The organism is Xylanibacillus composti (genome assembly GCF_018403685.1).
GTDB lineage: Bacteria > Bacillota > Bacilli > Paenibacillales > K13 > Xylanibacillus > Xylanibacillus composti.
This window is the reverse complement of the sequence record NZ_BOVK01000014.1, coordinates 1-56,771: the sequence shown is the minus strand read 5'-3', so window position 1 is coordinate 56,771 and position 56,771 is coordinate 1. Positions and strand designations below refer to the sequence as shown.

Sequence of the window (56,771 nt, the reverse complement as noted above, 5' to 3'; positions counted from 1 at the left end):
AAGCTCATCGTACGACTTCACCGCACCGGTTGCCAGCATCGCCAGCTTGACGGCGCCGATCGCCGAGCCCTCGACGGAATCCGGAATGCGTACAGGGATGCCGAGGACATCCGCCATCATCTGGCACCAAAATGGCGAATTGGCAAAGCCGCCGGACGCACGTACCGTATGGATGTCGCCAGTCATCGACTTCAGCGGATCCACGATCGATTCGATTGCGAACAGCACGCCTTCCATCGCTGCGCGCACCATATGGCGAATATCATGCTGGAGGGAAAGCCCGAAGTATACGCCGCGCTGGTCAGCGTTCCAATATGGCGCTCTCTCGCCAGTCAAGTACGGCAAGAAGAGCAGCCCCTCGCTGCCTGCCGGCACTTCCTGAGCCAGCGCTGTGAAGTGCTCATAAGGGTCTATCCCGTTCTGCTTGGCATAGGCAGTTTCCCGCGGAGCTACAGCGTCGCGAATCCAGCGCAGCACGATGCCGCCGTTGTTCACGGGGCCCCCTACGATCCAGCACTGCTCAGACAAATAGTAGCAAAATAGCCGTCCTTCCTTGTCTGTCAATGGACGCTCGACTGCTGCCCGCACCGCGCCGCTCGTCCCGATGGAAATAGCCGCTTCTCCCGGACGAAGCGCATCGGCCGCCAAGTTGGCAAGCACGCCGTCGGATGCGCCGATAACAAACGGCGTGTCAGGCAGAAGTCCAAGCCTATCTGCTGTCTCTGCAGACATTCCCCGTATGATCGTTTCCGGGGAAACCGGCTTGCTGAGCTGATCTTCCTGAATGCCCGCCAGCTCCAGCGCCTGCGAATCCCAGCTCAAGCTCTCCATGTGGAACAAGCCCGTTGCATTCGCAAGGGAATAATCGACGACATATGTACCGAACCAGGAATGAAACAAATACTCCTTGATGCCAATCCACTTGTCGGTCTTCTTCCACAAGTCCGGCTCAACCTTACGCAGCCAGATCAGCTTCGCTAACGGTGACATCGGATGAATCGGCACGCCTGTCCGACGATAAAGCTCCAACCCTTGCTTGTCCCGCTTCAGCTGTGCTGCTGCTTCTGCAGCCCGGCTGTCAGCCCACGTGTACAATCTGCTTAATGGACGCCCTTGCTCGTCTACAGCCATCAGGCTGTGCATCGCTGCGCTGAAGCTGACTGCCCGTACTTGTTCCGCCTTGACGCGGCGGCCCTTCAGCAGGTCGCGTATGCCCTGTTCCGCTGCCTGCAGCAGCTCCTTCGGATCGAGCTCCGCCGCTCCCGGCTCGGGCGTATGCAGCGGATACTCCAGGGAAACAGACGCGACTGCGGTTCCGTCTGCCTTCACCAACAGCGTCTTCACGGCTGTGGTGCCCATATCGACAGAAACCCAATAATCCGGGTGAGGTACGGCACTTCCCGTTTGTTGCCCCAACCTTCATCGGCTCCTTCCTGTTCAACGAACTATGAATACCAAGCCATTATACCATGTAGACGCCCGGTTGGACACGTTCTGCAGTGAAAAAACGACGCTTGCCGCGATTTCTCTGGCTCTGCTCCGAATGGATAGTCTCAGCTCTTTCAAGCAGCCTTCTCCCACATCTTGCTGCTGCATCCCAACGTGAGTATGCAATCGCATATAAAAAAAGCCATCCTCCGCATGGTATGCAGACGAACGGCTTTGTCATTCAGGCACAGGTGTCCTCTTCTTATACGCTGGCATTGCCCGGCTGGCGACTATCATACAGGTCATGGTCGGCTCATCACATCTCGGTCAGCAGCATTTCCCTGCGAAGCTCGGCCAGTCTCGCCTTGCACGCGGCAATCTCGTCCTCGCTTCCCTGGTGAAGCAGCTCATGCAAACGGCTCAGCTCGTAGTCCATCTCCAGACGAAGCACGGGAATTCTCTCCTCGACACGAGAGGATTTGAGCGCTTTCATAATGGAGTCTGCCGTTACGGCCGGCTGCTTCTGAAAGACAACTTTATGGTCTACGCCATTGATCTCCACTGTTCGGATGACTTCGCCAAACATGATGTTCTCGATGAGAATTTGCCGTTCCTTGAAGCGCTTGACGACGGCGTGTCCACGTGTGTCATTGATCATCTTCTCGAGCAGCTCTCCGAGCTTTTGATCCTTGATTGCATAGGTGCCTACCAGTTTATAGCGTTCATGGGTCCGTTCAAAACGCAATTTAATCAGCTTGCGTCCGGAGCGAACCGCCACGATGAAATGCTGTTCGTTCTCGTTCCAATACAGTGAGTAGCCTTCTTCAATGAGGTCGCTGATGAAGTCACGGATTCGCCGGCGGTCGAAACGCAAATCCAAATTGCAATATTCCGCTTCGTAGCTATGGTTCACGGCAATCCCCTCCCGGTTGAGATGAAAAGGCCCGTTCCGAAATGTCAGACAATTTGTCTTACTCTTATCTTATACTTCAGTGTATGATTTCGCAACTTGGTTTATGGTTATTTCCATAAAAAAAGAGCAAATCCCCCTTTCCGGGACCACATGCCGGCAACGCTTGAAAACATGCTATAATACATATACCTTGGAATTAGAAAATTGGGCGTCACAGAAACTTGGGCATAACAATTTGGAGCAAGCTGCAACTTCGCGATTGCGCGTAAATCGAAATTTGTACTTCACGAGGAGGATACCACAATGACAACGACTACAGAGCTACGCATAAACGAACCTGGACTCAATCAATTCCCCGACTTTACCGGGCAGGATTTCGATGTGTTCGCCATACCTGGCTTGGAGCCGCGCATGGAAGCGCTCATTGCGAACGTGCGTCCAAAGCTTGAGGCCATCGGCCATATCATGAGTCCATATTTGTCTGCCCTGTGCGGAGAAGAGATGTTCGCCCACGTAGCCAAGCACGCCCGCCGCACCGTTCACCCGCCAAATGACACATGGGTCGCATGGGCGCCGAACAAGCGCGGCTACAAGGCTCATCCCCACTTTCAGTTCGGCATGTGGGGCAGCCATATTTTCATCCAGTTTGCGCTTATTTACGAAAGCGACCGCAAGCCGCTGTTCGGCGAACGCTGGCTGCGGCACCTAGATGAAATCACACAAACCGTACCGAACGATTACGTCTGGTCGATGGACCATATGAAGCCGGAGGCTGCCCCGCATCATGCGCTAACCCGCTCCGATTTCGAGGACATGGCGAAACGGCTGAAAACCGTAAAATCATCAGAGCTGCTATGCGGCATCCATATTCAGCGCGACGATCCCGCTGCGGCGGACGGCCGCCAGCTTGGAGAACGGGCGGCAGAAGTATTCGATACACTGATGCCGCTATACCGGCTGGCTGTTCAAGACTAGTCGCTTCGCTAAAGAGAATGCCGTCTAGGTAAACCAAGAGCTGTCCCGAATGCTTGTAAAGTTGAGGGGCGGCACCTTCGTTCCAAAAAAGTGATTACTCACTTTACATTTATGATTGCAACATCTATACTTTTCTGTGTAAGTGATTACTCACTTTTTTCTGGGAGGTTCGTACTATGCAAGATGCCGCTTGTATTGAGGTCGCCCAAGTCACTAAACGATTCGGCAAAACAACTGTATTGGACGGAATTGATTATACGGTTCCCACCGCACAGATTTGCGGGCTTCTCGGGCCGTCCGGCGCAGGCAAATCGACATTAGTCAAAATTATCGCCGGCATCGATAGCCCCGATCAGGGCAAGGTTCAAGTGTTGGGCAGTCTCATGCCTCGGCTCGAGATGATGCAGCGCATTGGCTACATGGCGCAATCCGATGCGCTTTATGCCGAATTAAGCGCCAAGGACAATTTGAATTTTTTCGGTTCCTTGTACGGCATAGGCGGAGCAAAGCTGAGAACGCGTATTCAGGAGGTGCTCAGCATCGTGAACCTTGAGCAGCATGTTCATAAGCCGGTACGCTATTTCTCCGGAGGGATGAAGAGGCGGCTTTCCCTGGCCGCCGCGCTTCTGCACGAACCCGACATCTTGATTCTGGATGAACCGACTGTCGGGATCGATCCGGTGCTGCGTCAAGCGATTTGGCATGAGTTCGGCAACATTGCGTCAGGCGGCACGACCATTCTCGTCACCACGCATGTCATGGACGAAGCGGAAAAATGCGACCAGCTCGGCATGATCCGCAACGGAAAGGTCATAGCCTGCGGAACACCCGAGGAGCTGAAAGCCGATAAGGGCGCTTCCAGCATTGAAGAAGCATTCTTGGCCTATGGGGGTGAGCAAGCATGAGAATACGGGCATTGATCGTTCGTATCATTAAGCAATTTATCCACGACAAGCGTTCCCTTGCGCTGATGATGCTGGCCCCGCTTCTGATTTTGTTCCTGATGAAACTGGTCTTTGACGGGGGCACGTATTCCCCGAGGATTGGCTCGACGGATTTGCCGGCGGCGCTTGAAGAGACGCTTGCAGAGCACGGCGCTACCTTGATTGCCTTTCCTTCGCGAAACCATGCGGATGCCGCCCTGCATGCCGGCGAGCTGGACGCTGTCCTTACCGTTGACGGGCAGCAAATGTCTGTTGTGCTCGAAGGAAGTGATCTGACAGCGAATCAGAGCGTGATGCAATTGCTGCAGAATGCACAGGAAGCGATGATCCCGGCCATCAACAAGGGGCAGACGCACATCTCCTTTTTACATGGCTCTGAAGACATGGGAACCTTTGACTCCCTCGGCCCTGTTTTGATTGGCTTTTTTTCCTTCTTCTTCGTTTTTCTGCTGTCGGGGGTAGCGTTTTTGCGGGAGAGAACAGGCGGCACATTAGAGCGCCTGATGGCCTCTCCGCTCCGGCGCTGGGAGGTTGTCGTCGGATATGTGGCTGGCTTCGGCCTGTTCGCCATGCTTCAAGCAGCGCTAATTGTCTGGTTCGCGGTCGATCTGCTGAATATGACGATGGCCGGCTCATTCGGACTCATGCTGCTGGTCACCCTCTTTCTCTCCTTGACCGCCCTGACATTAGGCACATTTTTATCTGCCTTTGCCAACAATGAATTTCAGATGATACAATTTATACCGTTAGTGATTGTCCCGCAAGTATTTTTCTCCGGCCTGTTCAGCTTGGACACTATGTCGGAGTATTTGCGTTGGCTTAGCGTGATCATGCCCTTGACCTATGGCGCAGACGCATTGCGGGAAGTCATGGTACGCGGCGGCGGATGGGCCGATATTGCTCCGGACATCTACGTGCTGCTGACGATCTCTCTCGGGCTCATGGCGCTGAATGTGTTGGCGCTGAAGAAGCACCGAAAGCTGTAAGACCCGGTCATAAAGCGGATCACGCGGATCAGATTGTATTGAGGAGAATAGCAAATGGATGAGAAACTGGATCAGTGGCTCGATGAATTGGTCAAGCTGTCGGATGAAGAGAAGATGACCGACAAGCAGCTCAAAATTATCAAGGCGGCAGTCGAAACTTTTTCGGAAAAAGGCTATGCGTCTTCTTCCACCAGTGAAATCGCACAGAAAGCGGGCGTGGCCGAAGGAACGATCTTCCGTCACTATAAAACCAAAAAGGATTTGCTCGTCGCGATCGTCACCCCGCTAATGACCCGAATTATCGCGCCCTTCGTGCTTCGGGATTTCAACAAGGTGCTGCATATGGAGTACGACAGTTGTGAGGAATTTTTGCGGGCCGTCATCCGCAACCGTCTCGCCTTCGCACAGAAGCATCAGAAGACTATTAAAATACTGCTGCAGGAAATTCCTTTTCAACCCGAGCTCAAGGAGCAATTCCAAGACATTGTGGCGAATCGGTTGATGACGACGATGAAGAACATCGTGGAGCACTATCAAGGAAAGGGGCAGATTATTGCCCTGCCTCCCCTCGTCATTTTTCGTTTCACCGCGACGACTGTAATTGGCCACTTGTTCATGCGGATGTTCCTCTTACCCGATCTGGAATGGGATGATGATAAGGAAATCGAACACACCATCCAGTTGATCATGCACGGCATCAGCGCTCGTCCGAATCATGCCGAACGTTCCTGAGCAAGATGAGCGTCCATTTTCAATCGTGCTGCAATCACTCCGCACGCAAGCTAAAAAGAGCTGCACACCTTCTGATCAAGGCGTGCAGCTCTTGCTGTTTCGGAATCACGCGCCAGCCTGCTGCGCGCCTCGATCCAGAACGACGAATCGATGCAGGATGAACAGCGCGGACAGACAGACAATGGCGCCAAATACGAAAGGCAAGGAAATGTTCAGATGGTACAGCATGGTGCCAATAAGCGGTCCGCCGATCCGGCCCAAGCTGTCCATGGATGAGCTCAACCCCGACGCAGTGCCTTGTCCGACTGTCGTCTTCTGGGTAATCAGCGACGTCACACAGGGACGAACCAGCGCGTTGCCTGCAGAGAACACGGCAAGAAACAGCGCGCCGGTTACAAAATTCGCAGAGAAGATCATAAGGATAAAGCCCAGCGCAGAGAGCAGCAGCCCAAGCCGCATAAATTTCGGCTCTTCCCCGCGCTTGATGTAGCGACGCACAACGCCGCCCTGAATCAATGCGCCTACGATGCCGCTAATGAAGAACATCCAGCCCATTTGCACCTTGGTAATATCAAATTGAACCATGTAATAGTACTGCAGAGTTCCTTCCAATGCAGCAAGCGTAAATGTCACGACGAAGGCGATAATGTACAGATGCTTCATCCGCCCCTGGAACGCCACCCATCTGGATACGCGGGGCGCATCGATCGGCTTGCGGCGCTCCGGAGGCAGAGATTCTTTCAGGCTCGAAGCAACGAACAGGAACGTCAGGAAGGCCAACGCGCTTGATATGAAGAACGGCACTTCGTTCCCGTATACGCTAAGCAGCCCGCCGGCGGCGGGACCAAAGATGAAGCCCAGCCCGATGGACATGCCGACAAGCCCCATTCCTTTGGTGCGCTCCTCGTTAGACGTAATGTCCGCTACATATGCGACAGCGCAGGCGGTGACGGCACCCGAGAACAAGCCCCCCAACACACGGGACAAGTACATCAGGAAAAGGCTGTCCAGGCCAACGGCAAACACGAAGAAGCTCAAGCTGTACCCCAGTATCCCGGTCATCAGAATAGGCCGGCGACCGATCCGGTCCGAAAGCCGCCCCCACAGCGGCGAAACGATAAAGCCGACTAGCGAATAAACGGCGAGCATGAGATTGAGATGAAAATGAGACACCACATCCGGCAATACGGGAATGATGATGCCGAAGCCAATAAAGGTGGTGACCAGCAAAATCATAATAATCGACATCTGCTTACGCATGGACGATTGTGTCCCCCTATCTGTTATCAAAACCTTTCAATATCGTACCATATCTAATTGAAAAGAAGACGGGCATTATGTGAACAATTCGTAAAAGCTTGCGGCTTGCCGCCGTTGTTGATTCTGCTTTTTTTTGTCTGCGATTTTTGTTATACTCAAGCATGTTTCATCATATACCAAGTCGTTCTGCATCCGCAACTTGGCCCGGCGCTTGGTAAACTACCCGAAGGGAAGATCACGACATGGATCAAGCGAATACCCCGCTCTTTGATGCCCTGGTGCGTCATGCCGAGCGCAATCCGATACAGTTTCATATCCCCGGCCACAAAAAAGGCGCAGGCATGGATGAAGCCTTTCGCCGCTTTATCGGCGACAATGCGTTATCCATTGACTTGATCAATATTGCTCCGTTGGATGATTTGCACAATCCAGGAGGGGTTATTCGCGAGGCGCAGGAGTTGGCGGCCCAAGCGTTCGGCGCCGATCATACTTATTTTTCCGTACAGGGCACAAGCGGTGCAATTATGACGATGATCATGACCGTCTGTGAACCCGGCGACAAAATCATCGTTCCGCGCAATGTGCATAAATCCGTTATGTCCGCCATCATTTTCGCAGGGGCCAAACCGGTGTTCATTTCACCCGCGATGGATGAACGACTAGGCATCGCGCATGGCATTACACTGCGCGCTGTCAAACGCGCGCTCAAGCTGCACCCCGACGCGAAGGCTGTTCTAGTCATTAACCCGACCTACTTCGGGGTTTGCACGAACTTGAAGGAAATCGTGGATACCGTGCATCAGCACGGCATGCCCGTATTGGTAGATGAAGCGCATGGCGTGCACATCCACTTTCATGAGCAGCTGCCGCTTTCCGCGATGCAAGCTGGCGCTGATATGGCCGCGACCAGCGTACACAAACTGGGAGGCTCCCTGACTCAAAGCTCTGTGCTGAATGTCCGCGAAGGCCTTATAAATCCGAAGCGTGTACAATCGATCATCAGCATGCTGACGACCACTTCCACATCCTACTTGCTGCTTGCTTCTCTGGACGCTGCCCGCCGCCACCTCGTTATGAACGGCAGAGCGCTGGCAGACCGCGCGATCCGGATGGCGAACGAAGCGCGAGAGCAAATCAACAACATCCCGAATTTGTACTGCTTCGGCAGAGAGATATTAGGATCGGAAGCAGCATACGATTACGATCCGACGAAGCTTACGATTCATGTGCGCAAGTTGGGCATAACCGGTTATGAAGTGGAAAACTGGCTGCGCAAAGAATACAACATCGAAGTCGAGCTCAGCGATATGTACAACATCCTCTGCCTCATTACACCGGGTGACGATGAGCAAACTGTTCAGCTGCTTATCCGCGCGCTGACCCGCTTGTCGGCCGAGTTGCAGAAGCAGCACGATTCCGGGGAAATCATGATCAAAACACCGGAAATTCCGCACCTGTCTTTGTCGCCGCGGGATGCGTTCTATGCAGATACGGAAGTTATCCCGCTTCGCGAAGCGGCCGGCAGAATCATTGCGGAATTCATTATGGTGTATCCGCCGGGAATCCCGATCTTGCTGCCTGGCGAGGTCGTGACCCAGGATAACATCGATTATATAGAAGAGCATCTCCAGGTTGGGCTTCCGGTGCAAGGTCCGGAGGACAAAACGATTCAAAACGTCAAAGTCATCGTAGAGACCACCGCTATCTCTTGATTGTTCAGTCTACGCCTTGCTCTTACACGCGAAACGGCCCGCTGCTTCTGGCAGGGCCGTTTTATGCTGCTTGCCCCCCTCCTTCGTCCAGCTCCCTTGTTCATGCGCCTGCTTCCCCTGCTGTTGTCAAACTTCCTGACCAGTGCTATGATGGTCATGGTCAGCAATTCACGAGAGGTGAGGGACGATGGCGCAGAGTGCATACTTATATTTTGTTGAAGGCTCAGAGGTAGCATCGATGACTCTGGACGAGTTGAAGGCACGGCTAAACCGATATGTGGAGCAGACATCCATTACCGGAAAACAGTTGGGTTGGGACTATGCGGACGCCGCTTTTCCCTATACGATCGAAACGAAGCCGGAAGCCGGGGACCAATGGTTTTATCTGAAGGGCAAGACGCCGCTTTATCATCACATCATTTTTGGAATCGGTTCCAAACAGAAAGACGGCGCCGCGGACGCAGCGACGGATGGAGAAGGCGAAGAGGCCGGGGCCGCCAGCGAAGTGCATTACATACAGATCGTGCTCCCGGATGGCAGCACCCATGGCGACAAGGCCAAAGCCAACGAATTGGTGAAATATTTGGGCAAGCATTTGAAGGCCGAAACCCATCTCTTTAACGGCCGAATCATGTACTTCAACCCCCGCAAATAATTCGCTGCACGAAAATCATATATACAGCAACAGGGGCTGTCTCCAGCCGTTGATACCGGCGGGGACAGCCCCTCTATGATTGTAGCTTGGTCATTTATGCTTCTTCTTCTGCCAGACGATTGTACACCTCTACAACCTGCTCCCATTCTGCATCGTCATCAATGGTCACCAGGTATACATCATCGCCTTCTTCCTCGATTCGGAAGATCAATCCTTCCGCTTCCGGCTCGTCTTTCTCGAGCAGCACGGCATAATTGCGATCAGCCGATTCAAATGTGTAGACCATAATCATTTCGTGATCGACGCCATTTTCATCTGTGATGATAAAGGACGGTTCCTCTTCACCACATCCGCAATCCGGGCCGTGTTCATGGTTGTGCTCGCTCATAGTCACCCTCATTTCTTCTTGACGTTGCCCTCATCGTAACATTTTCCACAAGGACGGTCAATTGAAGGAAGGTTTTCCCAACCATTATTCTCCTTTATTCTTGCTGCGAATGACCTTTTCCGATACAAGCGCATACTCGCTGTCCGGACTCATCTTCATATATACCTTAATGGTATATTTGCCCGTATGCTTGAAGTCGAGATTGATCGGTTCCGTTGTCAGCCAAAATTCTTCGCCGACATCCTTGAGCTGATCCTCGTATATGTAACCATATACAGTGTTTCCGAAAGGATCGACAATATTGATTTTCAATGAAGATATACTCGTCTGCAAATTGTCGACTTGCGTTTCGATGAAAAACTCATACTTGCCCTTGAATACAGTGCCGAAGCGCACCAGTTCCCGCTTCGATACCTGGAACGGGAAGATATGGACATTCGGCTTGTAGACCTGAAGGGTCTGGCCTCTTGCGTCCCATTTCGTCAGCGCTTGAAGCGTGTCCGACACTGCAGGGAACGGAAGCATCGTCTTGCCATCCTCCAGCTGGAGGCCGTTATCCTTCGTTTCCTTGCCGTTGATGGACAATTTCACGGGCTTGGCTTTATAGTTCTGATAGACGTCATCCGCCCATACAGACATGGATACCAGGGAGACAAGCACAAGAGTGAGCAGCAGCACTCTTCCTAATTTCATGCAAATACCTCCATCGTGTAATTTCCTTGATTTTTGATGTTTATACGCTTGTTTTCTCGGGAAGTTGCGAATGTCCCAAAAAAAATTTAGCGCAGCGGCTCGAAGAATGCTGCCAGCCGCTCCACATACTCGACTTGATCGAGCAAATACGAATCGGCATGTCCGGCGTCGGCCGTTCGCCACAATTCGAACCGGTCCGGATACTGCTCTGCCATTCGCACGCTTTCGGTATATGGAATCTTATCGTCCGTTTCGCTATGAATAAACAGAACCGGTCGCGGATAGATCTCGTCCAACACATCAATGGGCGATGCAGCATGCGGATTAATCCCCGTAATAGGCGGCAGCAAGCTCAAAATAAGCGGAGTAAAGGGAAAATCGGGCAAATCAGACCAGACCGGCAAGTTCCGTTCCAAGTATTCATACAGATTGCTGAAAGGACTGTCTGCTACAACCCCTTTGACATCCGGGTCCTCCGCAGCTGCCAGCAGCGCTGTCGAACCGCCCATGGAAAAACCGATCAAACCGATGCTGCTCGGATGATGGTGCTTCACCCAATCAATGGCTGCAAGCAGATCATATTTCTCGAATTCGCCTACTGAGGTCATATTTCCCTCTGACTCGCCGCTGTTGCGAAAATCAAATACGAGCACATTGTAGCCTTTAGCGATCAGACGCTTGGACAAATCCAATGTACCCACCTGCGGATATTCCCGGTTGTTCCGATAGCCGTGAGCTATAATCAGCGTCATGGGATCTTCCCTGTCGGCAGCAGGCATATACCATCCCTTCAGGAGAATATCTCCCTCCAGGCTTGTAAATTCCGCTTCTTCATAGGATAGTCCGTAATCGGCCGGCGATTCGGACAACGCCTCCTTGACCGGATGGGTCAAGTTCCATCCTACGTAGATCGATACCGCACAGCTTGCCAAAATAGCCAGAAGCAGCGCGCCGGCCACTACCCAAGCTGTAATTTTAAACGGGCTTCGTTTACGTTTGACAATCGTTACTGGACTCGACATAAGATCCCCCTCGAGATGTATGTATGGATGTCAGCTATATACACTGCATGAATTTGGATCATGGCGCCATTATATCACGAGCTTTACAGCAATGTCTGCAGCCCGTGCGTGAAAACATGCCAGGCGAAATACAGAAATATGCCGGCTGAAATCAACGAAAGCACGCGGACGGTCTTGGCCCCCATGAGCTTCCCCGAGCGGCTGCTGATCCATGCCATGACGAACGACCACAACACGCCGGTGGTAAAAAATCCGGTCACGAAGGAAAGCCAAATATGCGTATCGCGAATGTTGACGCTGGCCACTATCGCCCCTGAAGTAGCCGCAAAGGCGAGAATAAGCGATGGCGAAGACAGAGCCAGTCCGATGCCAGCCGCGAACAGCTTCCAATCGCTGCGCTTATCCACGGATTGTTCTACAGCTGACGCCAGCTCCTGACCGGTTCGAGCCGCCTGTGACCGCATGCTTTCGCGAAGCATGCGCCAAGCAAGCCATAGCAGCACCGGAGTGCCGAGCAGCCAAAGCCCCCAGCTGACTGCCTTATATTCAAAGATCACGGCGAGCCCGGCAAGCGCCAGAGACAAATAAATCAAATCGCCTATGCCGGAACCCAGCCCCAAGGCAAAGGAGGAACGGAACCCTCGCTCGAGCCCGAGCTTGAGAATGGCCACATTAACCAATCCCAGATCCATGCACAACGACAAGGAATACAAAAATCCTTTGAACCATACCAAGAGCAACTCGGCTCCTCCTATCCTTCTTCCTTTAATACAAGCGCAATTGCTTCACGTAATCCTGAGCAATGTCTTTCGGCATGGGCGGCAGGCCGACTACCGTAAGCGCGCCCCTCGGCACTTCTGTCAAACCGCTGTCTTGAATGTGGTAAAAATCGTGCTGGATTAACCGCTCCAATTGTTGCTGATTGCCGCGAAGCACGACTTTTTTCATGCCTTCCCGAAACCATTGCTTGAAATAATCATGGAATTCAGGGAATTTGGAAGAAACCGGACTGGCCAGGTCGAGGGCCATCCATGTAGCGGCATGCGCAATTTGCGCTGCCAGCTTGCCGGGCGACATATTCAACTCTTCATTGACCACATAGTATTGTACGATTTCGTCTGACATGGAATCGTCTCTCCTTCTGCTGTCTCTCACGCGTATGGGGAGTGCTCCCTGCAGCTGCCCAAACCCTTGCAACCTCCACGCATGCATCAATTTGCGAACATTGTATCATGAAACGCTGCCGCCTACTAGATATTTCCTAGTTCGCCTTAAGGATTCTGTGAATCCAGACAGCAGAAGGCCCTGAGAAGCATGCCGCTTCCCAGGGCTGCAGAAGCCCGTTGCTGCATACGGTCAACGGGTTGGCTGCCGGCTTCAACGCCTGCGCATGAGCGCAGACTCCAGAAAGGATACCGCTTGATACATCAGTGTGGCGACGATCGCAATGATCGCAAGACTGCCGATGACAAGGGTGAAATTAAAGACCTGAAAGCCGTATATGATCAAATAGCCGAGCCCTTGCTTCGATACCAAAAATTCGCCAACAATGACGCCAATCCAGGACAAGCCCACATTGACCTTAAGCGTGGAAATAATCGTCGGCAGCGAGGCCGGAAAGATGACATTGGCAAAGGTGCCGGCACGATTCGCGCCGTACAGGAGGACGACCTTCACATAGTTGGGGTCTACTTCCTTGAAGCTGCTGTACACGACAAGTGTCGTGATAATGACGGTTACGGCCAGGGTCATTGCGATAATCGACGGCATGCCGGGTCCAAGACCTACAATGAGCAGCGGGCCCAACGCAACCTTCGGCATGCTGTTCAACACGACAATATAGGGGTCCAAAACCTTGGATAGAAAAGGCGACCACCACAGCAAGGTAGCTGCAGCCGTGCCGCACAGGGTTCCCAATATAAATCCGATCACCGTTTCCATGACGGTAATCCCTACATGCGGCAGCAGCGATCCGTCCATCAGCTTTTCCAGGAGCAGATTCCCGATTTTGCTCGGATAGCTGAACAGCAGGACATCGATCCAGGAACGCCTTCCGGCAATCTCCCACAGCGCAAGAAGGGAGACAAGAGTGGCCAACTGCACCAGTATGACTCGAATCCGCTCCTGACGCTTGCGCTTGCGGTAGTCATGATAAACCTGGTCGGCCAGCGGAAGCGCAGCAGGGTCAGGTTTCGGCTGGCTGTTCATGCTGGGCCTCCTCTCCGCTGATCTCCAGCAGTTCGTTCCAAATTTGATTGAAGAGTTCATGGAATCCGGGAGCTTCTCTCGCTTGGAACGGAATGGCCTGGCGAATGGGATCTGGTACAGCAATTTCTTTGCGGATTCTGCCCGGATTGCGGTCGAGGACGATGATCCGGTCGCTCATCGCTATCGCTTCCGAAATATCATGCGTAACCAATATCGCAGTCTTGCAGTGCGTCTTCAATGTCTCCGAAACCAGATCCTCCAACTGCAGCTTAGTCTGATAATCGAGTGCGGAAAACGGCTCATCAAGCAGAAGCAATTCAGGCTTCGCTGCCAATGTGCGCACCAGAGCGGCACGCTGTCTCATGCCGCCGGACAGCTGTTGAGGATACCAGTCCTCACTGTGTCCCAGTCCCATTTCATGCAGCAGATGCTTGGTATATTGACGGGTCTCCGGATTAAGGCGTCCCATCAGCCTCAAGCCAGTCAGCGCATTGTCGAGAATCGTTTTCCACGGAAACAAGTAATCTTGCTGCAGCATATAACCGACTCGCGGCGACGGGTCTGTTATGGTCTTGCCGCCTACTTGAACCTCGCCTCGGGTAGGACGCATCAAGCCGGCGATCAGCGAAAGCAGTGTCGTCTTCCCGCAGCCGCTGGGCCCGACAAGGCTCACAAATTCTCCTGGCCGCACAGATAAGTCGATGTTCTCCACAGCAAGCGTCGCTTCTCTATCCGTAACGTAAACATATGTCACACCTTGCATGCGAACGGCATCTTCCACGGGTATTCCTCCTTTCACGGAAAAAATGCAAACCACATGGAACCAAGCTATGCCCGCTACTTCACATGCTCCGCAGCGTTATTCGCAAACTGATTGTCAACCAGAATGGCATGGTCGACACGCTTGGGCAGTTCGCCCGCCTCCTCCATGATATCCTGCAGCCGTTCCCATTCCTCTTCATCTATGGCCGGGTCGAGGGCGTACGATTGTTGATTCTGGTAGCGTTCAATGACGGTTTGGATTACTGCCAGCTCCGTATCTTCGAAATAAGGGGCAATCAGCCCGGCTGCTTCAGCCGGATCGGCCTCCTCCAACCACAGCTGAGCCCGGTAGACTGCATTCGTAAATTTCTGGACAATTTCCGGATTTTCTTGAATAAAGCTCTGTTTGCTCATAAATACCGTATAGGGCAAACGTCCGCTCTCCTCACCGAAGGAAGCGAGCACGTGGCCGATTCCCTCCATCTCAAATACAGTTGCCTGCGGCTCGAACAGTTGAACATAGTCGCCGGTTCCCGAGGCAAAGGCTGAAGCAATGTTGGCAAAGTCTATATTTTGAATGAGCTCCAAATCGCGATGCGGATCAATTCCGTGTTGTTTCAGTGTAAACTCTCCAGCCATTTGCGGCATTCCGCCTTTGCGCTGACCGAGAAAACTGCTCCCTCTCAGCTGTTCCCACGTGAAATCCTCTGCTTCATGGCGGGAGACCAGGAAGGTTCCATCTGTTTGGGTGAGCTGGGCAAAATTCACGACCGGGTCGTCTGACCCTTGCAAATATACGTAAATCGATGTCTCCGATCCGACGAGCGCCACGTCAATTCCTCCGGATAGGAGCGTCGTCATCGTTTTGTCGCCCCCCCATGTCGTGGTCAGCTCCACATCGAGGCCTTCTTCTTCAAAAAATCCTTTCTCTATGGCAATATATTGAGGAGCATAGAAGATGGATCGGGTCACTTCACCGACACGAACAGCAGTCAAGTCCTCTTCCGCGTCTCCGCAAGCCGCAAGCACGAAAGGCACAAACAGCATGCAGCACAAAAGCACATGCACCGATTTTCTCAAGGTGTTCACTCTCCCTTCTCTTAGCCTATGCTACAGCGTATGCTGCAGCCTAGCAAAAGGTTAAGCCAAGTGTCCGGCACTGCTAGAAAACGAGCAAATATCAAAAAAAAAAAAGAATTTCGCATATAGTGCGAAATTCTTCCTTTTATCCCCATACGCATCCTTCATTCTTAACGCTTATGCATCAAGCCGCCGTCCACGATGATGGTTGCGCCCGTGATATATTGCGAGAGCGGCGAAGCGAGGAACAAGGCGGTCCCGACCATATCCTCCGGTTCCCCGACACGTCCAAGCGGGATGCCTTTGCCGACGGCCGCTTTGACCTCATCGGTGAAATTCGTCAGCGCGGTCGCAACGGCTCCCGGCGCCAGGCAATTGACCCGAATTTGCTGCGGAGCGACCTCCACGGCCAATGATTGGGCAAGCGACTCAATCGCCGCCTTCGTACTCGTATAAACAGCCTGCGACGGCAGATTGCGATGCGCATTCACAGAACTGGTGACGATGATCGAGCCCGCTTTTCCGTGCTCCTGCATCTTGCTTGCAGCAGCCTTCATGCAATAGAAGGTGCCCGACAAATTGACTTCGATCAAGCGGCGGTATTCCTCCGGCTCTGTCTGCGTGAAATATTTGAAATACGTTAACCCGGCACAATGGACAAGCACATCCAGACCATTCTGCAGCGCGCGAGCTTCGAACAAGGCAGCAACCTGTTCTTGCGAGCTGACGTCGCACGCTTGAATCTCTATGTGCAGCCCCTCCTTTTCCATGTCCGATTGAAGCGCTTGCAGATTTTCCAGATGGATGTCGGAAGCAACTACTGTCGCTCCCTCCCTGGCGAAGCCTATCGCCATGCCGCGGCCGATTCCGCTTGCGGCGCCTGTAACGACTACTGTCTTGCCTTCAAAATGTAGATTCATGGTATCTGACCTTTCTCACGTAGAATAGCCAATCAAGCCGTGCCCCCGGCGAAACGTCCGGTTGCATGTGCATGCGATCAATCTCTTCGACCTGGAAGGAGCGGCCTCCTTCTGATGCGTCACAACGTATAAAAATTTCGACCATACCTCATAAAGTAGTCGCCTATTGTTTGTATATGTTCCCATTTCGTAAGCGGTTGCAGATTGCCGCAAGGAGAAAGGATCGCTCCTTTCCGTCGCCCTCACACCTCCAAATGCGCCGCGCAGTTGAACAGATCGCAGTCAATCCCTTCCTGACGGAAGCGCAGCAGCGTAACGGAAGTGTTGTGCAGTTTTTCCTCGGTAGGCACATGCGGAATCAGACGCTTCAAGGCATAGCCGATCAAGCCGCCATGACTTACCGCCAATACTCGCTTGCCCTGATAGGCATCCGCCAGCTGGCGAATAATCCGTTCTCCTCGGGCCATCACCTGTGCCGGCTGCTCGCGCCCAAGGTCGGACTTCCACCATTCCTTGCCCCATCGGGCCACACGTTCCTCTTCTGTTGTCCCTTCTATTAACCCGCAATTCATCTCGCGCAATTCCGGCTCCAGCACGACCGGGTCCGGCAAATTCAAGCGGGAAGCGATGATTTCCGCTGTTTCTCTGGCTCGCCCGAGATCGCTTGAGATAATCGCGTCCCAGGATTCCCCCGCCAATCGCTCCGCGAGCCGCCGCGCCTGTTCACGGCCCTGTTCGTTCAGGGGGATGTCACTCCAGCCCTGCGCTTTCCCTGCAATGTTCCAGTCTGTTACACCATGGCGAATACATGCGACAATGGTCATCCGCTAGACCCCTCTCCCTTGTAGTTATCCTTGTCTTTTTTCCATCACATACAATTCATCATCGATTGCCGCCCATCGTTCGCCGAGCATCCCCCGGACATCAGACAAGGCATGATTGTAGACAGCGGGGCCGACGAGCGCCAGCATTTTGTCTAGCAGAGCTTCCGCAGCCAAGGCGCCGATCTCTTCGCCTCTCTCTTCTTCAAAGTAATGCTGAACCTCGCGAATCCATGCTTCTTTTTGTTCCCTGGACACTTTCATCATCAGCATCTGGATTCCCCCCTTTCTGCATACAGCCGCAGGAAGCTACATGAAATGCAGTTGCCGCTGTTGCCGGATTGCTTCAGACCAAGCACCTGCATCCACATTCGTGAATGCAACCGAAACCAATGTCCCGTCGGCCTCTCGATAGGTTACCACCATAAGCCTGCTTAGGCTGACCTTGTCCCGAAACGTATGGGTTTCATGAATCCCGGTGAGCGTGGTCAACGGAATATTCAGCGAAGCCCGGCCGAAATAACGCATGAAGCGGAGCCGTGACGGTGTTAGAGCGAGCATGCCGCTGCCGCTCCACAATTTCATTCGGTTATTTCCACGATACGCTCCAAAGCAGCTTCCCCCATAAGCGAGCCGAACCATACTTTCGGCAGCGAGCCTGCGCCGCAATTGGAGCGCCCTTCCTATAGCAAGAATGCCGCCTGCGCCAATGGCTGCGACCATCGCCCCGGCTATCCATCCGACGTTCATTTTCGCAACCATCCTCTCTTGCCAGCAGGCAGATTCTGTTCTTCCACTTCCATGTGTTTCCGGCATATAGGCTTCCTGTACGTGTCCAGAAACCGATTGCTATTCGCCGGTTTCTGCCTAACCTGATGGTCTGTTCCCCTGGTGCATGCCTCTGTACACAGCCGTGCGCAGCTCGATGACATAGGGAGCCGATTCCGGCATGTCCGATTGTTCGGCCAGCCTTACCGCTTCCTCGATGTCATAAGGCACACGTATGAACTGAATCGACAGCGCCGAGCGTTGCCGCTGTTCAAGCAAGCCCTCCATTATGACGTAGGAAGGTTCCGGCATGTCCAGCGGATTGCCCACACTGCCTGTATTGAAGAGCAGCTTGTGCTGCAAGTGCTGCATATAGGCATGGTGTATATCGCCGTAACCGACGACATCCGGCTCCTGCTCGGGTTCCGCCGTCCATTCCGTATTGGCGAACATCGCGGCACGAAGGCTGATGTCATCCCACGGCTGTACGCGGTGATAGAGACTCTGCGGGGACGCATGCAGCAGCCGGATGCGGCGTCCGCTCATCAGAAAGTCAAAGCTGAACGGAAGCTCCCGCAAATAACGCATCCGCTCCTCGCCTAAGCGCGCTTGCTGCCATATTGCGTGCGGACGCTCCTTCTGCAATCCAATGCTCTCGTCCCAGTTCCCCCTAACCACGATATCACAAAGCTCCCGGATCCGGTCTACCGCCAACTCGGGCTGCGGGCCCTTTCCCACCAAATCCCCCAAGCAATAAATCCGGTCTACGCTGCGCCCGGCAATGTCGGCAAGTACGGCGTCCAGTGCGGGAATGTTCCCGTGTATGTCTGCTATGATGGCTATTCTGTCCACCGTCATCAATCCTCGCTTTCAAGCTAACGCCTGCCATGCCTGCTGATCGAGAGTAACGGCATGGTCAGGAATGAGGGACAAGTCAAACCCCTCAATCAACTCTTCCGCCCGCATCGGCTCCGGCTCGGGCAGCAGGCCGCCCAGATACGCCAGCAGACCAATGACCTGCTGTGGGCGCGTGCCCGACTCGCGCAGCGCTTGGAGCGCAATGGAGCCGTGCCGTTTGGCCAATCTGCGTCCGTCCTCACCAACGATTAGCGGCACGTGCGCATAGCGCGGAACCGTCCAGCCGAGCGCTTCAAACAGGGCTAGCTGGCGCGGCGTGGAATCCAGCAGGTCTCCGCCGCGCAGCACGTCCGTAATGCCCATCGACGCATCATCCACGACGACAGCCAATTGGTAGCCGATGATGCCATCCGCACGTCTGACGACGAAATCCCCGCCAGCCGGCGCGGGGAAGGTCTGCTTCCCCAGTACCCCATCCTCGAAAGAAACGGGGCGATCCGGCATGGCGAAGCGCAAGGAAGGTGTTTTCTCCCTAGCCTTCGCACTGCGTTCCGCCTCTGACAAGCCGCGGCACAGCCCTGGGTAGGCGGGACCCTGCGAAGCCAATCCATGCGGTGCGCTGGCAACGGCCATCAGTTCCGCTCTGCTGCAAAAGCAAGGGTACAAGCGGCCGCTGGATAGAAGCTTGTCCAGGGCGAGTTCGTAAAGCCCCATGCGCTCACTCTGCACATAAGGGCCGCACTCGCCTTCCCGCCCGGGACCTTCATCCCAGTCCAACCCTAGCCAATCCATATCTCGATAGATTTGCTCGACGAAGGCGGGCCTGCATCGCGGCTTGTCGATATCTTCGATGCGCAGCAGAAACACGCCGCCGGCCTTCCGCATCTGCAGCCAGCCCAGAAGGGCAGCAAGCGCGTTGCCCAGATGCAAAAAGCCGGACGGCGTGGGAGCGAAGCGGCCCCGCCGTCCTGCACCGCTGTTCACGCTGCCTTCCATCCATGCTCATCCTCTCTTCCTTGCTCTTACGTTACTCCATCGTGCTCTGCTTGCAGATGGTGGAATATCCTGGTCATTCGATCTGCTTCATCCGCAGGCAAGGAGGAATGAAACCGGATCTGGCCCGAGCCCTTCCCGCTTCTGCCGGGGAGAAGAACCTCCAGCTGCCGCTGCAAATGGCGAACCGTTCCGCGATTGCCGTCAATCAAAGCGACTTCTTCGGGCAGCAGCTTGGAAAACAAATTCTTGTAGTAAATATAATGCGTGCATCCCATGACGAACGCGCCGTATTGGCTTAAATCAAAAGGCGTTAGCACTTCCCGCAAGTATGCTTCAACCGTCTGTCCGGCAAATTGTTCTTTTTCTGCGAACCGCACAAGCTCGGGAAGCGCCAGCGGATCAACGAACTGCTCGGCCTCAATGCCGGCCACAAGCTCTGCAAATTTATTTTCCTTGAGCGTTAGCGGCGTCGCTGACACCAACACACGTTTGCGGCTTGCCTGTACAAGGCGTACAGCAGGCTTGACTGCCGGTTCCATGCCAATCACCGGCATGCGATAGCGATCACGCAGGGCTTGAATGGCGATGCTGGTCGCCGTATTGCAGGCCACCACAACAGCGTGCACGTCATAGCGCTCGGTCATCGCCTGGATGGCATCGCAAACCAGACGCTGCACTTCCCGCTTGTCACGCAAGCCGTACGGAACATGGCGGGAGTCCGCGTAGTAAATGTAATCCTCGTGCGGCATCAGCCTTACGGCTTCATGCAAGACAGTCAAACCTCCGATGCCGGAGTCGAAAAATACAATGCTCATACGAGTCTCCTTGTATGCTGGCTTCAGTTATGTGGATTTCTTTTTCACCCGATCCTCGTGACGGTACCGCAACGCTGACCAGGTTTCGTCCAAACTCACCTGACTGACGGGCCGAAGCTGATGAGAGGCGAACGTATCCCACAGCAAATCCCGATGAATATCGGATTTCATCTTGGATGATTTCTTCGGGTACGCCAGCCAGAGGATGCTGTCCCCTGGAGCCAGCGCTGCCGCCGCCTTGTCTTTCCACTGCTCCACTTCTTCCGCATTGCGGGCGAACAGGAGAATGAAATCCGCTCCCTGCTCCAGCTCTGCAGATGCTTCTATCGTCCAAGCGAAGGTTTCCGGCGCATTCAGCAACAGCGCCTTGCCGCCTTTATAATGCAGCTTCTTGACTAGATCAGTACTCATTGGTTGCCTCCTGAATTGAAGTAGCGTTTATGCTTGAGCGGTAATCGGATATTTGAACGGGCCGTCCTCCGGAAAAGCAGGGCCGCTTGTACGAGATTGCTTCGCGTACAACACGTCGTTGCCCCGGAGCGGTTCATTGTACACGGGAAGCCCCAGCTTATCCGGCGTAAAGGCGAATTCCACTCGCCTTGTGCCCGGCAACAGCACGCAGAGCTCATCGAATAATTCGGGAAAGCTGCCGTGATCGCTTCTACCGTGCCCGGATGAAGGCGAGATACAGTCATAAAGATGCAAGGTGCCTTCATGATGGCTGCAGGCCCAGATTTGGCCAGTCTGTTCATGGTAATAAAGCCCGGTTGGAAATACTTCAAGGGCGTGCCACATAAAGATGCCCTCGTGCTCCAGCACGCTCAACCGGTCGGAAATCGGCTGGCGCGATTTCAGTGCATGCAGCAGCCGACGTTCGTCCTGCGGATGCTGCAAGTCCAGTTGGCGCCATGTTGGCGGTGCAGCGCCTCGCAGGCCAGAGCATTCCCCGTCGCGATTCCAGACGAATCGGCTCTCCTGCACAGGACTGAAACCGAACCGGGGATAGTAGTCCAACACCTGACGGTTGGCGAACAGAAAGAACACATCCGCCTCCGGCTCATGCTTCTGAATTACGTGATCCATCAGTTTCGCGGACAAACCGCGCCCCCGGTACTCCGGATGCGTCATGACGGTGCCGATCTGACAGGCTTTCAGACAAGCGGACTCGGACCGCAGCTGCAATCGGCTGACAGACACGTTGGCGACCACTTCATCGCGGTCCACGTAAGAATAGCAGATGTACCGCTCATCCCAGTAGCCGCGCTGGTACCACTCCTCGAAAGAAATACCGAAGGTTTGGTGCGCCAGCCGATTGAAGCTGTCCCTATACCTATCTGTATGCTTGTAATCCTCCATTAATCTCACGACGCATCCACCCGTCCATCCTGTTTGCATTCAGTATACCACAAATGATACGGATTCGGTTACAGACCGCAAGACGTTCCGCAGCAAGAGGAACACCGACTTTCCCATTCTCCTATTCGCCGTACTGCTCTTGCCAAAAGCATCTGCCTGTTGCCTGAAAAAAAATCGCCTGAAAGCCAGCAGGCCTCAAAGCGATTTCAAATCATCCGGGTACGATGGCGGATGGAGTCAATAGAAATGCTGACCGTCCATAACCGTCCACTATATACAATTTGTGCGCAAGCTGCTACTGCTTTAACCCATCAAAACGAGAACGTCATTGTTCTCCCGCAGCCGATCGTCCGGCAGCAAGTTCCCTTCAAGCTCCTCACCGTTAAGCATCACCTTGGCTACACCCTTCTCTACATGATTCGGGTTCTCGACCTTGATGCGCAGCCGCTTGCTTCTGAATTCCCGATACATCGAGAATTCGCTCCACGTTGAAGGGATGCATGGGTCAAGACGCAAGCCGTCGAAAGTCGGCTGCACGCCCATAATGCCCTCTGCCAACGATACCATGACGGTCGATGCTGTTCCGGTCAGCCAATGCACATGACCGCGCCCGAAGAATGGACTGTCAATGCCCTCAATCGACTGCCCGTGCACATAAGGCTCGATCTTGCGGATTTCCGCTTTGTCATTCATAGCAGCCGGGTTGATTTCCGTGAAATATTGATACGCCCGGTTGCCGCGTCCAAGCATCGTCTCAGCCTGGATCAGCCAGCCCTGCGGCTGTGAGAAAATGCCGGCATTCTCCTTCGTCGTTCCGTTGAACAGGGCCATGCGCGCAACAGGAAGCCCGAATTTCTTGAACGGCGGATAGAACAGCATCGCTCCATATTCGGTATTCAACTGTTCATAGACGAGATCCATTGCCGTTCTAGCCTGCTCCGGTTCAGCAAAGCCGCTCAAGATCGACCATGTTTGCGGATTCAGCCACAGGCTCGCTTCCTCATTCTCGCGGGAGCCGACGACGTAGCCGTCCTCTGTAAAACCGCGTACGAACCGGTCTCCTTCCCATGCGTGCTTCTGAATATTGTCCCCCAGTGCAGCTCGCAGCTGTTCCGCCCAGTGGACCTGCGCGTCATCCTGCTTGTGTGCGGCAATTTCCTTGTACACGCCGAGCGCGAGATACAGCTGGAACGCGACGAACAGCGATTCGCCATGTGCGCCGAGCCGGAGCGCGTCGTTCCAGTCCGCATGCAGGCCGACGGGCATGCCGTGCTCGCCCAAGCGGTCGATGCTGAACTGGATCGCTCTTCGCAAGTGCTCATACACCGTACCCTCGCCTTGGTCCGAGAACGGAATCACTTCGTCCACGTACGCCCAATTGCCGCTTTCCTTCAAATAGCGAATCGTCGTCGGGAACAGCCAGAGCGCATCATCCGCCCGATAGAACGGATGCCCGGTTTCCCGCGCATAATCCGGATCATCCGGCGTCCCCTCATGGCCTGGCCGGTGATCGAACTTCACCAACGGCAACCCCCCGCCATTGGACACCTGGGCGGACAGCATGAGCGTCAGCCGTTCCCGGGCAAGCTCCGGCTCCAGGTGCATAATGCCTTGGATGTCCTGCACCGTATCCCGATAGCCCAGTCCATTCCGCAAGCCGCAGTATTGGAAGGAAGCCGCTCGCGACCAAATGAAGGTAATGAAGCATTGGTACGCATTCCAGACATTTACCATCTGGTTAAAGTTGTCGTCCGGGGTTTGGACCTGGAAGCGGTCCAGCTTGCTGTGCCAGTAACTTTTCAGCTCCTGCAGTTCCTCCTCGACTACCGTCAATGTCTCGTAGCGGCCAAGGATTTGTCTGGCATCCGCTTCCCCGTATGCGCCCAGCAGAAACACGATCTCCTTCGTCTCACCCGGCGCCAGCTCCACGTCGATCTGCAAAGCCCCGCAGGAATTGCCGTTGTAATTCAACGTATTCGTACAAGCGCCTTGCTCGACCGAAGCCGGATTCTGGTAGCCCCGGTAATCGCCGACGAAGATATCCCGATCCCCATCATAGCGGTTAACCTCGGCCCCCTGTACGCCGAAGAAGCGCCAGATGCCCTCGCCGGCTTCATCGCTCAGCCCGCTTGCGCCGCCGCCTACTTCCGACACATGCTCGTTGATCGCCTGGAGGATCATGTTCTCGCGGAAATAAGTCTTGCTGATAAACTGCGTATACTGCAGATTGACCGTATCCTGCTCGTAGTTGGCATCATTCGTGAATTCCACATAGCCGAACAACGAAAGCTTGCGCGGGCGCTCATCCTGATTCGTCACCTTCAAGCGCCACACTTCGTAGGTCTTGTCTAGAGGCACATAGTACAGCGTGTCGGTCTCAATCCCCTTGTACTTCGATTTCATCGCGGTATAGGCCGTGCCGTGACGGCATTCCGACTCATACTCGCTCAGATCCTTGCCGACTGGCTGCCAGGAGGCCGACCAGTAGTCCGCCATCTCCCTGTCCCGTATGTAAATATAACGTCCCGGCTGATCGGCCGGCGTGCTGTTGAAGCGGTAACGGATAATACGTCCGTTCGCCCCCGATTTGACAAAGCTGTACCCTCCTGCATTGTTCGATATGATAGCGCCGTATTCCGGCGAGCCGAGATAATTGGCCCAAGGCGCAGGCGTATTCGGCTTCGTGATCACGTATTCCTTGTTATCTCCGTCAAAATATCCATATTTCATCATAAATCCCTCCTGTTTCGGAAAACGTTTTCTATTCTATGACTAGCATAACAAAGGCCCCATAGCTATCGCAATAGTCTAAAGGCCTCTGTAAGGGCACGTTTCGAAGTTGAGATTATGCTCACCTCTTGCGCAGCGCCCTCCGCTCAGCGTAGTCGACACACTTAAAGCATACTTTAACGGGCTTGCCGTCGTTGCTGAAATAGTTCCGTGGTTCTACTGCCTTTTGACCGCAAATATGGCACTTGGCAGAACGAAACAGCCAGCCCAGCACACAATCGCCTCCTTACTCGACCTGTTCGAAGTGCTCCACGACAGGAAACAGGTCGTAAAAGTGAAGCATTGCTGCTTCTGTGATTATCGTATGCTCCTACCATGAAATCCAGCTCTACTTTATTCTAGCACACAAATGTCGACAGAAATAGACTGCGCGCACGCAATATTTAACAATATTCGTAATATTCCAATTCCTGCATTACTATCATCCGGCAAATTGCGCCATCAGCTGGTTGAACCGGTCTCGTTCTTCCCAGAAAGGACCGTGTCCGCTGTAAGAGAACGGTACGAGCTGCGAATGTCTGATCGCTTGGTGAAGCTCATGCGCCTGCGCAAAGGGAATCACCTTGTCGTGAATGCCGTGAACGATTAAGGTGGGAACTGCGATTTGGGGTAAATCCGCGGCAACATTCTCATCTCTCAATGTCATGATAATGGCCGCCGTTGACCAGCTGGCCGCCTGCATCCCCATTTGCATAAACCAGTCCGAGAATGGCTCGGAGATATATTGGAAGAAGAAAGTCTCCGTAACCTCCCGCATCATCTTCGGCCGATCCTGCAGCGCTTCAGCAAGCAGATGATTGGCCGTTTCTTCAGTAAAGCCTCTTGGAGCGGCAGCATCTATCAAGACGAGCCGGGATACGCCATGCCCGTGATGCCGCGCCATATACCGAATGGCAATCGCTCCGCCGGTAGAGTGGCCCGCAAGCGTGAAATCACGCAGCTGAAGCGTATCGACAACGACGCGAATATCATCGGCCAGCCGATCATACGTATAGCCGCTGACAGGTTTATCCGACTGGCCGAACCCTCGCCAATCAATTCCTATGCATCGATATCCCATAGACGGAAGAACATTGAACTGATATTCAAACTGCTTGTGACTCAGCGGCCACCCGTGCAAAAATACGATTGTCTTTTGCCCTCCAGGGTTCAAATCCTCCACATATAGCTTGACGCCTGACTCCACGGAAATATAATAGCCCATTCCGATTCCTCCATTCTGGTGGTTCCATCATACCTTTAAGATACTCATTCCGGGAGCGAAGGGTGAATGCCTAGAGGGCAACGTCTTAGACAAAAATCAGACATGCTAATTGGGCTCGGAATACCTAATCTAGTCTTAGTTTTATTTAGGCGATTCCCTTGAAGGTGTGGAGTCATTAAGATGAGATTAACTTGAAGACAGAGAGGACAATGCTAGTGATGATCATGTCGTTCAATATCCTCGAGACACTTGGAAACCTACTTCATTCCTACGGAACTAATGCAGAAAAACGAATGCAGCAGCCTTCTTCGTCTATGCACACCTTAATGGACATAATTGGCTCCGGGACGATCCGTTATGATTATAATGCCCGTCTCGCCAACTATACCGGTCCCTTCGATTACATGAAGCTTCAATGCGATGGACATTGCATTATGTACGCCATTCACGGCAAACACTTGATGCTGAACGGTGTGCTGTTTGCGCTACCCTTGTCTTTAATCAAACCCATTTACCAAACGTTTATTTTCCCTGTCGACGTGCTCGTTGACCCGTTACATTTGGAAATTGACGTAATAGCAGCCGTAGAATTGGTCGCAGCACTTAAACCGAATCGCAATGCGGTCCAGCTCGCTGTGATAGTGACGGCAGCGGGTCTGTTCATCGATGGCGCCGATGACGCGGATGCTCGTTGATTCGGATTTCCTCTGCATCTTTCTTCCCTCCTGCTATGATTGGATTTTCAGATTTCGCTTGGCCTCCCATGCATGAAGATTTACAACTGCTCTCTTACACTTGCTTGTCGATCTGGTTGCTGGTCTGAGGCGAGCTGTGATGTTGTCCCTGCTGCATCGCTTGGAGAAGGTCGCGGATTTCCTTCAGCAGCTGCTGATTCTCTTTTTGCAGATGTACCGCTTTGGAATGATTGATGGCCGTCTTGATGATTGCGTAGAGGATGTAGCCTGCGATATAACAGATCAAGGGGATTAAGATAAGTTCCATTTGGTTTCCCTCCCTCATTTCCTCTGAAAGGATTCCTTTCCATATGCTATACCTATTATATTCACAAAAAAAACACCGTCTTGCAATGTCTCCTGGAGCATTGCCTAAGATCGGTGCAGATTAGCAAGAGATTGATCAGTGGTCTGTAGCGGCATCGGACTTTCGTTGCTCCTTGCGGCGCTTGCGCTGCTCATACCGCTGCGCAGCAGTCTGGTAATGCCGGCGTTCTTCCTCTGTTTCCGGCACTACCGGGGGAACGGGAACCGGGTTATTCGCTTCGTCCAAGGCAACGAAGGTCAAATATGAAGTGGCCGTGAGCTTGCGTTCGCCGGTGTACAGGTTCTCCGATTGTACCTTCACGTACACTTCCATTGAACTGCGATGCGTCCAGCTGACGAACGATTCCAGAATCATCGCCTCGCCTTCCCGAATAGGCGCCAGAAAATCCAGGCTGTCGCTAGAAGCGGTCACCACGGGAGAGCGCGAATGGCGCATGCTGGCGATTGTCGCTACTTTGTCAATCTTGCTCATGACATAGCCGCCGAATACCGTCCCATGATAGTTCGTATCCGCCGGCAAGATAATTTCCGTCATGACCGTTCTGGATTCGCTTGTGCGCTTACCTTCCATAGAGCTAGAGCGCCTCCAATTCTGTGATGTGTATTCCATAATTGCTCACGCATCCATACCTCGGGCATTCCATTGCTGCAGCACTGCCAGACAATCTTCAAGCATGTCCGGAATCCATGCGGCATCGTCCTCATCGAGAGGCCTCGCATAACGGAACCTCGCTTCAAGTTCTATCGCGGCAACGCTCGAGACTGTACCGTGAAAATACAGCTGCAGATCCGGCCTCTCCCTTCCCTCCTTCCAAATGCCCGCAGCAATGTGTTCTACGGCTTGTCCCGTTTCCCTTAGCGCCCCAAGCGGAAGATGCTCCGGCCGCAATTCGGCCACCTTGCCCGACCGTTCAGCGGGCGACAGCGGAACCCGCAGCGACGCTTCCAGCATACAGCCCGCTGTGGAAGGCGGCGAGCCGCCCCATATTGCTGCCGCCTTCTCCGCAGCGAAATCCATGAATTGGCTGGTCAGGCGAAATTCCAGCTGCACGGCCTCCTGCGAAGATGCGGCCGGGGCCTTCTCCCGAACCTTCATCCGGAAGCTTCGGGAAAAGGCCGCAAGATCGACCAAATCCCGGCGTTCCACGACCAGGATCTCACCGGCCAAATCTCGCTCATACAATGCGCCTTCCACGACGACGCGCAAATTATCGAAGATCGTAGGGTCTGTAATGGATTGGACCACAGCCATCCCTGCCTTTGCTTGCATTCAGATATTCAGCATCATAGCAAATATTCCACTGCAACACAAAATCTCGGGAGCCCGTTTAGGGAAATCCTATCAGGCAGACCACGATCAATCCGCCAACAATCCCGCTTCAATCCGTGCCTTGTCTATGACCTTGTACGGACGCGCTTCCCCAGAACCGGCAGGAATTCTCACCTGCGCATCCACGCCTGCATTTGCCGCGATGGAATCCAGCTGGCGCTCGCTCCTCCCCTGGACGGTTGACGCCGCCTCCGATATTTTCGTAACCTCATAGGATCGGGCATCCAACAGCTCCCTGAGCTCCTTCCGTTTTATATCAGGCTTGGCTGTATGCATATAGCCCAACACGCCCGATACATAAGCGGCTGACATGCTGGTCCCGGACTTGGTCGCAAATCCGCCATCCGGGGCGGCGCTTTCTACCTTCCAGCCTGGAGCCAAGTAGTCCACATTCTCGCCGAAGTTGCCGAAAAATTGATGACCATCCTCCTCATAGCCGGAGATGCTGTATACCCCGTTGTATCTGGCCGGATACCCTACTTCCTCCAATCCCTGATTGCCTGAAGCTGCAACAAAGGTAACGCCTTTCGACAGTCCATATTGAATGGCCCACTGCGTCAAGGGCTGATACGGCTCGACAAAGCTCATATTGATTACATCAGCCCCTTGGCTGATGGCATAAAGAATGGCTGCATGCGAATATTTCACGTCATTGTCGTTGTCGATGATGCGGACAGACAGAATGCGCGCTCCCGGCGCTTCTCGAGCGATAATTCCTGCAACATGGGTGCCGTGTCCGTCTTGATCCTCTGAAATCCAGTCGCGATCGATAAAATCAAACCCCTGAATCACCCGCCCCCGAAGCAGCTCATGCGAGTCATCGATGCCGGTATCCAGCACGGCTATGATGACCTCATCCTTTTGAAAATCCGCTTTGCCATACACATATAGGAACGGACTGCTGAGCAGGACGAAGCATAGGAACAAACGCTGTAGTCGATGCTTCACGTGCAACCACCTCCTGCCTAAAATACCCGCAACGAGCAATGCATTTCTTGTAAGCGCTATCATTTGTACCTTTATTATATGCAACAACGGCTTGTCGACGTTAACATTCCGATAACATTGCGTTTACAATTTGTTTACAAAGCTTGTCTTTTTAATGGAAATCGGAACAGCATTGCCTAGAGAGAGGTTGTACTTGTGGAAAAGAGGTTGACTTGGCAGAACGAACTTTCCGGAAATGAGCGAATAGGAGGACGAACGCAAAGAAGCCAGCCACCGAATCGTTCGGGTGACTGGCATGCGGATTACGTGCGTTTGCGGTTTGCGGCTGCGTGAAGCCGCAGAGTGGGCAATTCGTATAGCGAATCTGTTAAGCAAGGGCATCGGGAGATGCTAATCGCCTTGCTTGCGGTGCAGGCGGTCCAGCAGCTTGCGAATGTCTTCCTCGGATCCGCCCTTTTGCTTTAATTCCGCCAGACCTTCCAAGAGCTCGCGTTGAAACTCCTGATCCTCATCGGATGCAGGCCCTGCCGGGGAAAACCAGACCAGACAGCCATCCGGGCCATCGCGCAGGAATGATCGATGCCAATGATCGGGATAGGTGTAAGGCTGCTCGCCAAGCACAAGCGCCAACACGTCATCCGATTCCAAAGGCAGTAAATGGTGGAATACCTCCTCCTGCATGCCCGGAGCCGCATCCCGATGCACATAGGCGTACAGCAAATAGTGCTCTCCGGTCAAGCGGTCTTTTTCAATCGAATACTGCTCCAGTTCCGACGTTTCAAGCGTTTTGACTGTCTCTAATCTTTCTTCCAGCAGTTCCCCAGGGATTTTGTTCATCGTATGAAAGGAGGCAAACTCCGTCACTATGCCCACACCTTCCTTGTAACCAATTAGTCTTGCTAAGCGCTAAAACTCAGCCGTACTGCCTTCTATCCGCCTTTATCAGAAGGAGGCGCCAGCGGTATGTCCCGCTCCATCTGCTCGAAGATCGCCTTTACCCCTTTCCACCAATTCTGATCCTCGGCATATTCCCGATTAATCCATTGAAAAGGATGGATGTCCTCTGGCTGATCCCAGCTCAGCCGGACGATTGTCTTCGCTGCGATGCGGCTTGAATCCGTGATATCCGTATTGTATTCCCACCAGCTATGATACACGTTGAATGGATTGTTTGCGATCTTCTCCGCATTCGGATTGTCCGTCTGGACGTACCCGTTCTCTTGTCCGGCAACGGCGAACAGTAAATACGGGTGCAAATTATATTCCTTAGCTGTATTCAGCATGGTCGTATAATAAGGATCTTCAGCCAGCTTGGAGTTTTTGCGCGCAAGCCAGAGCTGCAGCTGCTCTCTGTTCACATACCTGTGCTGGAGTGGCCGAGGCAGCCCATTTTCCATATGAGGCGACGCAGGAGCAGACGGTTGGAAAACCAGCACAGGCTGCGCTGACTGTGTCTGCCCTTCTGCTAGATGTTGCGCATGGCTCAGCAAGACCCCGATGCCAAAGCCAAGCAGCGCCAGAAGCAGTCCAGCCGCTGCAGCAGGTCTAAACCAGGAAGGCGCAGTCCACGTTCCGGGCGGGAGCGCTTCTGCAGATGCCGCTGCAAGAGAGTCCGCAGCATAGGATGGTTGAACCTGCGGTCCTGCTAATGAAAGGTGAGCTTTCGCCGTTTGGCGCGCTTCCGCGGGAACTTCCCCATCGACGCCAGATATATGCTGGGACAGAGCCGGAACGGATGCTACCCCGCTCCGTGTGCCAAGCCCTTGCCGATGCGCCTCCCTCGTATCCGAACGCATGGCTGATGCCGCGACCGCAGCGTCCGTCATTGCGATCGGCAGCGGCTTGTTGGATCGTACCAGCTCGGCCCAGTGTCTCAGCTCATCCGTTCCCGCTCTCGTTCCCGTCCGGGCTTGCACCCATTCGGAAAGAACGGCGAAATCCTCCTCTCGGAGCAGCTGCAACCGCAAACACTCTTCCAGCACATCGCGGTCAGTCAGCGCGCCTTTCTCGGTGCACAGCAGCTTCACCAGCCTTATGCGCACTGCCACCCTCTGCGATTCGGCAAGCGCAGGCAGCCTGCTTTGAACCATGCGATGCAGCGCATCGGCAAATACGGCCGCACGTTCCCGCACGTCGCGATCACCAAGTTTGTGTGTCAGCAGCTGCTTCAAACCGCCGATTGCGGCTGGTCCAATCCATTCCCGCTCCCACACGGCATTTGCCGTTGTTGCATCCTTTCCGTTCGGCGCATTCATTCCCTGTCCGCCACCTCGCCTGCCCGAAGTCGTGTACAAACAACTTCTGCTCCAATTCGGGAATTCCTTCCTCCCCACACGACTTCATCGGCAACTTTGCTCGGGTTTGTATCCGCTGCAATCAAAAAAGCGCCCCATTACGCCGAATAGGCGCGCCTGCGAGCGCTTATGTTCTATTCGATTTTCAGCATCCGGTATACCGTGTCTACACTCTGGAAGGCATATCGCTTGCCGATACACCGCGATTGCTCAAACAGCAGCAGACAAGGAACGCTTGTCAGCTCCCATTTCCGCCTCACCCAGGGCAGAAAATTAATGTTCGCACGCACAACGGGAACGATGTTGTCCATCGTAGCCACGATGGCAATCATGCGCTCGGCCAGCTTGCACGTTCCGCAGAACGGCGTATGGACGAACACCGCGAAGCGCTCGCCGCTTTGCACGCGCTCCAGCAGCTGGGTCTCTGTATAGTCCGGCAACATCCGGGGAACGGCAGCCGATGAGAGATCGCCGCTTATGCCTTCCATTTGATATTGCAGCCGAGGCTCGGACGCTGGTTGTCATCTATCGGCTGGCCCGCAAGAATGGCATCAAGCGCGGCACGAATATCCCTGCCAGTTACAGGAATGCCGCTATCTGGACGGGAATCATCCAACTGACCGCGGTAGACCAATGCCAACTGGCCGTTGAAAAGATAGAAATCCGGCGTGCAGGCAGCATCATACGCCTTGGCTACCTCCTGAGTCTCGTCATGCAAATAAGGGAACGGATAGCCCTTCTCTCGGGCCATCTCTGCCATCTTGTCCGGCGCATCGTCCGGATATTGCTCGGCATCGTTCGCATTGATCGCCACGAAGGAAACCCCCTTCGTCTGATACTCGGAAGCCAATCGGATCAGCTCCGATTCCACATGCTTGACAAAGGGACAATGATTGCAAATAAACATGATGACCGTAGCTTGATCAGACTTCAGCTCGCTAAGAGATCGAACCTGTCCGGTCAATGGCTCCGGCAGTTGAAAATCTGGCGCCTTGGAACCAAGGGGGACCATGTTGGAAGGGGTTCTAGCCATTTTGCACATCCTTTCAGCGGTTGGCCTTATTCACTTGCTTCCCTTTCATTATACCGTTCCCGTTTTCCCGCGTTCAAGTCCTTTACTGTGCAGCAAATCCCCGGCAGCTCAAGGCGATCCCCGACATGCAGCGATATCGGCGTGTATGGGGAAATGAACTCCCCGTTCAGCTGTGTCCCATTGCGTGAACCCAAGTCCTGAACGCTCCAGCCTTGCTCGTGCTGCCAAAGAAACTCCAGGTGCGCTGCGGAGATGCCCGGCTCATCGATCCGTACATCCGCCTCTGCCGATCTCCCCACAACTGTCCCCGATTTATGAATCGTATGAAACGTATCCGCATGGGACGTTTCCTGCTGCAGGATAAGCAGCGGCTGGGGCGTCCATTCCCCTGGCGTCATCCATACGGTATCGGGCGAACGGGCATCTGTCGCGGCAGCATGCGAAAGACCATCGCTGTTCCGCCTTCCCGCTTGCTCCGCCTCATCCGGTTGCAGGATGTCTGTCTGCTGTGGCAGCTGTTCATAGTAGTCCGCTTCTGGCAGCACTGCATCGAAGCTTTCCCATCCCTCTTCCTCAGCATCAGCCACTATCACTTTGCCCCGTGTCCAGGGCAGCTTCCCGAACAGCAGCAGGATGCCGATAACTCCTGTACCCAGACAACCGTAAAGCATTAGCTCCACAGGCTTCCACCAAAATACCTGCCATAAGATGACTATCATGACAACAGCCAAGGCCGAACGAACCCATAATTCCCGCTGTTTCCACCAGGGCAGCGCATGATCTGACTCTACGGACTCCATTTCTGTTTGCCCTCTGGACAGTTCGTTGCCATCACCAGCATCAGCCGTCGCCTGTTGAACCCGCTGGTGATCGGGCTCAGCCGTTGCCTGCGCCATGGCTTCCACATGACTCGCCGGGGAATCCTCCCGATGGCCGATTTCCGCGGACAACGCAGACCATCCTGGCTGTGCAAAGTCAACGAACCGCCCCCCGTGCGCCGCATGCCCGCTGGTTGCCATGCTGCCATGCGCAGCAGCTTCCATGCTTGCAGATCGCCCGAATTGTTCCAGACGCTTGTTCACCGTCTCAGCGGTGCACCCCGGACTTTGCAGCAACGCGAGAAGTTCTGCCACCCCTCTATCAGAACGATCTTGCAAGTATGCGGTCCACCTCACTGCAAGCTTCAGCAGCGCCGCCCCGATGTCTGCGGTATGCGGAACGGAAAGCGGCAAATAAACCAACTGCGGTTTCCCATCCTTTTCAAAAATGACCTCTTCCTCCAGTAAAAAATTCCGTTCCAGCAGCATATGGCTCCTTGCCGAAACTAATATGCTTGTTATTTCATACAAAATACTGAAGTACCGTTCCAGTGTAAGACCGCTGCGGGCGAGTTCCCTGCTTATCGGCTGCCTTCCCCGCAAATAGCAGCGAAAACGCCTGGAATCCACATCCGTATCCAATATGGCCGGCATCACGCCGGCAATGTCGTTTTCCCGAAGCATGGCGGCTTGCAGCTCGGATATTTGATCCGCGAATTCCGCCGAGTCTTCGCTTATCAGCAAGCACGGCTCGCGCAGGCGATCATAGTCGAATCGCAACATCTGAACCTCCCGTCTAAGAAATTGGATGAAGCCAAAAAAGAAGCACCGCTCCGGGCGCAGCCGCCAGCATCAGCGGCATCTTAACCGGAGGCCGCCTGCTCCAGCCATAGAGCCAGGTGCGGTCCCGAGTTCCTGCAAGCAGAAGCAGCCGCATGCCGCATTCCCGCAATCGCCTGGACCTGCGTTCTTCCCAGAGCAGCCAGATGATGCCGATGCAGCCTGCTAATAAAATCGTATAGCACCACAGCAATAACGCATACCAGGCTCCCGTCCACGCACCCGCTGCCATGAACAGCTTGACGTCACCCGCTCCAACTGCGCGGCATAAGTAAAACGGCAAAGTTATGGCCAACCCGATCAGCATACCCGAAGCTGCGGCCGGAATGCCCTCCCAGCTGAAGAGCACAACATGCATCAAGAGCCCAGAGACAGCAAAAGCGCCTGTCAGCCAGTTGGGAATCTTCCTATATTTCATGTCTGTCCATAACGCAATAGACCAAAACACGCCAAAGGAGAGCCAGTACAGCGCTGACACATTCATCCTCCTTCCCCTGTCCAAATTCGTTCATACGCCTGTACGTTCAACTCGACATCTCTGGAAAAGAACGGCACATGCAAGCGGTGCGTATATACGACTTGAATGCCGAACATCCTCGATCCCGAGCCTTGCCAATCCGGAACTGCAACAGACCGAATGGAAACTTGGGACGGGTTCAGGGAGGTCCTTTCCATGTGACTTCGCAAAAGCGGCAGCAATGCCGCCTTCCAGGCTTCCTCTGTCCACTGCTCGCCTTGCGCATGAACCAATTCCCGAAGCGGGGCGGGCAAAGAGTCCGTCATTTCCGTTATTCGGTTCAATAATGCCGAATCGCGAATAAAAGTAAGAACGTAGGCGTGCGCGGCAACTTCTTTCACTGTCTCGGCTGCCGCATGACGCATGGCCAATTGCGCGGCTAACGATTGCGCAAACGACATAAACAGCAGCAGCAGTGAAATCACAATTGGCATTACAATCGCAGCCTCCACCGTCATGCTGCCATCCGTGCGCGACCAAAATTTCCCTGCCAATGCACACGCCCCCTTCAATAGGACCAGGCCGCTTCCTTGCGGACGGCGATTTGCCCCGGTATGATCATCATCCTAGCTTCCCCGCGAAGTGTAACTTCAGCGTAAGTATACGCATCATGCAAATTCCGCCCGGTATTGGCATGAACCAATGACTGTAGGCGAGCAGTCCGCTGCCTGGAATGCGGATGAAGCAGCAAAAACATCCGCAGGTAATCCTTGTAGCTGAAGGCCAACGCTTTCGGCAGCTTGGCTGAAAGCTCGACACGCTCCCCCTGGACAAGCTTCCTCATGTCGGCAAGCGCAGCGACAGCCCCTTCCGCGAGCGCCCACAGGAACGTTAACCAGGGAGACATAAAGGTCAGTACGCGCTGGCCGGGATCCATCAGTGCCTCTACGGTGCGGATTGCGAGCCTGATTAGAAACATTTCAGCAAAAGCGGCACTATGGTTAGCTGCGCAGCTGTCCAGCCCGTAGATCACATATTCAGCTTCCTGGTTGGCAAGCATATGCGCGCGGTTATGGGCTTTTTCATGCGACAATCCTTCAAAGGTGCGATACGTAAATTTGTTCAGCACATACTCGCTCACATAGGCCTTGTCCCGGGCGCCAAGCAAAGCACCCGTTATTTCGTCAGCCAGTGAAAACGCCTTGCTGCCCGCCGCATCGACTTCCATATTAGCCGGCTGGTCGCTTTCCTGAACCGTATCGATCTGTTCCCCGGCATAAAGCTGATAATGGCCTCTAAGCTGCCGATACTGCTCCTGATCCTCCCCCGGACACTGATAGAGAAGGTCCTGCAGCTGGCCAAGCACTTGCTCCGTTCGTTCCTCTTCCGCCGCTTTTTGCTTCTCGGCCTCTGCTTGCTGCTGCTTTCGCTTTTGGTCGAAAGTATTCCATATGCTCCATTGGTCATGGGAAGTATTTCTCCATGCCTCTGCTAACCGAACAAGCCTGCCGTGAATGTTGACGAAATCGCTCCCGGTCGCAAGCTCCATCGTCCGAAAGCTGGCTCGCAGGGCACCGAACTGCCCTACCGCTTCAGATGCTCCGATTTCCGTATCGGTGAAGAAGGAACCGGGATAGACAGGTATGCTTTGCTCGGCCGCCTCTTGCGCCTCCTCCGTTTTTCTGCGAAGCTGCTCATTGATTTCCCTGGCTTCGCGCAGATGTGTGCCAGCCGAATCCTGACGGCTGACCAGCCAGTCATAATGCTCCTCCAGCCTGCTTTCCGCCTCGCCAATTAATTCCCAATAACGGAGCAATCGCTTTACTTGCTGGGAAAGATCGCTCACGCGCTCAGACAAGTTGTGAATCGCTTCCGTCAATCTGGCAATTTGCTCGCTGATCTGCCGCATCGCCTCCACAGCACCGGGATTAGGACCGGCCTGCATCGACAAGGCAATAAGATGGAGCTGCTGCTGCAGCTGATTGCGATTGGCGATCAATCCGGACCGTTCTTCCTCCGCTGCCTGAAGCTCCTTCCGAATCACCTCCAAATCCAGGATACCGATTTGCTCGGCTAGCTGATGCAGCTCCGAGAAATTCGCCATCAGCTGCTGATAGACGGTACCGCTTCTCCCCTGCGGAGCAAGCATCTGCTGCAAGTCTTCTCCGGCTTCGTCAAGCTTAGCCTCCCGTTGGCTGATCAGCGCTTCCAACTCTTTCAAGGATGAGCGAAGGGTTGAGCCGCGGCTCAGTTGATCCGCGACACCTTCGTCCAACCAAGGTTCCATGATGAGCAAAACGTATTCCACTGGCGCCCGATACTTCATCTCCTCAAGCAGCTGCGCCTCGAACAAATTCGGATCGGCAAGCGAACGATCCATCCGAATATGGGCTTCTCCCAACGCAATCGGGGCTGCTGACCAGAATGAAGCCGGCTGAAGCGAGGACATGTTCGCTTCCAGCACTTCTCGAAAGGCTGCTTCAGCCGGGAGTTTGCTTGCGCCGTACAGCCCATATGCCTGCAGCTCCTGGTCATAGACGGACAACGCCGAGCGGACCGCCGCCTTCAAGGCTGCTTCCGCTTCGCGTTCGGCTGCCCATACCTTGCCCAATTCAAGCAATACGGCCTGTGCGAACAACAGCGCGGACAAGATGATCATCACCATCACCGAAACAGCCCCGGACTGCCCGCGGATCAGCCCCTTCCATCCGTTTCCTTTCCTGCGATCCCTATTTCTCATGCATGAACCTCCTGCAAGCATGAAGCTTCATTCCTCTGCATCATGAATAACTACCGTAATGCCGCTTGCTTCCAGCTTGCGCAGCAAGCGGTCGGGCGGGCCAACCTTGCCCGTCTGACCAGTCCGACGGAAAAAATGCCAGACCACGGCCGTGACCTCGGGATGTCTCTGAATGAGCTCCGCATCTTTGGGCAGCTGAATCTCTTCGAGCTGCTTCGCGGTAAAAGTCAAGTACGCCTGATGGACAACGCCGTTCGCATCAAGCGCATCTATTCGCCTCATGCCGTGAGCGGTTTCGAATTCGGTCTCCTTCCCGCCGACTATCGTCCGCAAATAGGCGGCTGCCTGATCGTGCCGGGCAAAGGATGCAGGCTCCTCCCTTCCAATAAATCGGGCAATGGCCGCACTGGCCCGCTGATGGTTTATTTGTCGATCGCCCAGTGCCCTGCCATAGCGGACAGCCAGATCAACCGACCGCACAAACTCGGCAGGCTCAACGATGACGGAGGCCGCTCTTAAGGAGTAACGAAGTTCTTCGCTGCTTGGACGCAATATGACTGGCAGCGAAAGGGCCAATTCCGCTTGGACGGATCGGCGAAGCAGCGTATTGGAGTAGTGCAGCCGCCCTTGCAGCGTGTCGGGCAGATGGGCCGCCGCCCGGACAAGCTTGCCGGACGGCCCTTCCCTGCCCTCGCTCCCCTGGTGGGGCAGATGAATCGCTGATGGGATTTCTCCGGTCAGCAATTTGAAAATGCCGATAATGCCATCAGCGCCCAACCGCCAATACAAGCTGGTTCGCGGTTCGGCGGGAACGACGCCGGTTCGCCATTCGCTCGCAGGATGATTCCATGCAAACGCCGTCCGTTCCACCGTTTCATGCGCCGTCTTACTCAAAACAATAAAGTGGTAATAGTACAATCCCGCAACCAAAAAACATGTAAGGCTAAAAACCGCGACAGGAACTAGAATCGATGATTCGAGCGTAAAGCTGCCCTGCTCATTCCTGGCAAGTCGCCGCCAGCCGATTCGCCCCGCCATATTACGAGCCCCCTGGCTCGAGAATCGATTCGCTGTCCAGCTTGTCCATCTCTGACTGCGTATTCGTAAACAGCGTATTGACCCACTCAATGATCCACTTGCGGAACACGATGGCAATAGCAACGAGCACCGCAATAATCAATAAAATTTCCAAAGTGCCCAGCCCATCCTCCTCCTTCCAGAAACGCATCCAGCCTGCATACAGCTTGTCTCCCCATTTCATCCGATCCCACCTCCTTGCATCATCATTACGGCAGGCGCTCCTACAATGAGCAGCACTGCCACAAATATGAGCAGCATTGGAAAGAGAAGCTTGGAGGAGGCCTCCTCCCCCAACGTCCTCGCCAACAGCTTCCGCTCCTCCCACATCTTGACCGCCAAAGTCTGCAGAGAGTAAGCCAGTTCCGAGCCTCCCCTTCTCTGATGGAGCATCAGAGTATGGACAAACAGCGATACTTCCTGCACCGAGCAGCGCCGGGCCAGCCAGTCCATCGACTCGGTGAATGAAGCGCCATTGTCCATCCGATGATGGGCTTCCTGCATAATGTCCCGAAGCAGAGAGCGCCCTTGTCTGTCAGCTGCATCCTTCTGCGCGCATGTTGCCAGCGCCTTCCTCAGTGTTTCTCCTGCTTCCAGCATTAACGTCAGCTTGGAGAGTACGAGCGGGAGCTCGATCCGAAGCGCTCTACGGTTGTGCGCAATGCGCTGGTCCAGCGACTTCAATGCCAGCATCGGCAACAGCGCCAGTACCGCCGCTGCAATAGCAAGCAATGAAGCTGCAAATCCTGATGCGATGTAAAGGACAATACCGGTCACTCCCGCTAATGCGAACAGTCTCAGCTTCTGACGGGCATATTGCTTGGATTGCTGATGCGCTTCTCCAACGTCGTACAGAAGCATCATTCTTCGGTAGACGGCCTGCTCCCAATTATCGAGCCAGCGTCTAATCATGCTTGCCCCTCCTTCTGCTTTTGCCTTACATGTGAATCCGGGTAATGCGGATCATAAGCACTACAGCCAGAGCAATCAATGCCAAGGCGCCTGCCATGACCATCCAACCGATTCCGCTGTACAGCGGCGCCATATAATCGGGGGATGCCGCCCTCAGCAAGCCGACGAATACGATCGGCGCAAGCGCAAGCATCCTCGCCTCCAGCTTCTTCTGGGCAATCAGAACCTGGATTTCCTGACTGACCCTTATCCGCTCGCTGATTGCGTATGCAGCCCGCCGGGCAACTTCAATCAGGTTGCCGCCGCTGCGTTTGCAGATGCCGAACACTTCGGCGAACTCCCGAATCTCCTCAATGCCGGTACGGGTCGCGAAGTCTCTCAATACCCTTTCTGCCGTATCCCCGACCGCCAATCTGCCGACCATCACCTTGACCTCACGGACGATCGGCGTTTGCGGATTGCGGTACAGCAGCTGGAGATCGTTGTAAGTTTCCTGCAGCGCACTCTCGACAGAACGCCCTGCGGACAGAGCCGTGGCCATGACATCCAGCATTTGCTGAAACTGGCTGGCCAAGCTGTCCTGGATTTGCCGCTGCCGCCAGTTGCTGTACCAGCGAGGCATCAACCAGAGGGCCGGCAAGAACAGAAACGCTGCAAGCCAAGCGTCGAAGAAAAGCAAACCAGCGCTAATGGCCGCAATACCGCCAATGGCGAGTACTCCTGCCCATTCCCACAGCTGCAGCGGATAGCTTCGGTAGTCTTTCACCCCATCTTCACCTCCCGAGCTCCTGCCCGCCGCCGCTCTCATCACCCGTATGCTCGGGGAGCGTCAAGTCTGCCAGCTCCAGCTTTCTCCTGCGCATCAGAGCGTTCCCGCTTCTTCGCAGCCTGCCATCGCTTCCACTAACAAACAGCGGGCTCATTTGAACTTGCCCGGCCAAGCAGCCTGCTACCTCGCATATCTCCATCACTTTCCTTCTGCCGTCCGGCATGCGGGCTAGGTGGATGATGATATCGATGGCTGACGCGATCTGGGCGCGGATCACCTCAACCGGAAGCAAGGCACCGCCCAGCACCATGGTCTCCAGCCTGCTGATCAGGTCCTCCGGACTATTCGCATGGCCTGTCGACAGCGAGCCGTCATGCCCTGTATTCATCGCTTGCAGCATATCCAACGCCTCCGCTCCGCGAACCTCGCCGACGATGATGCGGTCCGGGCGCATGCGAAGCGAGGCGCGGATCAGGCTGCGGATGTTGATTTCCCCCTTGCCTTCCGAATTGGGGTTGCGCGTCTCCAGACTGACAAGGTTCGCGACGTTGCGTATTTGCAGCTCGGCGGCATCCTCGATGGTAACGATGCGGGAGTCCGGCGGAATGAAATCGGAAAGAGCGTTCAGAAAGGTCGTCTTACCCGACCCCGTACCGCCGCTGACAAAGATGTTGTACCCTGCCTGCACGAGCGTCTTCAGCCAAGCAGCGGCTTCCTCTGTCAAGGAGCCAAGCTCGACCAGCTTGTCCATGCGCAGCGGTTCCTCCGGGAACTTGCGGATCGTCAGCACCGGTCCTTTCAACGCGACCGGAGGGAGAACGACATGCACCCGCGAACCGTCAGGAAGCCGTGCGTCGACAATCGGTTCGGATTCGTTGACCGTGCGATTCACCTGACCGACAATCATCTGAATAAGGTCCTCCAATCGTTCCTGGCTCTCGAAGCGATCTGCGATCTGAAATGTTCTCCCGCTGCGCTCTACAAATATCTCATCGTGCCTGTTGACCATGATTTCGCTCACAGCGGGATCATCCACCAGCGGCTGCAGCACATCCAATCCGCGAAAGGATGCGTAGATACGCTCGATCAGCCGCTGCTTTTCCTCCAACGTAAGCGCAGCCCCCTGATCGCTGTCGAATACTTGGCGTTCAATGAGCTTCAGGAGCGCTGTCTCGGACAACTCCCCTGCTTCCATCAGCCGACTGCGCACCGATTGCTTGAGCACAATCCACAGCTCGCGATCTGTCATACCGACACCATCCCAGCACGCGTGGAGAGAGCAGGAACGCCGACGTTCTCCCCGATGGTAATGCCCGGAGCTGCTTGGCTGCCTATGCGAGCTTCCACCAGCTCGGCTAGCCTGGACGCGGCTTGCATATACACCGCCTGCTCCTGCAGCAGCCTCCCCCGATTGCATTTCCAGGCGGGCACGTAGGGCAGCGCCGCATGCAAGCGGAATGACAAACGTTCATCGAGCTCATCAGCGGCATGCAAATCAATTGCTTTCCCGTTGACAAACACCCACGCCTTCTCCGGGCGGCGCCCATGCTGCAGCGGAGCTCTTTCCAGCAGATGAGCGGTTTTTTCGCGGCAGCGTGTACTCCCGTCCACCATACAGATAACGGTGTCGCTTATTCCCAAAATCTCATGCACATGCTTGTGCCAGGCGCTGGGCAGGTCAACAATGACGAAGTCATATTGCAGGTTTTCCTGCAGCATGCGGCGCAGCTGCAGAAGTTCTTTCCCGCCAAGCGCAGCGTAATCCTCCGGGTGCCGCAGCGGCTTGATCCAGTCGCAGGGAATTTCATGCATGCGCGCGATAGCCCTCGTCAACGCTTCTTCCGCACAGCTCGTACCCGCTTCCGTTCCATTGGCTTCTCGGGAACGCATAATGTAGAGCCATTCCGCAAGCGGATCATCCTTGCCGAACACGGGCAGGGAAGGGGTATCCTCCATATTGAAGTAAAGGACCTTCCGCGTGCGGCTCCACACCTTCGCCAGCGTCAGCGCCAAGGTTGTCTTCCCTGTTCCTCCCGCTGCTGAAAACACCGCCACCATCCCCCCTTTCCCCGCAAGTTGACCGATTTGCTTCCGGCAGACAGCGCCCGGGCTTGCGAGGGACTGTGCGTGCTGCCGCACTTGTGCCAGCAGTGTCGGAACCGGCTGATAAGCATACACCGTGCGCAAGTTTGCAGATTGTGCAACAGCAGCGTTGCTTGCTTGCGTATCCGGCTTCTCGTTCGCCAACACCAGACACTCTTGCTGTCCACCGAGTTTCTCCATAACCGGAAGAAAGCTGGGCGCGCACAGACATACATCCCACAGCGGCTTGCCGCCGACATAGCGCTCAAGCTGTTCTGCAGTCGCGAAGGATGTTACCTTCAAGCTCCTGCACCACTCCGAGTGCGTATGCACATAGTAGGCGAAAGCCTGCACAAACTCCCGATCCTCTGAACAAAGCAGCAAGTGGATCACACGATTACCGTCCACGGCCTGACATTCCTCCTCTCGAAACAACAAAAAAAGCACACACTGATAGCCTTCAAAGGCATCAGCGGTGCTTCCGCTTTGTTGTTTATGTAATTGTGAATATTCCAATAGTCGAAACACCATCAGTATAGCGCAACTTCCATACCTTGGCAAGAGCCTTTATACAAAAAAAATGGATTACTTGACTTGTTCACCTTCTGCGCCGGACCGGGTTCCAAGCGGATGCAGCACATCCAGCAGCGGCCCCAACGCGGCGTCCAGTCGCGAACCCGCTTCCTTCTCGTATTGAATCAAGCTCCCCCGCCAGACAGCCTGCATGACAGCTGTGTGCGGTACGTTCGGAACTACTGCGGTCGGACGCGCCGGCAGTGTGTTCAACCACGGCTTGATGAAGCCCGCGCCGGCTCTGTTGGCAACCCAATAGACTGGCACGCCGTGCCGGACATACGCTTCAAGCTCCTTCGCGTGTCCTTGCGCTTCCATGCTGCCGGCTTTGGCAGGGAACGGGTCCACGTTACACACAACCGCCGATACGCGTGGCAGCAGCTCCTTCACCGCCGTGTCCCCCCAGCGTGTGCCCGCATCGGCAAGCACAAGCTCTTCCTCGCAAAGCTCCAGCATGCGGCGAAGCTGAGCGGCGTCCGCTTTCATCGCGGCAGGGCGCTCATAAGGCAGCGGGTACCAAGAAGTCCCGAATTGCCGCCAGCGCGCTGCCGGTCGAAGCCCGTCCTGATCTAGCGCCCGATCACAAAGAAAGCGATAGCCCCTGGGACTGCGCTCCTCTCCATTGAGCATTCCGAATAGTTCGGCTCTTCCGCCGGGCATCTCGACGACCCCGCATTCCACTCCGCGGCGCGCCCAAGCGGCAGCCAGCGCAAGCGTGATAAACGTGGCGCCGGCACCCCCATACAAGCTGCCGACCAGAACCAGGGACGTGCTGCTTCCCTCATGCGGTTTGACTGACGGCATAGCGAGCTGCTGCATTTCGAGATCGTCAAAGGCGCGCCAGGCTTCTCCGGCAGTTCGATAGCGCAGCTCCGGGTCAGGCTGCAGCAAACGGTGAAGAATGGTCTTCAGGCCTTTAGGCACTTGACTTTGCTCGAAGGCAAGCCCAGCCCGCCCGCTCCGTGCATGCCCGCCGCTCAATAAATAGTATAGCAGCCCGCCTAATTGATATAAGTCGCTGCGTGCATCCACTGGTCTGCCAGCCAGCTGTTCCGGCGAAGCGAACCGGGGAGTGCCGAACCGACCGAGCGTCGCGTTCATCGCCGTGCTTTCAAGCTGTCCGCCGCCTTGCCGGCCCGCGATGCCGAAATCAATCAAGCGGACATAGCCCTGCCTGTCCAGCATGACATTAGAAGGCTTGAGATCGCGATGCATAATATTCGGCCCGCTCTCGTGCAAATAGACAAGCAACTCGCTTAACTGCTTCCCGATCCGTGCGATTTCGCGTACCGGCAGCGAGCCGCCCAGCCGGAACAACCGCTGTTCCAGCGTCTCTCCTTCCACATATTCCATAATGATGATGCCTGCTTCCCCTTCACTCCAAACATCGATCACATCCGGCAAATAAGGATGATCCAGGGTGACAAGCACCTTCGCTTCCCGTTCCCACATAGGCAGCGGCATACCGCCTCCATGAACCAGCTTGGCTGCGCGCAGCTTGCCGTGCAGCTTCAGATCACGCACCAGGTAGACACTGCCTGTGCCGCCTTCGCCTAGCTGACGCAAAACTTCGTAACGCTCCCCAAGCAAGGAACCGATCTTCTTCATAAATGTCCCCCCTCTGTTGAAAATGGCACATTTTTCCTCGATTATAGCTTGCATTCCGGACTGGCACAACCCCTTCCCGGTTTGGAGATATGCAGGTTTAGGGATTACATCGCGCAATCAGGAGCATCCTGCCGCAATTGTATATCCAATGGGGTTCACTTCCTGCCACCCTTCTTCCATCCACCACACGCGCTGCGAGGAAGACTTATGCCGGTTTTCATTTCCGGCCGTCCCCTGTATACTGACAATCAGACAAACAAAAGGAGTGGATATGGAGTATGTCCCAGCCCGCTACGGATGACAAACGGAGCAAACTGTTGAAAAAAAGCATTGATTCGCTCATACAGACTGGCAATCATTCCGGTTTGGACGCGCATCAACAGCGGCTCATGAACAAATTTCTGAAAGAACTGCATCATGCCCAACATGCGAAATCGTCTACCTGATCGCTAATCCATCTTCCAAGCAAAAAAGCTGACTGCGGCGCAATGTCCGCAGTCAGCTTTTCTATCTCAAGCTATATTTTCTTTTTGCTGTTGGGTCTCCTGCGTCGGCGGCTGTTAATCTTCCGCCGGAAGTGGCTGATCTTGGCATACAGCTTATCGTTCTCGTGATGCTTGAACAACTGTACGCCGGGTGCAGTATTCGCCTCCAAGAGCCAGACCTTGCCGTCTTGATCGACCGCCAAATCCAGACCAAGGCAGCGGAGCCCCGGATAAGACTCACTGAGCGCCCCCGCCACATGACGGGATATGGCAATCAGCTCATACTCAATTTTCTCGATCCTATCCTCATCGAAATCAGTCGCAGTCGCCAACGCATGCCGAACCGTAATCGGTTCGCCGCCGCGCGTCCGATTCGTCGTGATCTGTGCCGGCGGGGCCATCTTGCCCATCGCACCCATGCAGTGCCAGACAGAGCCCGGCTTCATAAGCAACACACGGAAATCGATCAGCCGATCCCCGTTGCGGATTAATTCAATGCCTTGCTGAGCAACGTACCTTCGCCCGCGCTTGCGGTGCCGGATCACTCGATACAAGGCTTGCAGCGTAGAAAAATTGCGAACAGGATAGCCTTGCTGATCCAGCGTAAGCTGCTTGTTCGAGCGGGATACTTTCATAACGCCTCGTCCGCCCATGCCGTGTTCCGGTTTGACGTATACGGTATCGAATTCCTCCAATAAATCGCGCAGTGATTGAAGGGAGAGCCGCTCCATCCTCGGCAGTGCGTCTTTCAGCAGCAGTTCATTCATCAGGGCGGAGTGCTTTTCCCATTTGCTTGAGACATACAGCCGGTGTCTCGGTTCCATCCTTATCGCCCTCCTTGGGTTATACTTATGCGAAGGGCGGCTGTACGGTTTGGGCGGTTAGACAGTTTGCTCCGATGATTTGGCTGCAATGGCGTCCGCGACCTGCTGGCCATGGAAGCGTCCGTTCTCAATATATATCACGTTCGCACGACTGCCGGCGGCGACAACCCCCGCGATATAGATGCCGTGCACGTTCGTCTCCATCGTCTCCGGGTTATAGGCCGGCTGACCAGTCTCCGGATCTGTCTGTACGCCCATGTTCCGCAGAAAGCTGCGGTCCGGACGAAAGCCGGTAAGCACGAGCACATCGTCATTAGGAATTTCCTCACGCGTACCGTTCCGGCTGACAATAATCGTGGCGGGGGTGATTTCAAGCAGCTCTGTTTTCCACAGCATGTTGATTTTCCCCTTCTCTGCCCTGCTAAGGAAGACTGGTTTCACCCACGATTTCACACTCTCAGTCAATTCCTCTCCGCGATAGACGACCGTAACATCGACGCCGGCGCGATACAGTTCAAGCGCGGCATCCACGGCAGAATTCCGTCCGCCTATAATGGCAACCTTGCGCCCGACATACGGATGCGCTTCGCGGAAGGTGTGCGCCACCTTCGGCAGATCCTCCCCGGGCACGCCCAAATAGTTCGGCCAATCGAAATAGCCTGTCGCCACGACCACATTGGCTGTCTCATACCGCGCCGCGATGCCATGCCGGTCTTCCGTGTGCACTTCGAATGTCTGGTCCTCTCTTCGAATGACCTGCTTGACCTCCTCGTAGGTACGGACCCGTATCCCGCGCCGGCGAACGACCGTCGCATAATATTCCAGACCTTCCCGGCGGGATGGCTTGTCATTCGGCGTCACGAAGGGAACGCCGCCTATCTCCAACAGGTCAGGGGTACTGTGAAATTGCATAAATGTCGGATATTCATAGATCGATTGCACGATGCAGCCTTTTTCGATCACCAGCGGCTCGATGCCTTTGTCCTGCAGCGCTGCAGCGGTTGCCAAGCCGCACGGTCCTGCGCCGATAATAATCGCTTTTTCCATGGTTCCGCCTCCCCTTGATGTCTCGATTTCTCTTAATCTCTTCCCTTCTAATCTCTTACCTTCGCCCATGGCCGGTCATTGAACCATTCCAAATCTGCATGTACATCATAGGCGCGCTCAATCAAGTCGCTCGTGACAACCTCATGCTTCGTCCCTGCCGCCTCAATCCGTCCCGAACCGAGCAGCAGCACATGCGTAAATAAAGGCATAATTTCTTCGATATGATGCGTGACATACAAAAATTGCGCTCCTCTATCACTCATTAGCTGCAAATCAGCCAAAAAACGCTCGCGTTCATACAAATCCAGCCCGGAGCATGGCTCGTCCAGTATCAGCAGCTCCGGATTTGCCATCATGGCTCTGGCCAGCATCACCTTCTTGCGCTCGCCCTGGGACAACGTCCCGAGCGCTTGATCGGCCAAATGCCCGATTCTCAGCTCGGAAAGCAACGATCTAGCACGATGTTCTGTCTCTTCTGCCACGGCTTGATAAAGCCGCAGGTAGGCATGAACGCCGCTGGCCACTACTTCCCATACCGGATCGCGCAAGGCGAGCTTATCCATCAGCGATTGGCTGATGTAGCCGATGCGCTTGCGCACCTCCCGTACGTCGCATTGACCATAGGTCTCGCCGAGCACTTGAACGGTGCCGGATGTCGGAAACAGATAGCCGTTAATCATTTCCAGCATCGTCGTCTTCCCGGAGCCGTTGCGGCCAAGTATGACCCAATGCTCGCCCCGGTTCATCGTAAAGGTAACATTCTGCAATATGGTGCGGTTTTCCCGCTTCCAGGTGACCTGATCGAACGCAATCATGACATTAACCCCTTCCGAAATCATCGCTCCCCGGCAGACGCTCTTGCTTGCTGCCCGATCGGACCTGCGCCAGTTCGAGCAGCAGCGCATCCGGGATCGGACCGTTATGCAAAGCAACATGCTCCGGCTTTGAAGCATACAGCAGCTGGTACATATTGAAACGGCCGACCACACTGGATGTGTGCAGGTAAATATGGTCGGGGTACCACCCTCGATCCACCATATGCCGCACAATATCAAACCCAGTAGGTTCGCCCCAGCCAAGATCGTGATCAAGCGATAAGATATGCACGGCGTACGACTCCAGCAGCAGCAGGCATTCCTCCGCGCTGCGGGCCAATGTGAATCCATCAGGGCAGCGTCGCTGATCGTCCACATACACATTCAGCTTGCCATCCATCCAAGAGTCGCTCCCTTCCCCGGCCGTGTCAAGTTATCCAGGCATGCAGCAGTTCCAGCTCATCCCGGTGGTTCCGTTCCGCCGTTACCGGCGTCTCCAGCACCATGGGCAGCTGCTCCGGCCAAGCGCTGCGCAAAAATTGCCTAAATCGCTCCTCGCCAATAGCCCCGAGTCCGATCTGCGCATGCCGGTCCCTTCTTGCCCCATGCCCGTACCGGGAATCATTCAAATGCACGGCAGCCACATGCTGCATATACCCAAGCTGCTTGCCGCGCTCGAACGTCTGTGCCCAATCGTCTTCCTGCCAAAGTCCGCTGGCAAAGGCGTGGCACGTATCCAGGCAGAAACCGATCCGGTCCGCATGCCTCGACAGTTGACGAATGTGTACATGCTCTTCAAAAGCCGTGCCTTTCTCTGCGCCTTCTCCCGCCATATTTTCCAGCAGCAGCAAGGCTTTCCCTTCGAACCGATCCAGAACCTCATCTATACATTGTAAACTATTTTTATAACCTTGCAACGGGTCTTTATTATGAAATTTGCCAAAATGAACGACGACTCCCAGGGAACCGCAGGCTTCCGCAATAATCAGGTCATTGACAAGCGAAGCAACCATGCCTGCCCGCTGCTCGTCCGGTACCGCAATGTTGATCGGATAGGCCGAATGGGCAATGGAACGAATGCCGTGCTCCTCGCAGTACTGGCGGCAGCGCTCGGCATCCTGTTGGTCGAAGGAAAGCTTCAGCGCAAGGCTGCGCGGATTTTTCGGAAAGTACTGGAAAGCCCTGCCTCCAAGCTGATGAGCGAACCGCGCAGCCTCTTTATAGCCGCGCCTGGTGCTGACGTGACTGCCGAACAGCATTGGTCATCCCCTCCCTTAACGCTGGCATTCCGGACAATAAAACAGCTTGCGCCCGGACAGACTTTCTTTCATTATGGCAGTGCCGCAGCGGGCACACGGCTCACCTTCCCTGTCGTAAACCTGGCAGCGCTCATCAAATCCGCCTGTTAAGCGGTCACCTGTATACAGCGGGTGCTCCATGTAACCGCCATATCGAACGGCTGCCAGCAGAACGCGCTGGACAGAGGCATAAAGACGTTCCCAGTCTTGCCGGACAAGCGAGGGACAAGTTCTCGATGGACGAATACCGGCATCGTAACAGATTTCGTCTGCATAACAGTTCCCGATCCCGGCGATGACCTGCTGATCTACAAGCTGCGACTTGAGACGTCCCCGCTTCCCTGCCATGCGATTCATCCATTGTTCCAGGGACATGGCCGGCTGAAGCGGTTCCGGACCAAGCGGCTGGAGCCGTTCCTCAAGAGCGGATGCATCCAGCAGATGCAAGTACCCCAGCCGCAGTCCGATGAAATAGAGCGAGCCTTCCCTCGTGTCCAGGCGCACTTGGATCGTCCGTTCGGGGCGGTCCGCTTCTGAGCCCCAGAACATCCAGCCGCCCAGCATGAGATGCAGCAGCAGATGATCGCCCGAATCAAGGTCAAAAATCAGATGCTTTGCCCGTCGCCGGATGCTGTTCACTGTACGTCCCCGAACACGCCGGGTGAATGGTTCTGGCGGTACGTTCAATGATTTCTCGCGGCCTATGTATACATCTGCAAGCGTACGTCCAACGAGCTGTTCCGCCAACAGCCGCCGATACGTTTCCATCTCCGGCAATTCCGGCATGGCTTTGTCCGCTCCTTTCCTGACTGCCGTTGTCTGTACTCCCGTTAAGAAGTGCAGATTGCGCCAAGCGCACGACAAGCTCATGTGTTACAGATACGCAGACAGTCCCGCCGACTGCGGCCAAAGCCAATCGTCTGCGGGACTGCCGGTTCTGCTTAGGTTGCCCTAGGCAAGCGCAATTTATGGATAAATTAAAATGGTTGCCCATACAAGGAAAAGGTCTAGCTGGTCCTCCTCCGATTCGGCCGCGGAACACCTGCTTATCCGGTTTGCTCCTTGGACGCTGCGGCCTTCCTTCGCAGCCGCTCTACACGTTTAACCAAGTCGGCAAGCTGCGCCCGCTGCTTGCCGCCGTCACGTCCGCGGGCAAGCGTCATTCGACGCAGTGCCAGCTCCTTCGCTTCTTCCGCAACCTGCAGAGCGCGCGACAGGTCCTTGAGCCGATGCTCATAAGCCATGGCCAGCTGCACCCTGGCTTCGATCCCGTCGCTTGAAGCAGCATCATCGGCTTGCAGGCTTTCTTCCCACAGTTGAACAGCTGCTTGAAGCGCCCCCTTCTTCTTCAGAACTTGGGCCAGTTCAAGCTGCAGTCCCCGCCTTTCCTCAGGATGCAGTTCCAGTAAGTAAGCGTACGCTGCATCTGCCCGTGCTTGCATGCCTTGATTCTCAAACCATACGCCCGCCCTGAACACTTCAGTCGCTTCTAGCGAGCGGAAGGGCATCGTTCCGGCAGCCAACGCTGCAAAATGCGCAGCCAGCAAATTGAGCGTGAGGATATCCCATTCGTTGTGACGGAACACGCCTTCCAGTATGGCGGGCTCTTGTTCTGCCAAGTACTTCACATAAAGCTCGGGTGCTAGCGAGCCGGGCACATCCTCATGGCGGTAGACACCCAATCGTCTCTCCTCCACCATGCTGAGCCTGCAGGTGGGCAGCGTCTTGCGGTAAAGGCTTCGAGACGGGTACAGAAAGTCCAGGTGCGCGAACCGGTCGAGTCCGCTCACAGCCATTCGGTGCATAACGAAGCGATTGCGTACGACCGGCCAATCGAAGGTCCGGCCGTTATAGGTAACCAAATGTGTATACGATGCCAGCATGCTGTCCAGTTCATGCAGCATCGCACGCTCCTCGGCCGGATTGCGGATCAGCATCTGATCCACGATAAAAGCTTGTTGCCGGAAATAGCCGATGCCGACCATGAAGGGAACGTTCCCGGCGCCTACGCCGAGCCCCGTTGTCTCCGTATCCAGAAACAGCATGCGCTCATACAAAGGCGGGCCTTGCTCCTCACCATTCGGATCTTGTACAGGGTGCGCGCCATCTTGCCGGCTCGGCTTCGTTCCCGCCTTCCCGCCAGGCTTGACAGCTACCTGTTCCAGCACTTCCGCGAAGCCGAGCAGATCACCCAGCCTCGCATGGCCATGCACGTGGTCGAGCGGATATACGCGCCTGCGACGAATGAAGCTGCCCCGGGCATTCACGGCTAGATGCGCTTCAAAAGGCGTCCATTCAGGCAGCTCCTCTATGCGCGCCCCTTCGTCTCCCGAAGGAACGCGTTCGCCTGCCTGCCTCTTGATCGCCTCCGCTAACACGCTCTCTGCGTCAGGATTGGCCAACTCTGGCGCCTGTGCGCGCTGCCGCTGCTTGAACAGCTGATCGCGAAGCCTCATGCTCTCTCCTCCTTGGTCGCCGCCAACAGTTCCATGGCAAGCGATTTGCCGGTTAATCCCACTTCTTCAATCGGGCCTACGCAAGCGGGACAGCCGCTTATGCAAGTGCAGGCTGTTATGTGAGCCCGCGCCTTGTCCAGCAGCTCGCCATGCACCTCGTACAGTCGTTCGCTCAGTCCGATGCCGCCGGGATAGCGATCATAGAAGAAGATCGTAGGCCGCTTCGTATGCACGGCCTTCACCTGCGGCACAACGCGAATATCCAGCGGATCGCACATTAAATACAGCGGAGCTATATGTACAAGTACATTCGCCAAGCCGAGCAGGGCAAATTGGAGATCGTTCGCGCTGCGCCCCTCGCTGAACTGTTCGTCGAAGGAAAACCAATAGGAAGTCGTGTGCAATTCCTCCTCCGGGAGATGGATCGGACCGGCTCCGATATTCTCATGCGTGCCCAGCTTGATCTTCTTGAAGATCGTCGCCTTGGCGTTCACAGTCACCTCCCCGAAGCAGCGAGTCAGCACACCGTTTGTCTCTTCGCGATCCGTATGCAGCACCTTGAGCTGAACAGCTAGATTGGCATCTGTGTAATAATCCACGCTGACTTGTCGGACAAATGCTTTTTTCTCCTCGAAATCCAGCTTCTCGACTTGGTACTGAACTCCTTCATGCATGTATATCGCCTCCTCGTGCAGCAGCGTGGGGGCGCTGAAACGATCAACCTCGCCTATGACCCGGCTTCCCTCTGACATATCGATAATGACGAAGTTTTCCTGCGCCGCCGCCCGAAGCGAAACGTTATGGGCCGGGAATGACTGCTCCATCCAGTACCATCTGCCGTCCGCATGATGCAGCGTGCGCTCCTCCGTCAGAAATTCCAAAATATCGGCAATGGATGCGTTGCCGAACGACTCGCCCTGCTCGAATGGAAGCTCGTAGGCCGCGCATTTCACCTGATCCAGCAAGATCATCAGATTGTCCGGATGAATCAGGGCATGCTCGGGAGGACGATTGAAAAAGAACTGCGGGTTTTGGATCATATATTGATCGAGCGGGTTGCTGCTGGCCACCATGAAGGTAATCGAGCTTTCTTGTCTTCGCCCCGCTCTTCCCGACTGCTGCCAAGTGCTGGCAACCGTACCCGGATAACCGTTCAGCACGCATGCCTGCAGCTGGCCGATGTCTATGCCGAGCTCCAGCGCATTCGTGCTGACGACGCCGCGAATTTCGCCGTTGCGCAAGCCGCGCTCGATCTCGCGCCTCTGCTTGGGCAAGTATCCGCCGCGGTAGCCGCGAATGGACTTGGCCCCCAGCTCATGGCGAATAAGTTCTTGCAAATAGGTAAGCAAGATTTCCACACGCACTCTGCTGCGCGCAAAAACGATCGTCTGAATGCCCTGCCGCAGCAGCATCCCTGCGATCTTCTTCGTCTCGAGCACGCTGCTGCGGCGAATGCCCAGCTGGCGATTGACGACCGGCGGGTTGTAGAATACCACGTGCTTTTCTCCGGCTGGCGCACCGTTGTTGTCGACCAGTTCGGCCCGCTCGCCTATGAGTCGTTCCGCATGCTCCTTCGGATTTGCAATCGTTGCGGAAGCACAAATAAATTGGGGAGAAGAGCCGTAAAACCTGCATATCCGCTTCAAGCGCCGGATGACGTTCGCCACATGGCTGCCGAACACCCCTCGATACGCATGCAGCTCGTCAATGACGATATACTTCAAATTCTCAAACAGCTTGACCCATTTCGTATGGTGGGGCAGGATGGCAGAATGCAGCATATCCGGGTTCGTCACAACGATATGGCCTGCATTGCGTATGGCCTGCCGAACGGTTGGGGGCGTATCGCCGTCATAGGTATGCGTCTTGATATCCACATCCATGTAATCGACCATTTGCTGCAGTTCGGCCACCTGGTCCTGCGCCAGCGCCTTCGTCGGGAACAGATAAAGCGCCCGCGCTTCATCGTTGTCCAGAATCCCCTGCAGCACCGGAAGATTGTAACACATCGTCTTGCCCGAAGCCGTAGGCGTGACGGCAACGACATGATGGCCGGCGGCAATCGTCTCGAAGGCCTCGGCCTGATGCACATACAGCTCATCAATGCCCTTCTGGCGCAGCGCGTCTTGCAGCTTCGGATGGAGCTGGCTCGGAAATGGCGCTGTTCTCGCTGGACGCGGCGGTATCGTGTGCCAGCACGTGACGTTGGCCATCAGCTCGCGATTGGTCCTCACTTGTTCGATCCATTGTTGGATAGACGATACCTTCCCCGTAAGTCGATTCATATCCAATATCCTTTCCCCTATATGTAATAAGCGCTTACTTGCTGTCTCTCTGCACGCTTCATGCCGGCAGGCCGCTTCGCTCGCAATCCGTTTCCTCAAAAGCAGCCGCACCCACCTGTCTTCTCCTACTTATTTTACAGAATATACGTTCGCCTCGCAATGGTAACTTCGACTATCTCCCCAGCTCGAGGCCCATACAAAAAGGCCGTCCCAAGTCATGCGGTTGACTCGGACAGCCTTTGCTGCCTGCCTCTTTATGTGGCTGAATCGTCGTAATCATAGCGGAACCCGTCTTGCATAACCCTTGTCTGGCCGTCCTGCAGCGACCCGCCCTGATGCGGCGTCTGCTGCAGCTTGTTCAATACTCCTCTATAGTTTAACGCAGTCTGATAACTTACACCGTTGTTAATGCCTTCCTTCAATGCTTGCTCGATGACTGCCAAATCTTGTGCATCCAGCTCCATACTTACCGCCTCCATTATTCTCGTCCATGTCGTAGTGTAGGATGTGCGGCTGTGTTCTTTTCTATGCAAACATGCATGCAAACAGCGCGTGAACGCTTCATTTGCTTCCCTCCCCTCCTATTTGCTTAAATAGAGTAAGGACACAAATGAATGAAGGGAGTTGCCTGCAATGTCAGATCTAAAACAAATCAAGCAAATGCGCAATCCGGACTATCCGATTCTTCCGCTGTTTTTGGAGCGCTGGAGCCCGCGCTCATTCGAGATCCGGGAAATTCCCGAGGACGTGCTTTACAGCCTCTTCGAGGCGGCGCGATGGGCCCCTTCGGCCAGCAACCTGCAGCCTTGGCAGTTCATTATCGCCCGGACGTCGGAGGATAGAGAACGATTCCTTTCCTTTATTCTTGAAGGCAACACGCGCTGGTGCAAGCAGGCTTCCGCATTCGCGCTGCTCGTGTCAAACAAGCTCAAGCCGGACGGCGGCGACAACCGGAACAACGCTTTCGATGCCGGCACCTGCTGGGGTTATCTGGCGCTGGAAGCGGCCAATCAGGGGTTAGCCGCTCATGCCATGGCCGGTTTCAATGCGGAAAAAGCAAGAGAGACGCTCGCCATCCCGGAACAATACGAGCTGCATTGCGTGATCGCCATCGGGTATAGAGCATCTGCTGATCAGCTGCCCGATGATTTGCGGGAAAGAGAGGTGCCTTCCGGACGACGTCCGCTTGAAGAGACGCTGCATGAAGGAAGGTTTGGCGCTAAACCCGAATGAATGGCGGTTGCACGTTGATGATGGATGAGCGATTTCAGGAGCTAGTCCGCCCGGCATTCAAATATAGGGCGGCTCGTAGCCCTTCTTCCGATAGCCTGCGCGCTGGCTGATGACCCGCAAGTTCCGGTCCAGCTTCACATCCACGCCAAAGGACAGCTTGTGCCTGTGGCTGAACCGCACATCGCTCCACTTGACTTCGTAGCCATCCTCGTTTTCCTTGCAGGAAACGTGGATGCGCTGCGCAAATTGCAGGAAGGCCCGCACCCCGTCCATCCCTCTAGTTGCTTGAATGGCCGGATTGTCATCCTGCTCCAAAATTTCCTGCGATTCCATGCGGCCTTTGCAGACTAGTCCCACTTGAAATCTGCCGTCCTGCTCCACAATATATTGCCAGCGGAACCAGTTGAGTGTCGGTATCAGGTGGCAGCTTCCATAGATGCCGTAACGCTTCCGAAACGTAACGAGCGAATGCCGGTGATGCAGCGCGCGAAGCGCAATGTACGCGAAGGTACTCGCGTAGACAGCTGCAAACAAGGGGCCAGGCGGCCAGTCTGTCACTAGCCATGCCGCCAATCCGGCAGCATGAAGCCCGAACAGAAACGGCTCGTACAGACACAAGATGTCAAGATGCACCCACTTGCGGGTAATCGGCCGAAAGCACTGAACGCCGTACGCATTGAAAGCATCCAAAAATACATGAAAGCAAACGGCCGCCATTGTCCAGGCAAATAGATGCAGCCAGCCATCCTGTACGCCGAATATCCATGCCAGCGGCAAGCTGACCAGTACCGGCCAGACGAATAAGGCGGGCAAAGCATGCGACAAGCCGCGGTGATGCTTTAAGTACGCCGTGAAGCCTTTGAGCCTGGTCAAGGTATCGAAATCTGGTGCATGCGAGCCGATCAACGTGCCTGCCAAGACGGCATGCGCCAGCTGGGGCTGGCCCGCAACAACCGGGTCCAGCATCGCCAATCCGGCTAATGTCGCTCCAAACAGCAAGTGGCTGCCTGTGTCCATGTTTGCTCATTCTCCTTTCGGTTCCCTCGGGGGACTGCCATTTGGGTTCCATTATAAGTCGAGATTGTCACCGCAAAGCGCCTTTTTTGTTAACGGAGTGTCAGATTGCGAAGGAGATGCCGCCCTCATTCTCCCAGCATAGCGATGTACGGAGTGTGACATCTTATAAGTGGCCTGAATCGCTGCTGCAAGGAAGCGACGCCAACCCTTACCATATTCAAGGAGGATGCATGCCCATGGCAAAACCGGACAATCGCGCAGACAATGCGGAGAAACTGCAGGATATGGTACAGAATACATTGGAAAACGCCGAGGAAAGCGAAGAATATTTGGCAGAGTTTGCCGATGAGCTTCCCGCTTCCCAAGTAAGGCACATGCGCGAGAAGAATGAGCGTCGGCGCCAAAGTGTAGAAGGCTTCCGCGAAGAAATAAAGGATGAGGCGAGCGATCACTAACAGGCCATAATCGAGTAGGAGGGGGCGG

The 56,771-nt window shown here is 54.8% G+C and carries 61 protein-coding genes (1 of these 61 running past the window's edge); 9 read left to right on the top strand and 52 right to left on the bottom strand.

The window, feature by feature from the left end:
• Positions 1-1,416 carry the 5' portion of a gluconokinase gene (locus XYCOK13_RS05590; RefSeq protein ID WP_244865014.1) on the bottom strand. 153 nt of this gene lie to the left of the window's left edge, so only the first 1,416 of its 1,569 coding nucleotides appear in the window; the start codon lies at positions 1,414-1,416; the stop codon falls past the left edge of the window.
• 328 nt (positions 1,417-1,744) lie between these two features.
• Positions 1,745-2,341 (bottom strand): YkzI domain-containing protein, encoded by a 597-nt coding sequence (locus tag XYCOK13_RS05585; RefSeq protein WP_213410905.1) that lies wholly within the window; start codon positions 2,339-2,341, stop codon positions 1,745-1,747.
• Positions 2,342-2,644: 303 nt separating this feature from the next.
• Between XYCOK13_RS05585 and XYCOK13_RS05580 the strand changes: the two genes are divergently transcribed.
• The 4 genes from XYCOK13_RS05580 to XYCOK13_RS05565 all read left to right on the top strand — a co-directional run bounded on the left by XYCOK13_RS05580 (position 2,645) and on the right by XYCOK13_RS05565 (position 5,978).
• A complete protein-coding gene (locus XYCOK13_RS05580; RefSeq protein WP_213410904.1) occupies positions 2,645-3,316 on the top strand; it encodes a YktB family protein in 672 nt (223 codons plus the stop codon).
• 176 nt (positions 3,317-3,492) lie between these two features.
• Positions 3,493-4,221 carry an ABC transporter ATP-binding protein gene (locus tag XYCOK13_RS05575; protein WP_213410903.1) on the top strand — a complete coding sequence of 243 codons (729 nt, stop codon included), beginning with the start codon at positions 3,493-3,495 and terminating at the stop codon, positions 4,219-4,221.
• Complete coding sequence (locus tag XYCOK13_RS05570) at positions 4,218-5,246, top strand: ABC transporter permease (RefSeq protein WP_213410902.1); 1,029 nt, start codon at positions 4,218-4,220, stop codon at positions 5,244-5,246. Before XYCOK13_RS05575 ends, XYCOK13_RS05570 begins: the two co-directional genes overlap by 4 nt.
• A gap of 54 nt (positions 5,247-5,300) precedes the next feature.
• Positions 5,301-5,978, top strand: coding sequence for a TetR/AcrR family transcriptional regulator (locus XYCOK13_RS05565; RefSeq protein ID WP_213410901.1), 678 nt, complete (start codon positions 5,301-5,303; stop codon positions 5,976-5,978).
• 105 nt (positions 5,979-6,083) lie between these two features.
• On the opposite strand, the gene XYCOK13_RS05560 is transcribed toward XYCOK13_RS05565, so the two are convergent.
• Complete coding sequence (locus XYCOK13_RS05560) at positions 6,084-7,238, bottom strand: MFS transporter (protein ID WP_213410900.1); 1,155 nt, start codon at positions 7,236-7,238, stop codon at positions 6,084-6,086.
• Positions 7,239-7,480: 242 nt separating this feature from the next.
• Here XYCOK13_RS05560 and XYCOK13_RS05555 point away from each other — a divergent pair, with 242 nt between their 5' ends.
• Together XYCOK13_RS05555 and XYCOK13_RS05550 are read left to right on the top strand one after the other, a co-directional pair.
• A complete protein-coding gene (locus XYCOK13_RS05555; RefSeq protein WP_213410899.1) occupies positions 7,481-8,950 on the top strand; it encodes an aminotransferase class I/II-fold pyridoxal phosphate-dependent enzyme in 1,470 nt (489 codons plus the stop codon).
• Between the two features lie 187 nt (positions 8,951-9,137).
• Positions 9,138-9,605, top strand: coding sequence for a DUF1885 family protein (locus XYCOK13_RS05550; protein ID WP_213410898.1), 468 nt, complete (start codon positions 9,138-9,140; stop codon positions 9,603-9,605).
• Positions 9,606-9,699: 94 nt separating this feature from the next.
• Here XYCOK13_RS05550 and XYCOK13_RS05545 read toward each other — a convergent pair whose 3' ends face one another.
• From XYCOK13_RS05545 to XYCOK13_RS05455, 19 genes are all read right to left on the bottom strand, one after another.
• Entirely contained in the window at positions 9,700-9,993 is a 294-nt protein-coding gene (locus XYCOK13_RS05545) for a DUF1292 domain-containing protein (RefSeq protein WP_213410897.1), read from the bottom strand.
• Between the two features lie 84 nt (positions 9,994-10,077).
• Entirely contained in the window at positions 10,078-10,686 is a 609-nt protein-coding gene (locus XYCOK13_RS05540) for a hypothetical protein (RefSeq protein ID WP_213410896.1), read from the bottom strand.
• 86 nt (positions 10,687-10,772) lie between these two features.
• Positions 10,773-11,708 carry an alpha/beta hydrolase gene (locus tag XYCOK13_RS05535; RefSeq protein ID WP_213410895.1) on the bottom strand — a complete coding sequence of 312 codons (936 nt, stop codon included), beginning with the start codon at positions 11,706-11,708 and terminating at the stop codon, positions 10,773-10,775.
• An 83-nt stretch (positions 11,709-11,791) separates the two neighbouring features.
• Positions 11,792-12,448: a LysE family translocator gene (locus tag XYCOK13_RS05530; protein ID WP_213410894.1), complete on the bottom strand. Its 657-nt coding sequence runs from the start codon at positions 12,446-12,448 to the stop codon at positions 11,792-11,794.
• A gap of 25 nt (positions 12,449-12,473) precedes the next feature.
• Positions 12,474-12,833, bottom strand: a complete 360-nt coding sequence (locus XYCOK13_RS05525) for an aminoacyl-tRNA hydrolase (protein ID WP_213410893.1) — start codon at positions 12,831-12,833, stop codon at positions 12,474-12,476.
• A gap of 252 nt (positions 12,834-13,085) precedes the next feature.
• On the bottom strand, positions 13,086-13,916 hold the full coding sequence (locus XYCOK13_RS05520; protein ID WP_213410892.1) for an ABC transporter permease: 831 nt from the start codon (positions 13,914-13,916) through the stop codon (positions 13,086-13,088).
• Positions 13,894-14,679 (bottom strand): ABC transporter ATP-binding protein, encoded by a 786-nt coding sequence (locus XYCOK13_RS05515; protein ID WP_213410924.1) that lies wholly within the window; start codon positions 14,677-14,679, stop codon positions 13,894-13,896. The genes XYCOK13_RS05520 and XYCOK13_RS05515 overlap by 23 nt, the downstream gene beginning before the upstream one ends.
• Positions 14,680-14,753: 74 nt before the next feature.
• Positions 14,754-15,725, bottom strand: coding sequence for an ABC transporter substrate-binding protein (locus XYCOK13_RS05510; RefSeq protein WP_213410923.1), 972 nt, complete (start codon positions 15,723-15,725; stop codon positions 14,754-14,756).
• Positions 15,726-15,928: 203 nt separating this feature from the next.
• Positions 15,929-16,678 carry an SDR family NAD(P)-dependent oxidoreductase gene (locus XYCOK13_RS05505; RefSeq protein WP_213410891.1) on the bottom strand — a complete coding sequence of 250 codons (750 nt, stop codon included), beginning with the start codon at positions 16,676-16,678 and terminating at the stop codon, positions 15,929-15,931.
• A gap of 242 nt (positions 16,679-16,920) precedes the next feature.
• On the bottom strand, positions 16,921-17,502 hold the full coding sequence (locus XYCOK13_RS05500) for a histidine phosphatase family protein (protein WP_213410890.1): 582 nt from the start codon (positions 17,500-17,502) through the stop codon (positions 16,921-16,923).
• 24 nt (positions 17,503-17,526) lie between these two features.
• Complete coding sequence (locus tag XYCOK13_RS05495) at positions 17,527-17,772, bottom strand: DUF2164 domain-containing protein (RefSeq protein ID WP_213410889.1); 246 nt, start codon at positions 17,770-17,772, stop codon at positions 17,527-17,529.
• A 36-nt stretch (positions 17,773-17,808) separates the two neighbouring features.
• Positions 17,809-18,249: a hypothetical protein gene (locus XYCOK13_RS05490; protein WP_213410888.1), complete on the bottom strand. Its 441-nt coding sequence runs from the start codon at positions 18,247-18,249 to the stop codon at positions 17,809-17,811.
• A 117-nt stretch (positions 18,250-18,366) separates the two neighbouring features.
• Positions 18,367-19,119 carry a metallophosphoesterase family protein gene (locus tag XYCOK13_RS05485; protein WP_213410887.1) on the bottom strand — a complete coding sequence of 251 codons (753 nt, stop codon included), beginning with the start codon at positions 19,117-19,119 and terminating at the stop codon, positions 18,367-18,369.
• A gap of 18 nt (positions 19,120-19,137) precedes the next feature.
• Positions 19,138-20,121 (bottom strand): tRNA glutamyl-Q(34) synthetase GluQRS, encoded by a 984-nt coding sequence (gene gluQRS / locus XYCOK13_RS05480; RefSeq protein ID WP_213410886.1) that lies wholly within the window; start codon positions 20,119-20,121, stop codon positions 19,138-19,140.
• Between the two features lie 26 nt (positions 20,122-20,147).
• Positions 20,148-20,936, bottom strand: a complete 789-nt coding sequence (gene murI / locus XYCOK13_RS05475) for a glutamate racemase (RefSeq protein WP_213410885.1) — start codon at positions 20,934-20,936, stop codon at positions 20,148-20,150.
• A 27-nt stretch (positions 20,937-20,963) separates the two neighbouring features.
• Positions 20,964-21,347, bottom strand: a complete 384-nt coding sequence (locus XYCOK13_RS05470; protein ID WP_213410884.1) for a hypothetical protein — start codon at positions 21,345-21,347, stop codon at positions 20,964-20,966.
• Between the two features lie 27 nt (positions 21,348-21,374).
• Complete coding sequence (locus tag XYCOK13_RS05465) at positions 21,375-22,292, bottom strand: GNAT family N-acetyltransferase (RefSeq protein ID WP_244865017.1); 918 nt, start codon at positions 22,290-22,292, stop codon at positions 21,375-21,377.
• 303 nt (positions 22,293-22,595) lie between these two features.
• A complete protein-coding gene (locus XYCOK13_RS05460) occupies positions 22,596-25,022 on the bottom strand; it encodes a glycoside hydrolase family 94 protein (protein ID WP_213410882.1) in 2,427 nt (808 codons plus the stop codon).
• A 481-nt stretch (positions 25,023-25,503) separates the two neighbouring features.
• Positions 25,504-26,286, bottom strand: a complete 783-nt coding sequence (locus XYCOK13_RS05455; RefSeq protein WP_213410881.1) for an alpha/beta fold hydrolase — start codon at positions 26,284-26,286, stop codon at positions 25,504-25,506.
• Positions 26,287-26,579: 293 nt separating this feature from the next.
• On the opposite strand from XYCOK13_RS05455, the gene XYCOK13_RS05450 reads away from it, so the two are divergent.
• A complete protein-coding gene (locus XYCOK13_RS05450) occupies positions 26,580-26,981 on the top strand; it encodes a hypothetical protein (RefSeq protein WP_213410880.1) in 402 nt (133 codons plus the stop codon).
• Between the two features lie 94 nt (positions 26,982-27,075).
• Here XYCOK13_RS05450 and XYCOK13_RS05445 read toward each other — a convergent pair whose 3' ends face one another.
• From XYCOK13_RS05445 to XYCOK13_RS05305, 29 genes are all read right to left on the bottom strand, one after another.
• Positions 27,076-27,288, bottom strand: a complete 213-nt coding sequence (locus tag XYCOK13_RS05445; RefSeq protein ID WP_213410879.1) for a hypothetical protein — start codon at positions 27,286-27,288, stop codon at positions 27,076-27,078.
• Positions 27,289-27,423: 135 nt separating this feature from the next.
• A complete protein-coding gene (locus XYCOK13_RS05440; RefSeq protein ID WP_213410878.1) occupies positions 27,424-27,918 on the bottom strand; it encodes an acyl-CoA thioesterase in 495 nt (164 codons plus the stop codon).
• Between the two features lie 45 nt (positions 27,919-27,963).
• Positions 27,964-28,593 (bottom strand): hypothetical protein, encoded by a 630-nt coding sequence (locus XYCOK13_RS05435; protein WP_213410926.1) that lies wholly within the window; start codon positions 28,591-28,593, stop codon positions 27,964-27,966.
• A 111-nt stretch (positions 28,594-28,704) separates the two neighbouring features.
• Complete coding sequence (locus XYCOK13_RS05430) at positions 28,705-29,625, bottom strand: S8 family peptidase (RefSeq protein ID WP_213410877.1); 921 nt, start codon at positions 29,623-29,625, stop codon at positions 28,705-28,707.
• Positions 29,626-30,015: 390 nt separating this feature from the next.
• On the bottom strand, positions 30,016-30,489 hold the full coding sequence (locus XYCOK13_RS05425; protein ID WP_244865013.1) for a hypothetical protein: 474 nt from the start codon (positions 30,487-30,489) through the stop codon (positions 30,016-30,018).
• A 65-nt stretch (positions 30,490-30,554) separates the two neighbouring features.
• Positions 30,555-31,880 (bottom strand): glucosaminidase domain-containing protein, encoded by a 1,326-nt coding sequence (locus XYCOK13_RS05420; protein ID WP_213410876.1) that lies wholly within the window; start codon positions 31,878-31,880, stop codon positions 30,555-30,557.
• Between the two features lie 173 nt (positions 31,881-32,053).
• Positions 32,054-32,407 carry a thioredoxin family protein gene (locus XYCOK13_RS05415; protein ID WP_213410875.1) on the bottom strand — a complete coding sequence of 118 codons (354 nt, stop codon included), beginning with the start codon at positions 32,405-32,407 and terminating at the stop codon, positions 32,054-32,056.
• On the bottom strand, positions 32,395-32,952 hold the full coding sequence (locus tag XYCOK13_RS05410) for a thioredoxin family protein (RefSeq protein ID WP_213410874.1): 558 nt from the start codon (positions 32,950-32,952) through the stop codon (positions 32,395-32,397). Before XYCOK13_RS05410 ends, XYCOK13_RS05415 begins: the two co-directional genes overlap by 13 nt.
• Positions 32,953-32,978: 26 nt before the next feature.
• Positions 32,979-34,553, bottom strand: coding sequence for an FHA domain-containing protein (locus XYCOK13_RS05405; RefSeq protein WP_213410873.1), 1,575 nt, complete (start codon positions 34,551-34,553; stop codon positions 32,979-32,981).
• A gap of 13 nt (positions 34,554-34,566) precedes the next feature.
• Entirely contained in the window at positions 34,567-35,094 is a 528-nt protein-coding gene (locus XYCOK13_RS05400; RefSeq protein WP_213410872.1) for an A24 family peptidase, read from the bottom strand.
• The gene (locus XYCOK13_RS05395) at positions 35,091-35,621 is read right to left on the bottom strand and encodes a TadE/TadG family type IV pilus assembly protein (protein WP_213410871.1); all 531 of its coding nucleotides are present in this window, start codon (positions 35,619-35,621) and stop codon (positions 35,091-35,093) included. Before XYCOK13_RS05395 ends, XYCOK13_RS05400 begins: the two co-directional genes overlap by 4 nt.
• A 14-nt stretch (positions 35,622-35,635) precedes the next feature.
• Positions 35,636-37,807, bottom strand: a complete 2,172-nt coding sequence (locus XYCOK13_RS05390; protein ID WP_213410870.1) for a hypothetical protein — start codon at positions 37,805-37,807, stop codon at positions 35,636-35,638.
• Between the two features lie 27 nt (positions 37,808-37,834).
• Positions 37,835-38,845, bottom strand: a complete 1,011-nt coding sequence (locus XYCOK13_RS05385; protein ID WP_213410869.1) for a hypothetical protein — start codon at positions 38,843-38,845, stop codon at positions 37,835-37,837.
• A gap of 1 nt (position 38,846) precedes the next feature.
• Positions 38,847-39,068 (bottom strand): Flp1 family type IVb pilin, encoded by a 222-nt coding sequence (locus XYCOK13_RS05380; protein WP_213410868.1) that lies wholly within the window; start codon positions 39,066-39,068, stop codon positions 38,847-38,849.
• Positions 39,065-39,796, bottom strand: a complete 732-nt coding sequence (locus XYCOK13_RS05375; RefSeq protein ID WP_213410867.1) for a type II secretion system F family protein — start codon at positions 39,794-39,796, stop codon at positions 39,065-39,067. The genes XYCOK13_RS05380 and XYCOK13_RS05375 overlap by 4 nt, the downstream gene beginning before the upstream one ends.
• Positions 39,797-39,821: 25 nt before the next feature.
• Positions 39,822-40,562: a type II secretion system F family protein gene (locus XYCOK13_RS05370; protein WP_213410866.1), complete on the bottom strand. Its 741-nt coding sequence runs from the start codon at positions 40,560-40,562 to the stop codon at positions 39,822-39,824.
• Between the two features lie 7 nt (positions 40,563-40,569).
• Positions 40,570-41,814 carry a TadA family conjugal transfer-associated ATPase gene (locus tag XYCOK13_RS05365; RefSeq protein ID WP_213410865.1) on the bottom strand — a complete coding sequence of 415 codons (1,245 nt, stop codon included), beginning with the start codon at positions 41,812-41,814 and terminating at the stop codon, positions 40,570-40,572.
• Complete coding sequence (locus XYCOK13_RS05360; RefSeq protein WP_213410864.1) at positions 41,811-43,055, bottom strand: CpaE/TadZ family protein; 1,245 nt, start codon at positions 43,053-43,055, stop codon at positions 41,811-41,813. The genes XYCOK13_RS05365 and XYCOK13_RS05360 overlap by 4 nt, the downstream gene beginning before the upstream one ends.
• A 177-nt stretch (positions 43,056-43,232) precedes the next feature.
• Positions 43,233-44,828, bottom strand: coding sequence for a serine/threonine-protein kinase (locus tag XYCOK13_RS05355; RefSeq protein ID WP_213410863.1), 1,596 nt, complete (start codon positions 44,826-44,828; stop codon positions 43,233-43,235).
• Positions 44,829-45,076: 248 nt separating this feature from the next.
• Positions 45,077-45,256: a hypothetical protein gene (locus XYCOK13_RS05350; protein WP_213410862.1), complete on the bottom strand. Its 180-nt coding sequence runs from the start codon at positions 45,254-45,256 to the stop codon at positions 45,077-45,079.
• Positions 45,257-45,345: 89 nt separating this feature from the next.
• Positions 45,346-46,137 carry a YheC/YheD family protein gene (locus tag XYCOK13_RS05345; RefSeq protein WP_213410861.1) on the bottom strand — a complete coding sequence of 264 codons (792 nt, stop codon included), beginning with the start codon at positions 46,135-46,137 and terminating at the stop codon, positions 45,346-45,348.
• 57 nt (positions 46,138-46,194) lie between these two features.
• Entirely contained in the window at positions 46,195-47,184 is a 990-nt protein-coding gene (locus tag XYCOK13_RS05340) for a YpdA family putative bacillithiol disulfide reductase (protein ID WP_213410860.1), read from the bottom strand.
• A 47-nt stretch (positions 47,185-47,231) separates the two neighbouring features.
• On the bottom strand, positions 47,232-47,999 hold the full coding sequence (locus tag XYCOK13_RS05335; RefSeq protein ID WP_213410859.1) for an ABC transporter ATP-binding protein: 768 nt from the start codon (positions 47,997-47,999) through the stop codon (positions 47,232-47,234).
• A gap of 4 nt (positions 48,000-48,003) precedes the next feature.
• Positions 48,004-48,399 carry a cyclic-phosphate processing receiver domain-containing protein gene (locus tag XYCOK13_RS05330; protein WP_213410858.1) on the bottom strand — a complete coding sequence of 132 codons (396 nt, stop codon included), beginning with the start codon at positions 48,397-48,399 and terminating at the stop codon, positions 48,004-48,006.
• A 28-nt stretch (positions 48,400-48,427) separates the two neighbouring features.
• A complete protein-coding gene (locus XYCOK13_RS05325; protein WP_213410857.1) occupies positions 48,428-49,258 on the bottom strand; it encodes a deoxyribonuclease IV in 831 nt (276 codons plus the stop codon).
• 15 nt (positions 49,259-49,273) lie between these two features.
• On the bottom strand, positions 49,274-50,083 hold the full coding sequence (gene mutM / locus XYCOK13_RS05320; RefSeq protein ID WP_213410856.1) for a bifunctional DNA-formamidopyrimidine glycosylase/DNA-(apurinic or apyrimidinic site) lyase: 810 nt from the start codon (positions 50,081-50,083) through the stop codon (positions 49,274-49,276).
• A 260-nt stretch (positions 50,084-50,343) separates the two neighbouring features.
• A complete protein-coding gene (locus XYCOK13_RS05315) occupies positions 50,344-51,753 on the bottom strand; it encodes a ribonuclease H-like domain-containing protein (protein ID WP_213410855.1) in 1,410 nt (469 codons plus the stop codon).
• Entirely contained in the window at positions 51,750-54,038 is a 2,289-nt protein-coding gene (locus XYCOK13_RS05310) for a DEAD/DEAH box helicase (protein WP_213410854.1), read from the bottom strand. Before XYCOK13_RS05310 ends, XYCOK13_RS05315 begins: the two co-directional genes overlap by 4 nt.
• Positions 54,039-54,292: 254 nt before the next feature.
• Complete coding sequence (locus XYCOK13_RS05305; RefSeq protein WP_213410853.1) at positions 54,293-54,502, bottom strand: hypothetical protein; 210 nt, start codon at positions 54,500-54,502, stop codon at positions 54,293-54,295.
• A 169-nt stretch (positions 54,503-54,671) separates the two neighbouring features.
• Here XYCOK13_RS05305 and XYCOK13_RS05300 point away from each other — a divergent pair, with 169 nt between their 5' ends.
• Positions 54,672-55,271 carry a nitroreductase family protein gene (locus XYCOK13_RS05300; protein WP_213410852.1) on the top strand — a complete coding sequence of 200 codons (600 nt, stop codon included), beginning with the start codon at positions 54,672-54,674 and terminating at the stop codon, positions 55,269-55,271.
• Positions 55,272-55,328: 57 nt separating this feature from the next.
• Here the strand turns inward: XYCOK13_RS05300 and XYCOK13_RS05295 are convergent, their stop codons facing one another.
• Positions 55,329-56,288 (bottom strand): metal-dependent hydrolase, encoded by a 960-nt coding sequence (locus XYCOK13_RS05295; RefSeq protein ID WP_213410851.1) that lies wholly within the window; start codon positions 56,286-56,288, stop codon positions 55,329-55,331.
• A gap of 236 nt (positions 56,289-56,524) precedes the next feature.
• Here XYCOK13_RS05295 and tlp point away from each other — a divergent pair, with 236 nt between their 5' ends.
• The gene (gene tlp / locus XYCOK13_RS05290) at positions 56,525-56,743 is read left to right on the top strand and encodes a small acid-soluble spore protein Tlp (RefSeq protein WP_213410850.1); all 219 of its coding nucleotides are present in this window, start codon (positions 56,525-56,527) and stop codon (positions 56,741-56,743) included.
• Positions 56,744-56,771 lie beyond the last annotated feature (28 nt).

Coding starts and splice junctions, on each gene's coding strand:
- XYCOK13_RS05580 (WP_213410904.1), top strand. CDS start 2,645: ATGACAACGACTACAGAGCTACGCATAAACGAACCTGGACTCAATCAA.
- XYCOK13_RS05575 (WP_213410903.1), top strand. CDS start 3,493: ATGCAAGATGCCGCTTGTATTGAGGTCGCCCAAGTCACTAAACGATTC.
- XYCOK13_RS05570 (WP_213410902.1), top strand. CDS start 4,218: ATGAGAATACGGGCATTGATCGTTCGTATCATTAAGCAATTTATCCAC.
- XYCOK13_RS05565 (WP_213410901.1), top strand. CDS start 5,301: ATGGATGAGAAACTGGATCAGTGGCTCGATGAATTGGTCAAGCTGTCG.
- XYCOK13_RS05560 (WP_213410900.1), bottom strand. CDS start 7,238: ATGCGTAAGCAGATGTCGATTATTATGATTTTGCTGGTCACCACCTTT.
- XYCOK13_RS05555 (WP_213410899.1), top strand. CDS start 7,481: ATGGATCAAGCGAATACCCCGCTCTTTGATGCCCTGGTGCGTCATGCC.
- XYCOK13_RS05550 (WP_213410898.1), top strand. CDS start 9,138: ATGGCGCAGAGTGCATACTTATATTTTGTTGAAGGCTCAGAGGTAGCA.
- XYCOK13_RS05545 (WP_213410897.1), bottom strand. CDS start 9,993: ATGAGCGAGCACAACCATGAACACGGCCCGGATTGCGGATGTGGTGAA.
- XYCOK13_RS05540 (WP_213410896.1), bottom strand. CDS start 10,686: ATGAAATTAGGAAGAGTGCTGCTGCTCACTCTTGTGCTTGTCTCCCTG.
- XYCOK13_RS05535 (WP_213410895.1), bottom strand. CDS start 11,708: ATGTCGAGTCCAGTAACGATTGTCAAACGTAAACGAAGCCCGTTTAAA.
- XYCOK13_RS05525 (WP_213410893.1), bottom strand. CDS start 12,833: ATGTCAGACGAAATCGTACAATACTATGTGGTCAATGAAGAGTTGAAT.
- XYCOK13_RS05520 (WP_213410892.1), bottom strand. CDS start 13,916: ATGAACAGCCAGCCGAAACCTGACCCTGCTGCGCTTCCGCTGGCCGAC.
- XYCOK13_RS05515 (WP_213410924.1), bottom strand. CDS start 14,679: ATGCAAGGTGTGACATATGTTTACGTTACGGATAGAGAAGCGACGCTT.
- XYCOK13_RS05510 (WP_213410923.1), bottom strand. CDS start 15,725: ATGCTGTTTGTGCCTTTCGTGCTTGCGGCTTGCGGAGACGCGGAAGAG.
- XYCOK13_RS05505 (WP_213410891.1), bottom strand. CDS start 16,678: ATGAATCTACATTTTGAAGGCAAGACAGTAGTCGTTACAGGCGCCGCA.
- XYCOK13_RS05500 (WP_213410890.1), bottom strand. CDS start 17,502: ATGACCATTGTCGCATGTATTCGCCATGGTGTAACAGACTGGAACATT.
- XYCOK13_RS05495 (WP_213410889.1), bottom strand. CDS start 17,772: ATGCTGATGATGAAAGTGTCCAGGGAACAAAAAGAAGCATGGATTCGC.
- XYCOK13_RS05490 (WP_213410888.1), bottom strand. CDS start 18,249: ATGAACGTCGGATGGATAGCCGGGGCGATGGTCGCAGCCATTGGCGCA.
- gluQRS (WP_213410886.1), bottom strand. CDS start 20,121: ATGGAAGGCAGCGTGAACAGCGGTGCAGGACGGCGGGGCCGCTTCGCT.
- murI (WP_213410885.1), bottom strand. CDS start 20,936: ATGAGCATTGTATTTTTCGACTCCGGCATCGGAGGTTTGACTGTCTTG.
- XYCOK13_RS05470 (WP_213410884.1), bottom strand. CDS start 21,347: ATGAGTACTGATCTAGTCAAGAAGCTGCATTATAAAGGCGGCAAGGCG.
- XYCOK13_RS05465 (WP_244865017.1), bottom strand. CDS start 22,292: ATGGAGGATTACAAGCATACAGATAGGTATAGGGACAGCTTCAATCGG.
- XYCOK13_RS05460 (WP_213410882.1), bottom strand. CDS start 25,022: ATGAAATATGGATATTTTGACGGAGATAACAAGGAATACGTGATCACG.
- XYCOK13_RS05455 (WP_213410881.1), bottom strand. CDS start 26,286: ATGGGCTATTATATTTCCGTGGAGTCAGGCGTCAAGCTATATGTGGAG.
- XYCOK13_RS05450 (WP_213410880.1), top strand. CDS start 26,580: ATGCAGCAGCCTTCTTCGTCTATGCACACCTTAATGGACATAATTGGC.
- XYCOK13_RS05445 (WP_213410879.1), bottom strand. CDS start 27,288: ATGGAACTTATCTTAATCCCCTTGATCTGTTATATCGCAGGCTACATC.
- XYCOK13_RS05440 (WP_213410878.1), bottom strand. CDS start 27,918: ATGGAAGGTAAGCGCACAAGCGAATCCAGAACGGTCATGACGGAAATT.
- XYCOK13_RS05420 (WP_213410876.1), bottom strand. CDS start 31,880: ATGAATGCGCCGAACGGAAAGGATGCAACAACGGCAAATGCCGTGTGG.
- XYCOK13_RS05415 (WP_213410875.1), bottom strand. CDS start 32,407: ATGGAAGGCATAAGCGGCGATCTCTCATCGGCTGCCGTTCCCCGGATG.
- XYCOK13_RS05410 (WP_213410874.1), bottom strand. CDS start 32,952: ATGGCTAGAACCCCTTCCAACATGGTCCCCCTTGGTTCCAAGGCGCCA.
- XYCOK13_RS05405 (WP_213410873.1), bottom strand. CDS start 34,553: ATGTTGCGATTCGACTATGATCGCCTGCGCGAGCCGTGCTTGCTGATA.
- XYCOK13_RS05400 (WP_213410872.1), bottom strand. CDS start 35,094: ATGAATGTGTCAGCGCTGTACTGGCTCTCCTTTGGCGTGTTTTGGTCT.
- XYCOK13_RS05390 (WP_213410870.1), bottom strand. CDS start 37,807: ATGAGAAATAGGGATCGCAGGAAAGGAAACGGATGGAAGGGGCTGATC.
- XYCOK13_RS05385 (WP_213410869.1), bottom strand. CDS start 38,845: ATGGCGGGGCGAATCGGCTGGCGGCGACTTGCCAGGAATGAGCAGGGC.
- XYCOK13_RS05380 (WP_213410868.1), bottom strand. CDS start 39,068: ATGAAATGGGGAGACAAGCTGTATGCAGGCTGGATGCGTTTCTGGAAG.
- XYCOK13_RS05375 (WP_213410867.1), bottom strand. CDS start 39,796: ATGATTAGACGCTGGCTCGATAATTGGGAGCAGGCCGTCTACCGAAGA.
- XYCOK13_RS05365 (WP_213410865.1), bottom strand. CDS start 41,814: ATGACAGATCGCGAGCTGTGGATTGTGCTCAAGCAATCGGTGCGCAGT.
- XYCOK13_RS05355 (WP_213410863.1), bottom strand. CDS start 44,828: ATGAAGAAGATCGGTTCCTTGCTTGGGGAGCGTTACGAAGTTTTGCGT.
- XYCOK13_RS05350 (WP_213410862.1), bottom strand. CDS start 45,256: ATGTTGGGCATGATGCAGTTCTTTCAGAAATTTGTTCATGAGCCGCTG.
- XYCOK13_RS05345 (WP_213410861.1), bottom strand. CDS start 46,137: ATGGAACCGAGACACCGGCTGTATGTCTCAAGCAAATGGGAAAAGCAC.
- XYCOK13_RS05340 (WP_213410860.1), bottom strand. CDS start 47,184: ATGGAAAAAGCGATTATTATCGGCGCAGGACCGTGCGGCTTGGCAACC.
- XYCOK13_RS05335 (WP_213410859.1), bottom strand. CDS start 47,999: ATGATTGCGTTCGATCAGGTCACCTGGAAGCGGGAAAACCGCACCATA.
- XYCOK13_RS05330 (WP_213410858.1), bottom strand. CDS start 48,399: ATGGATGGCAAGCTGAATGTGTATGTGGACGATCAGCGACGCTGCCCT.
- XYCOK13_RS05325 (WP_213410857.1), bottom strand. CDS start 49,258: ATGCTGTTCGGCAGTCACGTCAGCACCAGGCGCGGCTATAAAGAGGCT.
- mutM (WP_213410856.1), bottom strand. CDS start 50,083: ATGCCGGAATTGCCGGAGATGGAAACGTATCGGCGGCTGTTGGCGGAA.
- XYCOK13_RS05315 (WP_213410855.1), bottom strand. CDS start 51,753: ATGAGGCTTCGCGATCAGCTGTTCAAGCAGCGGCAGCGCGCACAGGCG.
- XYCOK13_RS05310 (WP_213410854.1), bottom strand. CDS start 54,038: ATGAATCGACTTACGGGGAAGGTATCGTCTATCCAACAATGGATCGAA.
- XYCOK13_RS05305 (WP_213410853.1), bottom strand. CDS start 54,502: ATGGAGCTGGATGCACAAGATTTGGCAGTCATCGAGCAAGCATTGAAG.
- XYCOK13_RS05300 (WP_213410852.1), top strand. CDS start 54,672: ATGTCAGATCTAAAACAAATCAAGCAAATGCGCAATCCGGACTATCCG.
- XYCOK13_RS05295 (WP_213410851.1), bottom strand. CDS start 56,288: ATGGACACAGGCAGCCACTTGCTGTTTGGAGCGACATTAGCCGGATTG.
- tlp (WP_213410850.1), top strand. CDS start 56,525: ATGGCAAAACCGGACAATCGCGCAGACAATGCGGAGAAACTGCAGGAT.